At 70.8% G+C, this 44,772-nt stretch carries 57 protein-coding genes and 1 pseudogene; 27 read left to right on the forward strand and 31 right to left on the reverse strand.

Annotated elements, in window-relative coordinates; translation table 11 throughout:
* Both KBX08_RS23635 and KBX08_RS23640 read right to left on the reverse strand, forming a co-directional pair.
* Window positions 1-272 (reverse strand): annotated as a pseudogene (locus tag KBX08_RS23635) (hypothetical protein); the annotation flags it as partial.
* A 26-nt stretch (window positions 273-298) separates the two neighbouring features.
* Window positions 299-1,657, reverse strand: a complete 1,359-nt coding sequence (locus KBX08_RS23640; protein WP_210785582.1) for an MFS transporter — start codon at window positions 1,655-1,657, stop codon at window positions 299-301.
* Window positions 1,658-1,714: 57 nt separating this feature from the next.
* On the opposite strand from KBX08_RS23640, the gene KBX08_RS23645 reads away from it, so the two are divergent.
* The 3 genes from KBX08_RS23645 to KBX08_RS23655 are packed head-to-tail and all read left to right on the forward strand — an operon-like array spanning window position 1,715 to window position 4,579.
* Window positions 1,715-2,362 carry a TetR/AcrR family transcriptional regulator gene (locus tag KBX08_RS23645; protein WP_238688981.1) on the forward strand — a complete coding sequence of 216 codons (648 nt, stop codon included), beginning with the start codon at window positions 1,715-1,717 and terminating at the stop codon, window positions 2,360-2,362.
* Between the two features lie 55 nt (window positions 2,363-2,417).
* A complete protein-coding gene (locus tag KBX08_RS23650) occupies window positions 2,418-3,758 on the forward strand; it encodes an NAD(P)/FAD-dependent oxidoreductase (RefSeq protein ID WP_247669940.1) in 1,341 nt (446 codons plus the stop codon).
* Entirely contained in the window at window positions 3,755-4,579 is an 825-nt protein-coding gene (locus KBX08_RS23655) for an SDR family oxidoreductase (RefSeq protein WP_210785584.1), read from the forward strand. The genes KBX08_RS23650 and KBX08_RS23655 overlap by 4 nt, the downstream gene beginning before the upstream one ends.
* A 9-nt stretch (window positions 4,580-4,588) precedes the next feature.
* Here KBX08_RS23655 and KBX08_RS23660 read toward each other — a convergent pair whose 3' ends face one another.
* Window positions 4,589-5,239: a LysE family translocator gene (locus KBX08_RS23660; RefSeq protein WP_091398236.1), complete on the reverse strand. Its 651-nt coding sequence runs from the start codon at window positions 5,237-5,239 to the stop codon at window positions 4,589-4,591.
* A gap of 229 nt (window positions 5,240-5,468) precedes the next feature.
* Between KBX08_RS23660 and KBX08_RS23665 the strand changes: the two genes are divergently transcribed.
* Together KBX08_RS23665 and KBX08_RS23670 are read left to right on the forward strand one after the other, a co-directional pair.
* Window positions 5,469-5,957 (forward strand): DUF1992 domain-containing protein, encoded by a 489-nt coding sequence (locus KBX08_RS23665; protein ID WP_210785585.1) that lies wholly within the window; start codon window positions 5,469-5,471, stop codon window positions 5,955-5,957.
* A 32-nt stretch (window positions 5,958-5,989) separates the two neighbouring features.
* Complete coding sequence (locus KBX08_RS23670; protein ID WP_210785586.1) at window positions 5,990-6,532, forward strand: GNAT family N-acetyltransferase; 543 nt, start codon at window positions 5,990-5,992, stop codon at window positions 6,530-6,532.
* A 96-nt stretch (window positions 6,533-6,628) separates the two neighbouring features.
* Here KBX08_RS23670 and KBX08_RS23675 read toward each other — a convergent pair whose 3' ends face one another.
* Window positions 6,629-7,195, reverse strand: a complete 567-nt coding sequence (locus tag KBX08_RS23675; RefSeq protein WP_210785631.1) for a maleylpyruvate isomerase N-terminal domain-containing protein — start codon at window positions 7,193-7,195, stop codon at window positions 6,629-6,631.
* Between the two features lie 112 nt (window positions 7,196-7,307).
* On the opposite strand from KBX08_RS23675, the gene KBX08_RS23680 reads away from it, so the two are divergent.
* Window positions 7,308-8,291, forward strand: a complete 984-nt coding sequence (locus tag KBX08_RS23680) for a helix-turn-helix domain-containing protein (protein WP_210785587.1) — start codon at window positions 7,308-7,310, stop codon at window positions 8,289-8,291.
* Between the two features lie 19 nt (window positions 8,292-8,310).
* Here the strand turns inward: KBX08_RS23680 and KBX08_RS23685 are convergent, their stop codons facing one another.
* Window positions 8,311-8,787 (reverse strand): hypothetical protein, encoded by a 477-nt coding sequence (locus KBX08_RS23685; RefSeq protein ID WP_210785588.1) that lies wholly within the window; start codon window positions 8,785-8,787, stop codon window positions 8,311-8,313.
* Window positions 8,788-8,950: 163 nt separating this feature from the next.
* On the opposite strand from KBX08_RS23685, the gene KBX08_RS23690 reads away from it, so the two are divergent.
* Window positions 8,951-9,271 carry an ABC transporter permease gene (locus KBX08_RS23690; protein ID WP_210785589.1) on the forward strand — a complete coding sequence of 107 codons (321 nt, stop codon included), beginning with the start codon at window positions 8,951-8,953 and terminating at the stop codon, window positions 9,269-9,271.
* A 16-nt stretch (window positions 9,272-9,287) separates the two neighbouring features.
* On the opposite strand, the gene KBX08_RS23695 is transcribed toward KBX08_RS23690, so the two are convergent.
* The gene (locus KBX08_RS23695) at window positions 9,288-10,151 is read right to left on the reverse strand and encodes an NAD(P)H-binding protein (protein WP_210785590.1); all 864 of its coding nucleotides are present in this window, start codon (window positions 10,149-10,151) and stop codon (window positions 9,288-9,290) included.
* An 86-nt stretch (window positions 10,152-10,237) separates the two neighbouring features.
* Between KBX08_RS23695 and KBX08_RS23700 the strand changes: the two genes are divergently transcribed.
* Both KBX08_RS23700 and rox read left to right on the forward strand, forming a co-directional pair.
* A complete protein-coding gene (locus KBX08_RS23700; RefSeq protein WP_210785591.1) occupies window positions 10,238-10,951 on the forward strand; it encodes a TetR/AcrR family transcriptional regulator in 714 nt (237 codons plus the stop codon).
* 198 nt (window positions 10,952-11,149) lie between these two features.
* Window positions 11,150-12,628, forward strand: a complete 1,479-nt coding sequence (rox, locus tag KBX08_RS23705) for a rifampin monooxygenase (protein WP_210785592.1) — start codon at window positions 11,150-11,152, stop codon at window positions 12,626-12,628.
* 94 nt (window positions 12,629-12,722) lie between these two features.
* Here the strand turns inward: rox and KBX08_RS23710 are convergent, their stop codons facing one another.
* Window positions 12,723-13,250: a pyridoxamine 5'-phosphate oxidase family protein gene (locus KBX08_RS23710; RefSeq protein WP_210785593.1), complete on the reverse strand. Its 528-nt coding sequence runs from the start codon at window positions 13,248-13,250 to the stop codon at window positions 12,723-12,725.
* Entirely contained in the window at window positions 13,247-13,915 is a 669-nt protein-coding gene (locus KBX08_RS23715) for a DUF899 domain-containing protein (protein ID WP_210785594.1), read from the reverse strand. Before KBX08_RS23715 ends, KBX08_RS23710 begins: the two co-directional genes overlap by 4 nt.
* Before the next feature lie 128 nt (window positions 13,916-14,043).
* On the opposite strand from KBX08_RS23715, the gene KBX08_RS23720 reads away from it, so the two are divergent.
* The 3 genes from KBX08_RS23720 to KBX08_RS23730 all read left to right on the forward strand — a co-directional run bounded on the left by KBX08_RS23720 (window position 14,044) and on the right by KBX08_RS23730 (window position 15,875).
* Window positions 14,044-14,505 carry a helix-turn-helix domain-containing protein gene (locus tag KBX08_RS23720; protein WP_210785595.1) on the forward strand — a complete coding sequence of 154 codons (462 nt, stop codon included), beginning with the start codon at window positions 14,044-14,046 and terminating at the stop codon, window positions 14,503-14,505.
* 186 nt (window positions 14,506-14,691) lie between these two features.
* On the forward strand, window positions 14,692-15,477 hold the full coding sequence (locus KBX08_RS23725) for an ArsR family transcriptional regulator (protein WP_210785596.1): 786 nt from the start codon (window positions 14,692-14,694) through the stop codon (window positions 15,475-15,477).
* On the forward strand, window positions 15,474-15,875 hold the full coding sequence (locus tag KBX08_RS23730; protein ID WP_210785597.1) for a VOC family protein: 402 nt from the start codon (window positions 15,474-15,476) through the stop codon (window positions 15,873-15,875). Before KBX08_RS23725 ends, KBX08_RS23730 begins: the two co-directional genes overlap by 4 nt.
* Before the next feature lie 100 nt (window positions 15,876-15,975).
* Here the strand turns inward: KBX08_RS23730 and KBX08_RS23735 are convergent, their stop codons facing one another.
* The 3 genes from KBX08_RS23735 to KBX08_RS23745 all read right to left on the reverse strand — a co-directional run bounded on the left by KBX08_RS23735 (window position 15,976) and on the right by KBX08_RS23745 (window position 18,039).
* A complete protein-coding gene (locus KBX08_RS23735) occupies window positions 15,976-16,761 on the reverse strand; it encodes a phosphotransferase enzyme family protein (RefSeq protein ID WP_210785598.1) in 786 nt (261 codons plus the stop codon).
* Window positions 16,762-17,039: 278 nt separating this feature from the next.
* Window positions 17,040-17,534, reverse strand: coding sequence for a hypothetical protein (locus tag KBX08_RS23740; RefSeq protein ID WP_210785599.1), 495 nt, complete (start codon window positions 17,532-17,534; stop codon window positions 17,040-17,042).
* 43 nt (window positions 17,535-17,577) lie between these two features.
* Window positions 17,578-18,039, reverse strand: a complete 462-nt coding sequence (locus KBX08_RS23745) for an HNH endonuclease (protein WP_210785600.1) — start codon at window positions 18,037-18,039, stop codon at window positions 17,578-17,580.
* Window positions 18,040-18,176: 137 nt separating this feature from the next.
* Here KBX08_RS23745 and KBX08_RS23750 point away from each other — a divergent pair, with 137 nt between their 5' ends.
* Window positions 18,177-18,569, forward strand: a complete 393-nt coding sequence (locus tag KBX08_RS23750) for a hypothetical protein (protein WP_210785601.1) — start codon at window positions 18,177-18,179, stop codon at window positions 18,567-18,569.
* A 90-nt stretch (window positions 18,570-18,659) separates the two neighbouring features.
* On the opposite strand, the gene KBX08_RS23755 is transcribed toward KBX08_RS23750, so the two are convergent.
* From KBX08_RS23755 to KBX08_RS23785, 7 genes are all read right to left on the reverse strand, one after another.
* Window positions 18,660-19,220 carry a dihydrofolate reductase family protein gene (locus KBX08_RS23755; RefSeq protein WP_210785602.1) on the reverse strand — a complete coding sequence of 187 codons (561 nt, stop codon included), beginning with the start codon at window positions 19,218-19,220 and terminating at the stop codon, window positions 18,660-18,662.
* A gap of 4 nt (window positions 19,221-19,224) precedes the next feature.
* Complete coding sequence (locus tag KBX08_RS23760; RefSeq protein WP_210785603.1) at window positions 19,225-19,713, reverse strand: SRPBCC domain-containing protein; 489 nt, start codon at window positions 19,711-19,713, stop codon at window positions 19,225-19,227.
* Window positions 19,713-20,111, reverse strand: coding sequence for a metalloregulator ArsR/SmtB family transcription factor (locus KBX08_RS23765; RefSeq protein ID WP_307850624.1), 399 nt, complete (start codon window positions 20,109-20,111; stop codon window positions 19,713-19,715). Before KBX08_RS23765 ends, KBX08_RS23760 begins: the two co-directional genes overlap by 1 nt.
* Before the next feature lie 258 nt (window positions 20,112-20,369).
* Window positions 20,370-21,944 (reverse strand): serine hydrolase, encoded by a 1,575-nt coding sequence (locus tag KBX08_RS23770; RefSeq protein WP_210785605.1) that lies wholly within the window; start codon window positions 21,942-21,944, stop codon window positions 20,370-20,372.
* A 28-nt stretch (window positions 21,945-21,972) separates the two neighbouring features.
* Window positions 21,973-22,248, reverse strand: a complete 276-nt coding sequence (locus KBX08_RS23775) for a hypothetical protein (protein ID WP_210785606.1) — start codon at window positions 22,246-22,248, stop codon at window positions 21,973-21,975.
* 3 nt (window positions 22,249-22,251) lie between these two features.
* On the reverse strand, window positions 22,252-22,590 hold the full coding sequence (locus KBX08_RS23780) for a winged helix-turn-helix domain-containing protein (RefSeq protein WP_210785607.1): 339 nt from the start codon (window positions 22,588-22,590) through the stop codon (window positions 22,252-22,254).
* Window positions 22,591-22,707: 117 nt separating this feature from the next.
* Window positions 22,708-23,640, reverse strand: a complete 933-nt coding sequence (locus KBX08_RS23785; RefSeq protein ID WP_210785608.1) for a LysR family transcriptional regulator — start codon at window positions 23,638-23,640, stop codon at window positions 22,708-22,710.
* A gap of 127 nt (window positions 23,641-23,767) precedes the next feature.
* Here KBX08_RS23785 and KBX08_RS23790 point away from each other — a divergent pair, with 127 nt between their 5' ends.
* Window positions 23,768-25,021, forward strand: a complete 1,254-nt coding sequence (locus KBX08_RS23790) for an MFS transporter (protein WP_247669941.1) — start codon at window positions 23,768-23,770, stop codon at window positions 25,019-25,021.
* Window positions 25,021-25,593 (forward strand): GNAT family N-acetyltransferase, encoded by a 573-nt coding sequence (locus KBX08_RS23795; protein ID WP_210785610.1) that lies wholly within the window; start codon window positions 25,021-25,023, stop codon window positions 25,591-25,593. Before KBX08_RS23790 ends, KBX08_RS23795 begins: the two co-directional genes overlap by 1 nt.
* A gap of 37 nt (window positions 25,594-25,630) precedes the next feature.
* Here KBX08_RS23795 and KBX08_RS23800 read toward each other — a convergent pair whose 3' ends face one another.
* The gene (locus KBX08_RS23800; RefSeq protein ID WP_210785611.1) at window positions 25,631-26,371 is read right to left on the reverse strand and encodes an SDR family oxidoreductase; all 741 of its coding nucleotides are present in this window, start codon (window positions 26,369-26,371) and stop codon (window positions 25,631-25,633) included.
* 127 nt (window positions 26,372-26,498) lie between these two features.
* Between KBX08_RS23800 and KBX08_RS23805 the strand changes: the two genes are divergently transcribed.
* Window positions 26,499-26,978: an Rrf2 family transcriptional regulator gene (locus KBX08_RS23805; protein ID WP_210785612.1), complete on the forward strand. Its 480-nt coding sequence runs from the start codon at window positions 26,499-26,501 to the stop codon at window positions 26,976-26,978.
* Between the two features lie 29 nt (window positions 26,979-27,007).
* On the opposite strand, the gene KBX08_RS23810 is transcribed toward KBX08_RS23805, so the two are convergent.
* Window positions 27,008-28,561 (reverse strand): glycosyltransferase family 39 protein, encoded by a 1,554-nt coding sequence (locus KBX08_RS23810; protein WP_210785613.1) that lies wholly within the window; start codon window positions 28,559-28,561, stop codon window positions 27,008-27,010.
* A gap of 123 nt (window positions 28,562-28,684) precedes the next feature.
* Here KBX08_RS23810 and KBX08_RS23815 point away from each other — a divergent pair, with 123 nt between their 5' ends.
* The 3 genes from KBX08_RS23815 to KBX08_RS23825 all read left to right on the forward strand — a co-directional run bounded on the left by KBX08_RS23815 (window position 28,685) and on the right by KBX08_RS23825 (window position 30,829).
* Window positions 28,685-29,716 (forward strand): aldo/keto reductase, encoded by a 1,032-nt coding sequence (locus tag KBX08_RS23815; protein ID WP_210785614.1) that lies wholly within the window; start codon window positions 28,685-28,687, stop codon window positions 29,714-29,716.
* Between the two features lie 90 nt (window positions 29,717-29,806).
* Window positions 29,807-30,217 carry a DUF664 domain-containing protein gene (locus tag KBX08_RS23820; RefSeq protein ID WP_307850626.1) on the forward strand — a complete coding sequence of 137 codons (411 nt, stop codon included), beginning with the start codon at window positions 29,807-29,809 and terminating at the stop codon, window positions 30,215-30,217.
* Window positions 30,218-30,241: 24 nt separating this feature from the next.
* On the forward strand, window positions 30,242-30,829 hold the full coding sequence (locus KBX08_RS23825; protein WP_210785615.1) for a GNAT family N-acetyltransferase: 588 nt from the start codon (window positions 30,242-30,244) through the stop codon (window positions 30,827-30,829).
* On the opposite strand, the gene KBX08_RS23830 is transcribed toward KBX08_RS23825, so the two are convergent.
* The 6 genes from KBX08_RS23830 to KBX08_RS23855 form a co-directional block, all read right to left on the reverse strand.
* Window positions 30,830-32,110 (reverse strand): MFS transporter, encoded by a 1,281-nt coding sequence (locus KBX08_RS23830; protein ID WP_210785616.1) that lies wholly within the window; start codon window positions 32,108-32,110, stop codon window positions 30,830-30,832.
* A gap of 136 nt (window positions 32,111-32,246) precedes the next feature.
* Window positions 32,247-32,474 (reverse strand): hypothetical protein, encoded by a 228-nt coding sequence (locus tag KBX08_RS23835; RefSeq protein ID WP_210785634.1) that lies wholly within the window; start codon window positions 32,472-32,474, stop codon window positions 32,247-32,249.
* Complete coding sequence (locus tag KBX08_RS34935) at window positions 32,375-32,716, reverse strand: sigma factor (RefSeq protein ID WP_210785617.1); 342 nt, start codon at window positions 32,714-32,716, stop codon at window positions 32,375-32,377. The genes KBX08_RS23835 and KBX08_RS34935 overlap by 100 nt, the downstream gene beginning before the upstream one ends.
* 132 nt (window positions 32,717-32,848) lie before the next feature.
* Window positions 32,849-33,751 carry a hypothetical protein gene (locus KBX08_RS23845; protein ID WP_210785618.1) on the reverse strand — a complete coding sequence of 301 codons (903 nt, stop codon included), beginning with the start codon at window positions 33,749-33,751 and terminating at the stop codon, window positions 32,849-32,851.
* Window positions 33,738-34,979, reverse strand: a complete 1,242-nt coding sequence (locus KBX08_RS23850; RefSeq protein WP_210785619.1) for a hypothetical protein — start codon at window positions 34,977-34,979, stop codon at window positions 33,738-33,740. Before KBX08_RS23850 ends, KBX08_RS23845 begins: the two co-directional genes overlap by 14 nt.
* A gap of 95 nt (window positions 34,980-35,074) precedes the next feature.
* Complete coding sequence (locus tag KBX08_RS23855) at window positions 35,075-35,320, reverse strand: flavin reductase (RefSeq protein ID WP_210785620.1); 246 nt, start codon at window positions 35,318-35,320, stop codon at window positions 35,075-35,077.
* Window positions 35,321-35,560: 240 nt separating this feature from the next.
* Here KBX08_RS23855 and KBX08_RS23860 point away from each other — a divergent pair, with 240 nt between their 5' ends.
* Window positions 35,561-36,328, forward strand: a complete 768-nt coding sequence (locus KBX08_RS23860) for a DUF5753 domain-containing protein (protein ID WP_210785621.1) — start codon at window positions 35,561-35,563, stop codon at window positions 36,326-36,328.
* Window positions 36,319-36,510 carry a DUF397 domain-containing protein gene (locus KBX08_RS23865; RefSeq protein WP_112679871.1) on the forward strand — a complete coding sequence of 64 codons (192 nt, stop codon included), beginning with the start codon at window positions 36,319-36,321 and terminating at the stop codon, window positions 36,508-36,510. Before KBX08_RS23860 ends, KBX08_RS23865 begins: the two co-directional genes overlap by 10 nt.
* Before the next feature lie 97 nt (window positions 36,511-36,607).
* On the opposite strand, the gene KBX08_RS23870 is transcribed toward KBX08_RS23865, so the two are convergent.
* Window positions 36,608-37,840 (reverse strand): MFS transporter, encoded by a 1,233-nt coding sequence (locus KBX08_RS23870; RefSeq protein WP_210785622.1) that lies wholly within the window; start codon window positions 37,838-37,840, stop codon window positions 36,608-36,610.
* Between the two features lie 69 nt (window positions 37,841-37,909).
* Here KBX08_RS23870 and KBX08_RS23875 point away from each other — a divergent pair, with 69 nt between their 5' ends.
* Both KBX08_RS23875 and KBX08_RS23880 read left to right on the forward strand, forming a co-directional pair.
* On the forward strand, window positions 37,910-38,425 hold the full coding sequence (locus KBX08_RS23875; RefSeq protein WP_210785623.1) for a MarR family transcriptional regulator: 516 nt from the start codon (window positions 37,910-37,912) through the stop codon (window positions 38,423-38,425).
* 56 nt (window positions 38,426-38,481) lie between these two features.
* Complete coding sequence (locus KBX08_RS23880; protein WP_210785624.1) at window positions 38,482-38,997, forward strand: DUF2087 domain-containing protein; 516 nt, start codon at window positions 38,482-38,484, stop codon at window positions 38,995-38,997.
* A 44-nt stretch (window positions 38,998-39,041) separates the two neighbouring features.
* On the opposite strand, the gene KBX08_RS23885 is transcribed toward KBX08_RS23880, so the two are convergent.
* Complete coding sequence (locus KBX08_RS23885; RefSeq protein ID WP_210785625.1) at window positions 39,042-40,097, reverse strand: hypothetical protein; 1,056 nt, start codon at window positions 40,095-40,097, stop codon at window positions 39,042-39,044.
* Window positions 40,098-40,190: 93 nt separating this feature from the next.
* Between KBX08_RS23885 and KBX08_RS23890 the strand changes: the two genes are divergently transcribed.
* The 4 genes from KBX08_RS23890 to KBX08_RS23905 all read left to right on the forward strand — a co-directional run bounded on the left by KBX08_RS23890 (window position 40,191) and on the right by KBX08_RS23905 (window position 43,033).
* Window positions 40,191-40,829, forward strand: a complete 639-nt coding sequence (locus KBX08_RS23890) for a TetR/AcrR family transcriptional regulator (RefSeq protein WP_210785626.1) — start codon at window positions 40,191-40,193, stop codon at window positions 40,827-40,829.
* A gap of 117 nt (window positions 40,830-40,946) precedes the next feature.
* Entirely contained in the window at window positions 40,947-41,465 is a 519-nt protein-coding gene (locus tag KBX08_RS23895) for a GNAT family N-acetyltransferase (protein ID WP_210785632.1), read from the forward strand.
* A gap of 72 nt (window positions 41,466-41,537) precedes the next feature.
* Window positions 41,538-41,963: an Hsp20/alpha crystallin family protein gene (locus tag KBX08_RS23900; RefSeq protein WP_210785633.1), complete on the forward strand. Its 426-nt coding sequence runs from the start codon at window positions 41,538-41,540 to the stop codon at window positions 41,961-41,963.
* A gap of 71 nt (window positions 41,964-42,034) precedes the next feature.
* Window positions 42,035-43,033 (forward strand): tyrosine-type recombinase/integrase, encoded by a 999-nt coding sequence (locus KBX08_RS23905; RefSeq protein ID WP_210785627.1) that lies wholly within the window; start codon window positions 42,035-42,037, stop codon window positions 43,031-43,033.
* Window positions 43,034-43,062: 29 nt separating this feature from the next.
* Here KBX08_RS23905 and KBX08_RS23910 read toward each other — a convergent pair whose 3' ends face one another.
* The 3 genes from KBX08_RS23910 to KBX08_RS23920 form a co-directional block, all read right to left on the reverse strand.
* Window positions 43,063-43,470, reverse strand: coding sequence for a RidA family protein (locus KBX08_RS23910; RefSeq protein WP_203120462.1), 408 nt, complete (start codon window positions 43,468-43,470; stop codon window positions 43,063-43,065).
* Between the two features lie 32 nt (window positions 43,471-43,502).
* Window positions 43,503-43,874: a VOC family protein gene (locus KBX08_RS23915; protein ID WP_210785628.1), complete on the reverse strand. Its 372-nt coding sequence runs from the start codon at window positions 43,872-43,874 to the stop codon at window positions 43,503-43,505.
* Window positions 43,875-43,934: 60 nt separating this feature from the next.
* On the reverse strand, window positions 43,935-44,772 hold an 838-nt coding region (locus KBX08_RS23920), incomplete at its 5' end, for a PQQ-binding-like beta-propeller repeat protein (RefSeq protein WP_210785629.1).

Genomic DNA, 44,772 nt, shown 5'->3' on the forward strand with positions numbered 1-44,772 from the left:
ACACCCACCGGCGACAACTCCGCGTGCAGGGACTCGGTCAACGTCTCGACGATCTGGTCGAGTCGGTCCACCGCCTCCCAGGTGCGGGCCACCTGCCCGGGCAGACCGGGGGCGTTGCGGTGCCGCATCCGGCTGTTGCGGGAGGCGCGCTGGCAGGCGCCGTCGTTGTCGCGGCAGTAGCGAAACGGTCGACCCGCACCGACGCGCTGCGGCACGGGCGCTCCACAGTGGGCGCACGGGCGGGTCTCGGTGGTGCTGGGCTGGGCGTCCATCGAGGGCGAAGTCTAGTGCCGGCCGATCAGCTCGCCGCCCGGGCCGTCGCGTCCAGGGTGTAGCGGCGTTGCAGCAGCAGCGCCGCGAGCATCGCCACCGCCGGCAGCAACCCGAAGCCGTAGCGGACCGCCGCGAGCGCGGCGTCCGGCTGCACCGGCGACTCACCCGCCGTCGAGGCCACGAAACCACCCACTGTCAGGCACAGCGCGTACGCGTACGGGCCCAGGGCCGCGCCGGTCGCCTCGGTGGCAGTCCACACCCCGGTGTAGGTGCCGGCCCCGGTGCCGCCGGCGGTGCCGGCGGCGCGGATCACGTCGGGCAGCATCGAGAACGGCAGCAACTGCATGCCGGCGAACGCCACCCCGAGCACCGCCACCGCGGCGACCAGCACCGGCAGGCCGGCCGGTCGGCCCACCGCCAACACCACCGCGCCGATCGCGAACGCGCCCTGCGCGCCGAGCAGCGCCCGCTGCTTGCCGACGCGTCGGGCCACCACCAGCCAGGCCGGGGTGACCAGCAGCGCCGGCGCCACGAACGCGGCCACCAGCACCGTGGTCAGGCCCGGGGCGCGCAGCTCGTACTCGGCGTAGTAGGGCACCCCGGCGAGCACCAGGTGGGTGGTGGTGGACATCGCCAGGTACGCGGCGACCAGCCACCGGAACTGCCTGTCACGCAGCGCCGTGCGCAACGCCCGCCACCCGCCGTGCCCCGACGCGGCGCTGGCCGGCGCGGACCCGCGCAGCCGGGCGATGCCGGCGACACCGACCAGCATGGCCACCAGCATCCCCACAGCCAGCACCACGCCCATCCGCTGGTAGCCGTCCCGCGTCGCGGCGTCGCCGCCGGTGAGCAGCGGGGCCAGCAGCCCGGAGACCAGGATGCCCAGGGTCAGCACCACCATCCGGAACGCCATCAGCCGGGTGCGTTCGTGGTAGCCGATGCGCAGATCGGCCGGGGTGGACAGGTAGGGGACCTGGTAGGCGGCGAAGAGCAGGTTGCCGGCGATGAAGAACACCGCCACCCACGCCGCCGCCGGCGCGCCGGTCAGGCCGCCGGGCACCGCGAAGAGCGCGGCGAACGCGACCGGCAGGGCGCAGCCGAGCAGCAGCAGGCGACGACGGTCGCCGCGTCGGGTCTGCTCGACGTCGGCGCGGTGCCCCACCCAGGGGTGCAGCAGCACGTCGGCGATCTTCGGCAGCAGCAGCGCCAGGCCGGCCAGCCACGGCCCGACGGCCAGCACGTCGGTGAGGAAGTAGAGCAGCAGCAGGCCGGGCACCGTCACCCAGACACCCATGCCGAGCGACCCGGCCGCGAAGCCCGCCAGGGGCCCGCGCGGCAGCGTCGCGTCGGTGGCGGCCGCAGGCCGCCGGTCCAGCCCGGTCATCGCCGCATCCTCTCCGCAATCCAACGGTTGCTGGATTCTAGGGGCAGAATGGCGGCCATGACCATGCCCCGCCGCCGCCCGGGTCGGCCCCGCCGCGACGAGACCCGGCCGACCCGCGAGGTGGTGCTCACCGCGGCGACAGCGCTCTTCGCCGAGCGCGGCTTCGACGCCGTCGGGCTGCGGGAGGTCGCCGCCGCCGCCGGGGTCGACGTCGCCACTGTCGCGCACCACACGGGTACGAAGGCGGCGCTCTACGACGCGTGCTTCGCCAGGGTGTTCGCCGCCGAACGGGACGTGCTGACCGAGGCCGCCGAGCAGGCCCGCGCCGCCCTCGACGCCGGCCCCGACGCGGCGCTACGGGCCCTGCACGAGCTGGTCGACGTCTTCGTCGACTTCCTGGAGGACCGCCCCGAGACCACCGCGCTGTGGCTGCGCCGCTGGTTGGAACCGCAGCGGCACGCCGAGCTCGACCAGCGCTACGCCGACCCGTTGTACCGGCTGGTCGCGGAGCTGCTCACCGCCGCCGCGGCGACCGGCGCCCTCGCCGAGCCGACCCCGCACATCACCGTGCGCAGTCTGGTGTGGGCGACGCACGGGCACGTGGTGGCGCTGGCCGCGGGTGCGCCCGGCGCTCGGGAGCGGCGCGAGTTCCGGGCGTTCGTGCATCGCCTGCTCGACGGGCTGTACGGATCACCGACCCCTTGACGGGCCGCCGCCGCGCGACGATTATCCATCGGACGTTGGATTAATGGGGGCGGCAATGGGCGTACCACCTCGGGTGGCGGTGATCGGGGCCGGCGCCGCCGGGCTCGCCGCGGTCAAGGCACTGGGCGACGCCGACGTGCCAACTGTGGGCTTCGAAGCCGCCGAGCAGGTCGGTGGCCTCTGGGTGTACGGGGCACCCGACTCGCCCGCGTACCGCACGCTGCACCTCAACACCAGCCGTGGTCGCACCCAGTTCGCCGACCACCCGATGCCCACCGACTGGCCCGACTACCCCGACCACCGTCGGGTCGCCGGTTACCTCGCCGACTACGCCGAGCGTTTCGGGCTGACCGACACCATCCGGCTGCGCCACACCGTCGAGCGGGTCACCCAGCACCCCGACGGCACCTGGACGGTGGCCGCCAGTGGCCCGAGCGGGCCGGTCGAGGTCACCGTCGACGCCGTGGTCGTCGCCAACGGGCACAACCGGGTGCCCCGGCTGCCCGACCCCGGCTACCCCGGCGAGTGCACCGCCGAGCAGATCCACAGCCACGACTACCGGGGCCCGGAGCAGTTGGCCGGCAGGCGGGTCCTGGTCGTCGGCGGCGGCAACTCCGCGATGGACATCGCCGTCGACGCGTCGTACGCCGCCACCCGCACCCTGCTGTCGCTGCGCCGGGGCGTCTGGGTGGTGCCGAAGTACCTGCTGGGTCGCCCCTCGGACACCCTCAACGGGGCGTTGGCCCGCCGGCTGCCGTGGCGTCTGCGCCAACGCATCAGCCAGACGATGCTGAGCGCCACCGTCGGCAACCCCACCCGCTACGGGCTGCCCGCACCGACGCACGGCTTCCTGCAGGACCACCCGACGCTCTCCGACGGGTTGCTGTCGCGGCTGACCCACGGTGACGTCGAGGCCCGACCCGGCGTCGCCGCCCTGGACGGCGACCGGGTGGAGTTCACCGACGGCCGCAGCGACAGCGTCGATCTGATCATCTGGTGCACCGGTTACCGGGTGGACGTCGCGTTCCTCGACCCGGCGCTGCTCGCCGGAGGCGCCGACACCCTGCCGTTGTACCGGCATGTGTTCCACCCCGAGGCCCCCGGGCTGAGCTTCGTCGGGCTGATGCAGTCCACCGGCTCCGCGTTCCCGCTGGTCGAGGCGCAGGCCAAGCTGATCGCGGCGCATCTCGCCGGCCGGTACGCGCTGCCGGACCCGGAGCGACAGCGCGCCGCCTGCCGGGCCGAACTGCGGGCCGCGACCGCCCGCTGGGGTCAGCGCCGCCCGGCGATGCGGGTGGACTTCGACGTCTACCTGGCCGAGCTGGCCCGGGAGTTGACCGCCGGGACCCGCCGCGCCCGCTCCGGCACGACGCCCTCAACGGGGGTACCCCGGTGAGCGGCCGCTCCCTGGCCGGTCGGCGGGTGCTGGTCACCGGGGCGAGCGGGACCTTCGGCCGCCATCTCGGCGCCGCGCTGAGCGCTGCCGGCGCCCGGGTGGTGGGGCTCGACCTGCACGCCCGTCCCGACGACGACGTGCCGGTGCTGGGCTGCGACCTGACCGATGCGGACGCCGTACCGGCGGCGGTGCGGGCCGCCGTCGACCGGCTCGGGGGGCTCGACCTGCTGATCAACAACGCCGGGGTGGGTGGTCCCGCGCCGGCCGAGTTGCCGCCCGACGAGGTGGTCCGTCGGCAACTGGAGGTCAACCTGCTCGCCGCCTGGCGCACCACCGCCGCCGCTCTGCCCCCGCTGCTCACCGCACGCGGACGGGTGATCTTCGTGGCCAGCCGGATGGCGGTGCTGCCCCTCCCGCTCGCCGCCGCGTACGGGGTGAGCAAACGGGCCCTGGTCGCCTACGCCGACGCGCTGCGCCACGAGGTGGGTACCCACGTCGGGGTCAGCGTCGTCTACCCGAGCATGGTCGCCTCACCGATCCACGACAGCACCGCCGAGGCCGGGCTGTCCCTGCAAGGGGTGTCGCGCCCCGAGCCCGTCGAAGGGGTGGTCGCGGCGATCCTGCGCACCGCCACCGCCCGACGCGCGCCCCGGGACGTGGCGACCACCGCACGCGGCCGGCTGGAGATGGCCGTCGGCCGGCACGCGCCCGCGCTGGCCGACCGGCTGGTACGCCGTACCCTCAACGCCCGGCTCGCCGCCGGTGACCTGGACGCCGCGCCGCTGGCCGCCGGGATGCTCGGCCGCCACCGGGGGCGCTGACCGCCCGGGTCAGGGTGTGGCGACGGCCGCGCGCGAGCGGTCGGCGGCGATGCGCACGGCCAGTGCCGCGAGCGCGGTGCCGGTCACCCACCGCTGCACCCGCAACCACACCGGCCGGCGGGCGAAGAACCCGGCCAGCGAGCCGGCGCTGAGCACGATCAGCGCGTTCACGCTCAGTGCCACGACGATCTGGGTCAGACCGAGCAGCAGGCTCTGCGTGGCCAGGTGCCCCCGCGTCGGGTCGATGAACTGCGGTAGCAGCGACACGTAGAGGATCGCGATCTTCGGGTTCAGCAGGTTGGTGACCAGGCCCATGGTGAACAGCCGCCGGGGCGGGTCCGGCGGCAGCGGCGCGGGCCTGAACGGCGAGTGCCCACCCGGACGCAGCGTCCGCCAGGCCAGCCAGAGCAGGTAGCCGGCGCCGGCCAGCTTCACCACCGCGTACAGCGTCGGCACCAGGACGAAGACGGTGGCCAGGCCGGCGACCGCCGCCGCCAGGTAGACGCCGAAGCCGGCGGCCACCCCGAGCAGCGAGACCAGCCCGGCCCGGCGGCCCTGCGCCACCGAGCGGGACACCAGGTAGACCATGTTCGGGCCGGGCGTGAGCACCAGCCCCAACGCCACCAGCGCGATGCCCAGCAGTGCACCAGTACTCACCACGACACTTCCCCCGTTCGGTAGTCCCCACACCGACCGTAATCGGGAGGAACATCGCAACCCAGGGCCACCTGGCAGGCCGTGGCCTGCGATCTGAGGTGATCCACTCGCGTTCGGCGCGACGGCGGCGCCGTCGGCGGGAATGCTCACCGTCGCGGGCGTGCTGACCCCTGGCAAGTGCGTGTCGCCGGCCGGAGGCGGCGCGTTACGGTGGCCAGGGAGGTGCCGCACGGTGACCGAGGCGTGGGAAGCGTCAGTGGAGGCGAAGATCCAGGATGCCGTACAGCGCGGCGAGTTCGACGACCTGCCCGGCATGGGCAAGCCGATCCCCGGTCGGGGGGCGCCGTACGACGAGGCGTGGTGGATCAAGAGCTTCCTGGAACGCGAGGCGCTCCCCAGTGACCTGCTCCTGCCCACGTCGCTGCAACTGCGCCGACGCATCGAGCAGGTCCCCGACGAGGTCCGTGACCTGCCCACCGAACAGTCCGTCCGCGACTTCGTGGGGCAGTTGAACACGCAGATCGTGGCGTGGCTGCGCTTCCCCGACGACGGCCCCCGGGTAGCGGTGCGCCCGGTGAACACCGAGGACGTGATCCGCCGCTGGCGCGCCGAGCGGGCCCGGCCCGAGATCACCTCGACCGTCACCGAAGCGGCGGCCGTCCCGCCGCCGGCGCGCCGGCCCCGCCGTAGCTGGTGGCGGCGGTGGCGCCGTCGGGGCTGACCCCCGGGCCACGGCCACGGCAGACTGTGCCGATGCTTATCGAAACGCGGTCACCCGACACGCCCTCGACGCCGGGTGTCGCCCTGCGTCAGTGGTGCGCCGACGACCTGGATGAGTTGGTGCGGGCGTACCGGGATCCGGTCCTGCGCCGCTGGACCAGCGCTGCGGTGACCACCGCCGCCGAGGCCCGACGGTGGCTGGACGGCGCGCTGCGCGACTGGGCCGACGGCCGGCGGTACACCTTCGCCGTCCTCGAAGAGCAGGCCGACGGCGCGCGGCTGGTGGGCAACGTGGTGCTCAAGGGGGTCACGTCGAAGCGCCCGGCCCCGGAGGTCGGCTACTGGACGGCGTCATGGGCACGCGGCCGCGGCGTCGCCCCTCGCGCGGTCACCGCGCTGAGCCGCTGGGCGTTCGACCGGTTTCCCGAGGTGGCCCGTCTCGACCTGCTGCACCAGGTGGACAACGTCGCGTCCTGCCGGGTGGCGCAGAAGTGCGGCTTCGTGTTCCAGGAGGTGCTGCCCGCCCGACCGCCGTTCCCGCTCGACGGCCACCGGCACTCGCTGCACGCCGGGTAGCCGGGGCAGCACTGTCGACACCTCCCGGCGCCGACCGTGCGAACCCGACCCCTGACGCTCCACCGGGCGGCCACCACCCCTCGACGCTGGTGCGAGTCAGTCGACTGCGGCCCGCCAGCTCCAGGAGGTGCGCCGGGCCCGGCCGGGCAGCTCACCGCGGCCGGTCATCCAGAGCAGCACCTCGGGTGCCGCCCCGGCCGGGGCGTCCGGGAACAGCCGGCGCAGCACCAGCGCGCTCAGCCGCTGCGGCGGCTGCCACGGCACACCGAGACCGAGAGTGACGTCGTGGGTGTGCAGCACGCTCTCGGCCACGCCCATGGCGGCGAAACCGGCCGGATCGCACGGACCGAAGTGCCAGGCCCGCGCGTCCGGCGGGGCGGCGTCGACGGCGGCGGCGAGCAGACCGGCGCAGGCCCGCACCACGGTGAGCACCTGCGTCGGGCTCGCGTCGGGGGAGACCCGCAGGTCGTACGGCAGATAGCCGTCATCCGGGCGGCCGGTGACCTGGCCCGCGTACGCGAGGAGGTCGTGCGCGACGTGTGCCGCGGTGGTCCAGCAGCTCCAGCTCAGCGAGCCGGCCGGCACCGACCAGTCGCGTTCCCTGTGTGGCAGCAGCACCCGGGTCATCACGTCGGCTGCCTCCCGCAGGTCGGCGCCGGTCACCGCCGACACTCGCCAACCCGCCGGGCAGCACCGGGCGTGGGAATCCCGTCATGGGTGAAGAAAGTCGAGGCATGCAAGAATCCATCCTCGCATATGGGGGGAGGCGAGCAGAGTGTTGCCCAACCTCGTGGTGGACACGACGGTGTTGCCCCCGGCGGACCGGTTCGCGTTCTGGTATGCCCTGGTCGCCCAGGAGACGGCGCCGGCGCACATCAGCAGCGGCCACCTGGACAACTTCGTCGCCTACGTCCAGGCCATCGATCTCGGTCGCATTCGGATGACCTCGCTGCGCTACCCGTCCCTGGAGGCGATCCGGCCCGCGAAACTGGTTCGCAGCGCCGAAGGGGACGTGTATCAACTCACGCTGCCACTGACCGGTCACAGCACCCTGATCCAGGACCGCACCGAGTCCACGCTGGAACCCGGCAAGCACTTCACGCTCCTGGACCCCGCGCGGCGGCACGTCGCCCGGCACCGCGCGGACGGCCCCGGTCTCGCCACCACGATCACCGTGCAGATACCGCACGCGGCGCTGCCCCTGGCGCCGGACCGGCTCCGCCGCCTGCTGGCCACGCCTTTGCCGTCGCACCTCGGCGTCGGCGGGCTGTTGGTCCACCACCTGCGCACCATCGCGGCGCACCCGGAGCAGTTCGAGCCGGCCCAGGCCGAGATCCTGGGCGGGGTGGCGGTGGACCTGCTCACTGCCGCACTCGCTCAGTACCTCGACATCGAGGACACAGTGTCACCGGAGGCGCGGCAGACCGCGTTGCGGGCCCGGGTCGTCGATTTCATCGACCGCCACCTCGACAGTGACGAGCTGAGCCCTCGCAGCGTCGCCGCCGCCCACCACATCTCGCCGCGGTCGCTGCACCGCCTGTTCGAGACGGAGTCGACGACGGTTGCCGAACTCATCCGGGCCAAGCGCCTGGAGCAGTGCCGGCGTGATCTCGGCAACCCGCTGCTGCGGCAGCCGATCCAGGTCATCGCCGCCCGTTGGGGTTTCCCGGACAAGGCCCACTTCAGCCGCCTCTTCCGTGCCCACTACGGACGTTCGCCACAAGAATTCCGCACGGGCGTCGCTCGCCAGGGTCGGTGACCCGCCCGACCAACAACCACTACCGCCGGCGGTCGGTCGGATCGTCCTCGACGAAGTCCCGGACCGCGGCGCGGATGCTCTCGCCGTACGGGTCGTCCGGTAGCCGTACCAGGTGTTCGCGGGCGCGGGCGAGGTGTTCCCGGGCCGGGCCGACGTTGCCCAGGCGCCGGTGACAGTCGGCCAGGTTGAGGTACAGCGACGGCAGGAACGCCTGGACCTGGAGCGAGGACAGATACCGCCGGGCGCGTTCGTCGGTCAGATCGGACACGGCAGCCAGGGCACGTTCGTCCCAGGCCAGCTCCGCCTCGGTGGTGTCCTGCAGGTCGGCGAGGTAGTGCGCCAGGGTGCAGCGGTGCAGGGCGTCACCGGTGGGCCCGAGTTCGTCCCACAACGCGGTGAGCAGCTCACGGGCTCGGGCAGGTGCGCCGCTCTGGCCGAGCTGCACGGCCTCGATGATGCGGGTCATGGTCGGGTCGGCGGTCGCGTGGTCGGTCATGTCGCCGATGGTCGGGCCTCAACCCGGTCGAGGGTCAAATCCGGATGGGGTCTGAAAAACTAGATAGCTCTGTTCAGATCTTGCACTCCACTGTCGAATTTGCCTAGGCCGCCATGGTCCGGATTCGGGTCGAGAAAATCTACGAGGCGATCCTGCCTCGCTGTTGATCTCGTACGCGTTCGCGGCCGGCGGCCTGCTCGTCACGACGTACCTGCGCGATTTCCCCGACTTCCAGTGGATCCAGCTCTTCATGCTGCCGATGTACCTGTTCGCGACGACGTTCTATCCCCTGTCGGTCTACCCGGAGGCGGTGCGGCCCCTGATCCAGGTGCTGCCGCTCTACCACAGCATCGAGCTGGTCAGGGAACCCGCGTTGGGCCGCCTCGGCTGGGACCTGCTGATCCCGGTGGTCTACCTCCTCGCGTTCGGCTCGATCGCGATGCACGTCGCGACCCGTCGGATGACCCGGACGATGCTGCGTTGATCGGCTCGCGAGCGCGTCAGCGCTGGGCGACGATGGCCTCGAGCACCGAGCGGACGGATGTCGGGCGGTGGCCGATGACTGTCTCCAGCGTCGGATCGGTCACGGCGAACTCCTTTCCTCGCGCCGCGCGGTACATGCCGAGAGTGAAGTCGGCCGCCGCCGCGGGCATGCCTCGCTCGATGGCGGTCGCCCGCCACTGGTCGTCCTCCGCGACGACCCGTTCGACGGCGCGGCCCGTGATGTCGCTGAGGATGGCGGCCACCGCTTCGAGGTCGAGCATTTCCGAGGCGGTCAGCGGTGCCGTGACCCCGTCGAGTACGCCGTCCTCGGTGAGGGCGACGGCTGCGGCCTCGGCCAGGTCGGCGTGCGCGGTCCAGGACACCGGGCCGTCCGCCGGCGCCACGAGCAGCCCGGTCTCCAGCGCCGTGCCGATGGAGAAGCTGAGCGTGCTCGCGTAGAACCCGTTGCGCAGGGCGGTGAAGGGAACCCCCAGTCCAGCCAGGTGCTCCTCGGTGGCGGCATGCGCGGGCTGGGCGGCGAAGAGTGAATCCCGGGAGGCGGCCTGGTGGCTGGTGTAGAGGATCCGGTTGGCTCCCGCGGCGCGAGCGGCGTCGATGGCGGCGCGGTTCGCGACGATCGCGCCGGGGCCGCGGATGGCGGCGGAGACGATGAGGACCTTGTCGGCACCCTCGAAGGCGTGCCCCAGCGTGGCCGGATCGGTGAAGTCCGCGGCCCGCACCCGCACACCCCGCTCGGCGTGGCCGGCGGCCCTGTCGACGTCGCGCACGCTCACGCCCACGGCGTCGGACGGTAGCCGGTCGAGCAGCCGGTCGACGATCTGGGACCCGAGGTTTCCAGTGGCACCGGTGACGACGATCATGCTGAACACTCCCTTGTTATCGGCGTTACGCCGCTGACGTTAGCACTGATATTTCGTCGTTAACAAGGCGCTGTTAGCATCGGTTCATGGTGACGACGCAGGACACCCGCGACGACGTCCGCGCGGGCATCGTCGCGGCAGCGACCCAACTGCTGCGCGAGAAGGGGGCGAACGCGGTGACGACGCGCGCCGTCGCCCAGGCCGCTGGCGTGCAGGCACCGACCATCTATCGCCTGTTCGGCGACAAGGACGGCCTCATCGACGCCGTCGCCGAGCACGTCATGACCACCTACGTCAGCGGCAAATCGGTCACAGCGGACGGCGCGACGGGCGACCCCGTCGCGGACCTGCGCGCCGGATGGCGCGCGCACGTGGAGTTCGGCCTGACAAACCCCGAGCTGTACGCGCTGATCGCCACCCGGGGGAGCGGTGCGCCCTCGCCGGCCACGATCGCCGGCCTCGACGTGCTACGTCGCCGCGTCCGACGACTCGCCGCAGCCGGCCTCCTCCGGGTCGACGAGGAGCGCGCACTAATGATGATCCACTCTGCGGGCAACGGAACCATCCTCACGCTGCTGGGAATGCCCGCCGACCAGCGCGACCTCGACCTGAGTGAGGCCATGCTCGATGCCGTGCTCACCAGCATCCTGGCGACAACTCCGGTAACACCCGACACCACCACGAACGCGGTCGCCGTGACCTTCGCGACGGTGCTGCCCGACCTCCCGGGGCTCACCGACGCCGAACGCGCGCTGATGGCCGAGTGGCTCCACCGGTCGCTGACCCACCCGACGCCGTAATCAATTGGCGAGGAAACAACTCGACGGGATAACACTGGGGAGATAGCTTGCAGTTGACCGCGACACCGCCCGAGGAGGTGAGACCCATGAACGTTGTAGCGATGTGGGTGCTCCCCCTTGCCGTCACGGTCGGGCGATTGACGTAGGTGTCGCCGGGAGCGCCCTGCCAACACGGCACTCCCGGAAGGCAACACCTCTATGCACCCTCAGCAATTCACCGCCGACCCGCCGTCGACCGATCGCGTGCCCCGCACGTACGACGTGATCATTGCCGGATGCGGGCCGACCGGCGCGATGCTCGCCGCCGAACTGCGGCTGCACGACGTACGGGTCCTCATCGTGGAGCAGGAAACCGAGCCGGCATCGGCCGTCCGCATCGTCGGCCTGCACATCCGCAGCCTGGAGCTGATGGCGATGCGCGGGCTGCTGGACCGCATCCTCCCGCACGGGCGGAAGCGTCCGGCCAGCGCCTACTTCGCCGCCATCCCCAAGCCCGCGCCCACGGGCCTGGATTCCCGGTACGCCTATCTGTTGGGTATCCCGCAGCCGGTCATCGAACGTCTGCTCGAAGAGCACGCCATCGAACTGGGCGCGCAGGTCCGGCGCGGTCGGGCGGTCGCCCGTTTCGAGCAGGACGACAAGGGTGTGACAGTCGAGCTGGCCGACGGGGAACAGCTGCGCTCGCGCTACCTCGTCGGCTGCGACGGCGGACGCAGCACGGTGCGCAAACTGCTCGGCGTCGGCTTCCCCGGCGAGCCGGCACGGACCGAGAGCCTGATGGGCGAGATGGAAGTGGGCGTCCCGCAGGAGGAGATCGCCGCCAAGGTGGCCGCGATCCGCGAAACCCATCAGCGGTTCTGGCTGCGGCCCGCGGGCGGGGGGGTCTACAGCGTCCTGGTCCCCGCCGCCGGGGTCAGCGACCGCGCCGAACCGCCCACCCTCGACGACTTCACACACCAGTTGCGCGCCATCGCCGGGACCGACTTCGGCGTGCACTCCCCGCGCTGGTTGTCCCGCTTCGGCGATGCCACCCGGCTGGCCGACAGGTATCGGGTCGGGCGGGTGCTGCTGGCCGGCGACGCGGCGCACATCCATCCGCCCATCGGCGGGCAGGGCCTCAACCTGGGCGTCCAGGACGCATTCAACCTCGGCTGGAAACTGGCCGCGCGGATCCGCGGCTGGGCGCCGGAGGCACTGCTGGACACCTACCAGGCCGAACGCCGTCCGGTCGCCGAGGCGGTGCTGGACAACACCCGAGCCCAGACGGAGCTGCTGTCCACCGAACCGGGCGCACAGGCGGTGCGCAGGTTGTTCACCGAGTTGATGGACTTCGACGAGGTGAACCTCCACCTGCTGGAGAAGATCACCGCGATCGGTATCCGCTACGACTTCGGCGCCGGCCCCGACCTGCTCGGTCGCCGTCTGCCCGACATGGACATCAAACAGGGCCACCTCTACGGTCTGCTGCACCGCGGCCGCGGTGTGCTGCTGGACCGCACCGAACGCCTCACCGTTGGCGGCTGGTCAGACCGGGTCGATCACCTCGCGGAGTCGACTGCGGCACTGGAGGTTCCATGCCTCCTGCTCCGCCCCGACGGCCACGTGGCGTGGATCGGCGACGACCAGCAGGACCTGGACTACCACCTCGCCCGCTGGTTCGGCAAGCCCGCCCACTGATCTCAGGCCAGCGGCCTCGACATCGAGGTTGAGGAGTGCGGCCCAGACCAACCAGCGGCGGACGGGCTCGGGGCGTCGCCCCGAGCCCGGTCACTCAGGTGCGGTTGAACCGCCAACGGGTCGCGGTCAACCCGTCCGGGCCGTAGCCGAAAGCCCGGACGGGGGAGACCTCGTAGAAGGCATACTCGGGCGATCCCGGCAGACTCTCGTCATGGACTCGTCCGTCCCTGATGGCGAACGTCCAGCCGTACTTCGTTGCGAAGGCGGCGGCCACCCGGCGCAGCGCGGTGCCGCCCGACACCTGGTGAGCGTCACCGCTCACCACCAGGTCGAGGTCCTCGCTGCTCACTGTGATGACAGCACGGGGGTTGCGGGCCAGGTTTCGGCTCTTGCGGGAGCTCGGGCGGCTCGCAAAGCGCGGCACCCCATCCACGAGCACCACCATCACCGGCGCGGCATGTGGACGGCCGTCCTGCCCCACAGTGGACAGCCAACACTTGTGCGCCGACTCCAGACAGGCCAACGCCTGGCGCCAGGGCTTGAGTGTCGCCACATCGGTGTTGAAGGGTGTTGCGTCTTCCTGGCGGAAGAGGAGCTCAGCGACCGGCGCGTCGACTGTCACGACGGATCCTTTGTCGTGTCGTACTCGTCGTGCAGCCGCCACCACTGGTAGGGCTGGGTCTGCGGCCAGCCTTCCGGCGAGTCCTCCCAGGTCTCCTGTCGGCCGTATGGCGTCAGGTCGAGGAAGGTCCAGTTACTGCCGAGCCGTTCCACGCCCCGGGCGGTGGTGGTGTAGGTGCGGAAGATCCGGTCGTCCGCGCGGAGGAAGACGTTCAGCGCGAATCCGTCGCCGGTTCCCATGTCGGCGTTGAAGCTGTTGTTCAGCGACGAGTACCAGGGCAGGGTCCAACCCATTCGCCTCCGCAGCGCCAGCAGGTCGTCCAGTGGGCCATGGGACGTCAACGCCAGGGTGACGTCGCGGGCGTTGAGGTGGGCCAGGTGTCCGACGTTGTCGGTGAACATCGAGCAGCCGGAGCACACAGCGTCGACGCCGTGCCACATGAAGGTGTACACGATGAGCTGGCGGCGGCCTTGGAACAAGTCGCTCAGACTGGCAGGCCCGGACGGGCCGTCGAACACGTAGTCCTGCTCGACCGGCGTCATCGGCAGCCGGCGACGCGCCGCGGCCACTGCGTCGAGCTGGCGGGTGAGTGCCTTTTCGTGGACGCGCACGGTGTTCACTGCGTCTTGCCAGTCCCCGGTCGGGACGATCGGCGGATGGTTCATGCGGGCCTCTTTCGGCTTCCAGACGCGTGTGGAGGGGGCATAGACAACTCCGTTCCTTAAAGAGACGGGCTGGTGTGACGCTAACAGAGTCAGTTCCTTGAAGGAACCATCTTGCGTATCGTGGCGTCATGCAGCGAACGCAGTTCGGCGCCATGGCATGCTCGATCGCCCGCACCCTCGACGTCATCGGTGAGCCGTGGTCTCCGCTGATCTTGCGGGACGTCTACGGCGGCACGCACCGCTTCGAACAACTCCAGCGCGGACTCGGCATGTCCCGCAAGGTGCTCGCCGAGCGGCTGAACTGGCTGGTCGAACAGGGCGTCCTGGCCCGGCGTGAGTATTCCGCCCGACCGGTCCGGCACGAATACCTGCTCACCGACAAGGGGCAGGAGCTATGTGATCTGCTGCTTGTCATGGTGCGGTGGGGTGACCGGTGGACGGCGGGCGAGACCGGCCCGCCGGTGCTCTACCGCCACCACGCCTGCGGCAAGATCAGTCACGTGGAACTACGGTGCTCGGAGTGCGAACAGCCCATGCGGGCTACGGACATCGATCTGTTGCCCGGGCCCGGAGCCGACCCAAGATCTTGACCACCGGATCGGTCAACACCACCGTGATCCGCATGCGGAGCGCGTCCCATCGACGGCGGCCACCAGCCAGCCCACTCCGAGCAGCCGCGCCGGGCGGAGGTCGACTCGGGCGTCGATGAACTCGACCGTGGCCACAATCCCGCTCGCCCCAAACCGATCAAGCCGGTTTGATGTATCTTCGTGGTCATGGTGCCACCGAGTCACACTGCGCCGCCGAGCCACACTGCGCCGCCGTTCGTCCGGCTGGCCGCACACCCGCTGCGCTGGCAACTGCTGACCGCACTCGCCCGCAGTGACCTGCGGGTCCGCGAACTGGTCAGCCTCGTGGCCCAGCCGCAGAATCTTGTCTCCTACCACCTACGGCTGCTGCGCGACGGCGGCCTGGTCACCGCTACCCGCAGCAGTTTCGACGGTCGCGACAGCTACTACCACCTCGACCTCGACAGCTGCACCCACGCGCTGGCAGGCACCGGCGCCGCTCTGCACCCCGCCCTGCAGTTGGGCAGCACTCCACCGGCCCCGCCGGTCCACCCGCCGCGGACCGTGCTGTTCGTGTGCACGGGCAACAGCGCACGTTCCCCCATCGCCGAAGCCCAGCTCCGACGTCGCACCGCCAGCGACGTACAGGTGACCAGCGCAGGAACCCGCCCCCGACCGCAGCTACACCCCCATGCCGTGCGGGCTCTGCGCGACCACTTCGGCGTCGACGTCGCGCGCAGGCACCCTCGGCACCTCGACACACTCGCCGGCCGCCGCTTCGACTACGTGATCACCCTGTGCGACAAGGCCCGAGAAGTCTGCCCCGACTTCGGTAACCCGGCCGGCCAGCTGCACTGGAGCATCCCCGACCCCGCCGCAGCCGGCGCCCGGGACGACTACCCCGCCTTCCTGCAGGTTGCTGCCGACATCGACACCCGCGTGCGGCATCTGCTGCCCGTCCTTGCCACCGATCCTCAGGAGACCAAACCGTGAGCACACCCGAGCAATACGTCAGCGTCCGCTACCTCGTCGACGATGTTCACGCCGCCGTCGACTTCTACACGGCCCACCTCGGTTTTCACCTCAAGACCAGCGCGGCCCCCGCCTTCGCCGACGTGGTCCGCGGCCCGCTACGACTGCTGCTGTCCGGACCCGCCAGCTCCGGTGCCCGCGCCACACCGAACGACGCCACCAGCCCCGGCCGCAACCGCATCCACCTCATCGTCGACGACCTGGACACCGAGATCGACCGGCTCCGCGACGCCGGCCTGGCGTTCCGCAGCGAGCTGGTCTCCGGGCCCGGCGGCCGTCAGATCCTGCTCGCCGACCCCGCCGGCAACCTCATCGAACTTTTCCAACCCGTCCGCGAGGCCAGCCCCGCCAACACCTGAACCCAGTTGCACTTCGCCGCCAGCCCGGCAAGGCATAGTCGATGTTCCTCAGCGCCGACTCCGCCGCAGTGCAGCCACTCATGCGCAGGATCTCGCGAATCTAGGTGACATCCCGGCCCAACTGATCGGCGTGCGCGGTGATCCACCTCGCGTCGCGTCGGTAGAGCCCGACGTGACCGCGAATGTTCTCCTGTCCCTGATCAGCCCGGGCCTCGGTGAAGACGGCGAGGTCGTGTAGTCGATGGACTGCGACCTGGAGGACGTGAGCAGGGTCTTGCTCCGAGCCGTAGGCATCGCAGAGCACGCGCAGCCGACGTGCCCGTTCGCCCAGGTCACTGCCGATTGCGTCGCCGTTGTCGGGATGGGCCAGCGGCACCAGCCGGTAGGCAAGGTAGGCCAGGTCCCACGACCGGGGACCGGGCGAGGCCGTGTCCCAGTCGATGACTCCGGTGAGCCGCCGGTCGGTGAAGACCATGTTGTACGGCGCGAAGTCGTTGTGACAGATGACCTCAGCTGGCTGCCGCACCGGGAACTGCCACACTCCACCGACGGCGTCGAAGCTGGCGCTGGCCTGGTGAAGTTGTCCGAGGTAGACACCGGCATCGGTGAGGACGGCGTCGCTCCAGATCCAGTCCGGCAACGGGTACTGCGGCACGATGCCCGGCAGGTACGAGACGCTGTCGCGTCCGTGCTCATCGGTTCCGAGTGGCTGCGGAGCCCAGGTGACGCCGTGCTCACGCAGATGTCGTAGCAGGCGTTGAATCGTCGGGCTCCAAGCCCCGGCACCGCGCCGAACGGTGGCACCGACACGTGTTGCGCCCCCCATGTTGCCCCCGGGTAGCGCTTCCTCCTGCTCGCCGACCGCGTTCGCGCTGTGGTCATCCATGGCCACATCCTCAGCGCGTGCGGGACGCAAAGCCACCGTGTTCGTGAGCCCGGCTGCCGCCGGGAGGAGCGAGGCCCAGCTGAACCGATTAATAGATTGGTATTAACGATAATCCGCTAATTACTTGGACAAAAGGTACGTAGCGCTCATGCATCATAATGACAGTTATGCTGCGTAACGAATGAGAATGGTGTGGTGGTCAGGTAAGCGAGCCGAAGCACTTGCTGGTCACCGGGTTGTGGGCGCCCACCGCGGCAACCGCCCCTGCTCCTGATGCTTCAGACCGGGTTGCCACGCCCGCCAGGTAGGACGCCGCAGTTGCGGCAGGCCCGCAGTGGGCGGCGGTCCTCGTCGCCGCAGGCCAGGCAACGTCCGGCCGGGTCGACCCCCGCGTCGTACGCATCGAGGACCCGTTTCACCACGATGGAGAGCTGCTCGGTGGGATGCTTCTGCGGATCGGGGCAGTAGGCGATGTCGTGGCACCCCCACGAGTCCCACGGATGCGGCGTTGCGGGAATTCGTCTGCCCTCCTGCTTCTGCAGACGCCGCTGGGCCGCGAACGCGACAGCCCTTGCCAGCACCAGAGCGCGGGCAACCTCGAGTTCACCGAGGGCCCGGACCAGCGACGGGGGATCGACCTCAATGTCACCGGGGATGCGCTGACGGGTCGCCAGGTGATGCCAGGTGGCGTGGAAGCCGTACGGCGCGAAGTGGTAGAGGCAGTCCCGTAGATGCGTCCGGCGCCGTCGAGGGCTGAGGCTCTCGTCACGCACCCGGCGGGCGGTCGCGGGGAAACTGGTCAACCCAGAGCAATCACTACGAGCGGCCGTACGCGGCGCGGGCCTGGGCTACCTCGGCGGCCTCGCGTTCACGCCAGCGGCGCTGAGCCTCCCGGTTGCACGTCCGACAGACCCGACGGTACCGGCCGGTGGTCGGGTCGAGTTCACGGTCGTGGCCGTTGCGGCACTGTGCCGCCTGGGTTCGGTTGCGGCAGGCCTCGGTCCGGCTGACCTGGCGCAGATGGGTCGGCTCGATACAGTCGGCGGCGCCGCAGGTCTGGTCGACGTCGAGGGCCGGGTCGTACCCGCCGACGAGGACAACGTACGCGGCGATGTGCGCCCACGCGCGACCGGCGACCTTCTGGTGCACTCCGCGTAGCCGCCCATAGCCTTCGATGATCAGGCAGCCGTCCTCGGTGCGGTGTGAGCGCTCCAGCAGGTGGGCGCGCAGCGACTCCTCGGTGTGGTAGCGAGACAGACCCTTCACGGTCGAGAGCACGGTGTCACCGTACCCACGTCACGCAGCGTCGCCGACTGATGCCTGACACGCGGGCGCGCCCGCTCGGCGAGTGGCCGCGCGCTCTGGCCGGTAGCCGGCCGTGCTGTCCACACCAGAGCTGCCGTAGCGTCGCCCGGGTGGGTCTGCTGTTGGTGCTGCGTGTTCCGCTGCCGCGTTCGAAGAGCCCGCGTCGGGCTACCCGGGCGCAGCGGCGGGAGCGCTATCGCGCCGATGCCGAAGAGTGGGCCACGGCGCGGGAGCGCGGTTTGCTGCTCGACGTGTCGGTGGAGGTGCTGCTGTCGTTGCTGAATGCGGCCGGCGGCAACCGACTTCCAATCATGGGTCAGCTCGACCCGTGGTCCGATGGCGTACTCGCTCGTGAGGATCTGTCGCAGCTCGATGCCGACGTCGACCGTCTGAGGGCGGTGGCGGGTAACGACGCGGAGCGTGGGCTGGTGGCAGCGCTGATGGCGTTGCTGGCGCGGTGGCGTAACGAGCCTGGTCTGACGCTGCACTGGCATGGAGACTGACGGAGCTGCAAAGGATCGCACAGAGCGAGCTGGGCGGCGCCCCGTCGGCGTCACCGACACACGTCCGGGTCGGTGACGCCGACGACCGTCTCAGGTACGAATGCGGTAGTGCAGGGACGCCACACCGCTACTGAATCGGCGACTGCTCAGTAGCTCCAGGCCGATGCGGGTGCCGCTGGGCAGCCCGGGCTTACCCCCGCCGGTGAGGATGGGATGGATCAGCAGGTGACACTCGTCGATCAGTCCAGCCTGGAATGCCTGCGCCGCGAGGTGTGCGCCCCCGATGGTGAGGTCACTGGTGGCCGAGGCTTTCATGGCGCGTACCGAGGCGGGGTCGAAGCTCCTTTCGAGCCGGGTCCTGGCGGTCGAGGTCGCGTCCAACGTGGTGGAGTAGGCGACCTTGTCCGCTGTCTGCCAGACGTCGGCGAAGTCGGCAGTGAGCTTCGACTGCTCGGCCAGGGTGGGTTCGGTTTCCCAGAGCGACATCGACTCGTACAGGCGCCGGCCGTAGAGGTAGGTACCGATGGGCCGAACCAGGTCGGTGATGAACGCGAGGTACTCGTCGTCGGGTGGGGTCCAGTCGAACCTGCCGTGTTCGTCCTCGATGTAACCGTCGAGGGACACGTTGGTCACGTAGATCAGCTTGGCCATGGCGTTACACCTCGACGTCGACTGCGACGGGGAGGCGGTTCCGCAGTGTGGCGTCCAGTTTGGAGAAGGCCTCGTTCCAACCCTGGTCGGCGGGGCCAACCACCCGCCCCGGGAGCCACTGACGGATCTCGAGGCGCGTCCGTCCATCGACCTCGTCGTAGAACTCGACCCGCATCCTTGTCTCGTGCGGCTCAATGCCCTCCGGCAGCTGCCCGGTGACGTGCGCGACGCCGTCGAGCAGTTCACCGTCCACGACGTCGGTGAGGTCGACGTGGACGGCGACTCGAAGGCCGGGTTGGGTCGGGAAGACCTCGGTCCACCGCTGGTGGCCGCCAGGCCGAACGTCGAAGTCCATCTCCTCGCGGGGCAGCGAGTTGCCGATCGGCCCCCACCATGCGGCCAGGTGGTCCGGTTCGGTGAAAGCCCGGTAGACCAGCTCGCGTGGCGCGTCCACTACGCGTGAGATGACGATTTGCGGTTTGTCGCTGTCCATCAATTCTCCTTGTCGTGAGCCTTGCCCGGGGATTCGCTGTCGGGAATCGCCGAGCCGTCCGTTGGGCGACCGGCGGCCTGGACGGCCGCGAGGTGAGCGTCGAGGCGGGTGAGGGACGTGTCCCAGAACCGCCGGTAGCGCTCGATCCACTCGGCCGCTTCGCGCAGCGGGGCGGCCTCGATGCGACTCATCCGCAACTTCCCCGACCGGGTCCGTGAGATGAGCCCGGCGCGTTCGAGCGCCTTCAGGTGCCGTGACACCGCCGGCATCGAGATGGTGAAGGGGGCGGTGAGCTCGGTGACCGTGGCGTCGCGGTCGGCCAGCTCGGCGAGGATCGCCCGTCGAGTCGGGTCGGCGAGCGCCGAGAACACCGCACTGAGTTGGTCGCTGCCAGACACCAGAGCCTCCCACATCACTTAACCAAAACGTTAAATGTAGTGCCGGATGAACGCGTGTCAACACGCCGAGACATCGGTGAGCATCTCGGGTAAGCGCAGCGCATCGACCGAAACCCCGACCCGGCTGAGGAGCGCAGGAGTGACGTCGTTCGACTCCACCATGAGAGCTGCGGCGTTACGGCGTCCCGGAGTACGAGACCTTCCCGCCCAACCACGACGTCTCAACCCTGCGCAGCGGTGTAGGCGATCAGGGGAGCCCTAAGCCCCAGAGTGAGGGCTTTGTGTCGCTACGGGCCGAGACCTATCAGCACCTGATGGGCCGGCGGTGACGATGGCGTGCACGCCCAGGCCCAGCCGGGTCAGCGCGAGTGCGGCCGCCAGGACGACCACGACGCGAATGGCGTGACCGACGTCTGGTGCCCACAACTGGAGTTTGGCCAGCCCGGTGCCGTTCCAGAGGGCCGGCACCTGCCAGGCGACGCCGGCCGCGACCGCGGCGCAGGCACCGACCCAGGCGATGGTCGCGACGATCGTTCGGCCGCGGGAAGGGACCGACTGGGTGGAACCGTGCCGCCGCCTGCGGAGGACGCGGACCCAGGAGCAGGCCAGGAGGGTGAGCAGCACCGCGGCGACCCCGAAGAGGCCGAACAGCGCCCAGGCATGCGTCGGGTCTTCGGTGGCGGTCGCGGGTGTGCCGCCGTGCAGGATGCGAGCGAGGTTGAACGCCCCGGCGCTGAGCAGCGGGTCCATGTGCGGGGCGTAGACGTTGGTCATGATGATCACGGCGAGGTTCGAGTCGGGTGCCAGCACGATGTGGGTGAAGAAGTCCGGGGTGGCGCCGGCGTGCCAGACGATGCGGGTGCCGACGCCGTCCAGGGTGCTGTTCCTCCAACCGAACCCGTAGGTGCCGTGACCGGTGGTCACGGTGCCGGTCTGCAGCTGTCGCACACTCTGCGCTTCGAGGATCCGCGCGCCGCCGTAGCGGCCGCCGCTGAGCTGCGCGATGGCGTAGTGGGACAGGTCGTCGAGACTGGCGGCGAGGAAACCGTAGGGCACTCCGGCGGTGTCGAACGGTGCCGAGAAGCGCTGCGGCCGGCCGAAGTAGTACCGGTGCCCGACCGGGATGCCGACGGCGCGGGCTTCGTCGGCAGTGGCCGCGGAGTGCGTCATCTGTAGTGGGTCCAGCACGTGACGACGTAGGTAGCCGCCGAAGGTGTCGCCGGTGACGTTCTCGACGAGCGCGCCGAGGATCATGAAGTTGGCGTCGCTGTACTGATAGGTCTGTCCGACGGGGGCGGTGGGCTGAATGCTGGCCAGGTCCCGTACGGATCGGGCCAGGGCGCCGGGGCGGTTGTCGTAGCGGTCGGTCAGGTCGGTGCTCCACACCTGCGGCAGGCCGCTGGTGTGGGTGAGCAGTTGGCGGACGGTGACCGTCCGGGCGGTGTCCGCGCCGCCCAGCCGCAGCCACGGGAGGTACGTGGACGCGGTGGTGTCGAGGTCGACCCGGCCGGCCTCGACCAGTTGCGACACCGCCAGTGCGGTGAACGACTTGCTTGTTGACCCGAGCAGGAACGGGGTCTGCGTGGTGATCGGTCGGCCGTCACCGTCGACGCCCCAGGCGCCGCGCTGGAGGACCTCGTCGCCACGGATGACCGCGTACGCCAGGCCGGGTGCCCTGGTTTGCTCCAGGTACGTGCGCAGGTAGCGTTCGCCGGCGGCGAGGCCGTCGACAGCCGCGGGAACGGCCGCGACCGGGACGGCCAGCGTGGCCGTCAGCATCAGGCAGCCGGCCACGGCGATGAGCCGTCGGATGTGCGTCAGCCAGGTGCTCATGTGGCGCGTCCTCCCCGTCGGTGGGCCGTCAGCCGATCTGACTCAACAGCTTCTCGAGCGCGGCCAGACGCTGCCGAACCTCACCGAGCTCGTCTCGCACGCCCTTGATCTCGTCCGCCGTGGCCTGGGCGCTGCTGGCACTGCGCTCGGCCAGCACTCGGTAGCCCTCCTCCCGGGCCGCCGAGTAGCGGGCGCGATAGATGCCGATCCCGACGAGACCGGCGACCACGATCATCGCTGTCACGACCACCGCCGAGGCGATGGTCGTGGTCTGCGCAATGTCCAACGCCACCTGATGGGTCATTGCTCACTTCTCCTGTTCTGCGCCCGGCCCCGAGCCGGTCAGGTTCTGGGCCGCCAGCGCGATCGCGTCCAAGTCCAGGGCCACCGTGAACGGCACCGCCTGGACGTACTTCACCGAGCTGCCGTCAGGTGCCGTCACCAGCTCGCCGGTCACCAGGCCGGCCGCTTCCAATTTCTGTAGGTGCATGTAGAGCAGCGGCCGGTTCATCTGCAGCTGCCGCGCCAACTCGCTGACGTAGGTCCGCTGCCGGGCCACGGCGGCCAGGATTCGCAGCCGGTGTGGGCTGGCCAGTGCGGCCAGCAGCGACACGAGTTCATCACCGGTTGGCGAGGTGCCGCTCATCCTGGTTTTCCCTTCTCAGCGGGAGTGTCGGATTTCTCTGACGCCCCCTGTCAGGCAAGTCTGACAGGGGAGGGTGGCGGAAGTCAACGGCCGCGACGCACTATCGAGCTGCGCCGATCACTGACCCCAGGGCGGCAGCCAGATCTCGATGTCGGGCGCCTGTGCTCGTCGGGATTCGAGGTAGTCGCGCAGGGCGCGAAGCGCCGGATGCGGGTTGTCGTCGCGCCAGATGAGTGACATGGGGTAGATGGGCGCCGGGTCGCGCACCGGTACGCGGCGCAGGTCGTAGCTGTCCGGCCACAGGTACCGGGTGCGAACGCCGGCGAGGGTCGCCAGCTCCGCGGAGTCGGCGATCTCGGCCAGCAGCGCCTCGTTGCCGAAGACCGGCCCGACCAGGTCGATGGTGAGGCCGAACGCGGCGGCGAGTTCGTCGTAGTAGTCGGCCCATTCGGTCCCGGGGGCCATGCCGGGCATCCAGATGCGGTGCTCGGCGAGTTGTGCGGGCGTGACGGTGCGGGCGTTGGCGAGCGCGTGGCGGGGGCCGACGAGCAGTTCGTGGTGCTCGTCGATCACGCGCGTGGTCCTGATCGCGGCGGGCAGGTGACGCGCGGCGACGGTGACGGCGTGGAAGGTGGCGTCGACAGTCCCCGCCTCGACGGCGGCCATCGCGGCGTGGACGTCGGCGTCGAGGGTGACGACGTCCAGCTCGATGCGGGGATGCGCGCGGTGGAAGTCCTGCAACAGCACCGCCGGTGCGATCCGTCGGCTGTGCACGTCGACGCGCAGCGCACGTCGGCCGGGGCGTACGGAGGCGTCGGCGCGCGCCTCGGCCCGCAGCAGTTCACGGGCGTGCGGCAGGAAGGTCTGACCGTCGACGGTGAGGTGGGTGCCGCGCGCGGTGCGGGTGAACAGCCGTACCCCGAGGTCCTTCTCCAGTGCGGCGATGCGCTTGGAGACGGCCTGCTGGGTGATCGACAGCGTGGCGGCGGCGTCCTGGAACTGGCCGGCGTCGACGGCGGCGACGAAGGTGCGGACGGCGTCGAGGTTCACCCGGCAAACCCTACTGACACAACCTCTGGTTGTGGCGCGCCGTCCACGCAGTTGTTTGATCCGTGGTCACTGGACTTGCTTTGATCGCGCCGATCAACGACGAGTTGTGAAGGTGGGAGGTGCGGGTTTGTCCACGAGGCAACCCCTGGGGCGGCGGTTCGGCTGGTTGTGGGCGTCGTACGCAGTCAGCGCCTACGGCTCCGGGCTGGGTTTCGGGGCGTTGCCCTTGATCGCCGTGCTGGTGTTGCAGGCCAGCCCCGCCCAGGTGTCCGTGCTGGCCGCGCTGGGGCCGGCCGTGGGCGCGCTGATCGCGTTGCCGCTCGGGCCGTGGGTGGAGTTCCACCGCAAGCGGCGGGTGATGATCGCGGCGGACCTGGCCCGGTTCGCGGTCCTGCTGACGATCCCCGTCGCGTACGCGCTGGGCCGGCTCAGCTTCGGGCAGTTGCTTGTCGTCTCGGCCGTGCTCGCCACCGCCAAGATCGCTTTCAACGCGGCCAGCGGCGCCTTCCTCAAGGCCCTCGTGCGGCCGGACGACCTGCTGGTGGCGAACGCGCGGTTCGAGTCGACGACCTGGAGTTCGATCGCGCTCGGGCCGCCGCTGGGCGGCGCCGCGGTGGGACTCTTCGGGCCGGTCGTCACCGTCGTGGCCGATGCGCTCAGCTACCTGCTCTCCGCGCTGGGCCTCACCGCCATTCGCGGCCCCGAAGACCACCCTCGGCGCACCGGCGCAGGCCGGATCCGGGCCGGTGAGCTGCTCGACGGCTGGCGGCACCTGCTGACCCACCCCGGCCTGCGGGTGCTCTACCTCAACCAGTTGCTCGTCGCCGGGCTGATCATGGCCACCGAGCCGCTGTTGGCCGTGCTCCTGCTCGGCGAACTGGGCTTTGCGCCGTGGCAGTACGGCCTCGCCTTCGCCGTGCCCTGCGTCGGCGGGCTCATCGGGTCACGCCTGGCCCGTCGGTTGGTGGCACGTCACGGCCAACACCGGATCATCCGCACCGTGGGCACGCTGCGCGCGATCTGGCTGATCGGCCTCGCCTTCGTCCAGCCCGGCGTGGTCGGTTTCGCCACGGTGATCGCCGTCGAGTTCGCGATCATCATCAGCATGAGCCTGTACAACCCGGTGCTCGCCACCTACCGCCTGGAACAGACTCCGAAGGATCGCATCGTCCGTACCCTCTCTGCCTGGTCGATCGGCAGCAGCGCGACCATCGCCATCCTCAGCGCGCTCGGTGGGCTGCTCGCGCAGGCCACCAGCCCACGCACGGCGATCACGGTCGCCGGGCTGGTGATCTTCGCGAGCCCGCTGCTGCTGCCCCGGAGCACGGACGCCGATCGACCGGCACCGGAGCGCTCCGCACGGGTCTCTACGATCGCGTGATGTTCCAGCCGACCTACCCGATCCGCACCCCGCGGCTCGCCCTGCGTCCGGTCACTATGGACGACCTCGACGACGTGTACGCGTTTCAGCGCCGACCCGACGTCGTGCGCTGGATGCTCGGCGCGCAGCCGCGTACCCGTGAGCAGTCCCGGCTGTCGGTGCTCGCCATGGCGGGCGAGGACGCGTGGCGCGCGGAGGGTGACTGCCTCACGGTGGCCGCGGTCACCGACGCCGGGGTGATCGGGATCGTGGAGCTGGTGTGGCGCAGCCGGCTGGAGCGTACCGCCGAACTCGGGTTCGTCTTCCACCCCGACCACGGCGGTCGCGGGTTGGCGACGGAGGCCGCCACGGCGGTGCTGGACTGCGGGTTTGCCAAGTTCGGGTTGCACCGGGTCTACGGCCGGTGCCACTGTCGCAACGCCGCGTCGGCCCGGCTGATGGGGAGACTCGGCATGCGGCAGGAGGCCCGCCATGTCGAGAGTTACCTGTTCCGGGGGGAGTGGGCCGACCAGCTCGTCTTCGCGATCCTGGCGCACGAGTGGCGGGCCGGGACCCGCACGCCGCCGTCGTGATCGTCCACCACGGCGACGTGCGGATCGGGTCGACCCCTTAGGCCCGGCGCGCGAGCCACTCCCGGTAGGCGGTGGGCGCGATGACGGCGTCGTCGCCGGCGATGAGGACATCGCCGGACATGGCGGCGAACATGCCGGCGCCGTTGTCGGTGGTGACGGTGCGCTGGTCACCGCGGGAGGCAAGCGTGATCCGCCCCAGCTCGTCGAGGGTGAAGACGTCGGGCCCGGCGACGTTGCGGATGCCCTGCAGCGGCGCGCCCATGCTGACCTCGGCGACGGCCTGCGCCACGTCGGCGGCGGCCATCGGCTGCACCGGCGTGCTGGGCAGGCGGACGGTGGTGTCGTCGGCCGTCCAGGACAGGATCGACTCGACGAACTCGAAGAACTGGGTGGCGCGGACGATCGAGTACGGAATGGGACCGGCCGTGAGGATCTCCTCCTGGAGCGTCTTGGCGCGGTAGTAGTCCAGGTCGGGCACCTGGTCGACGCCGACGATGGAGAGGATCACCGCGTGGCCGACGCCCGCGTGAGCGGCTGCGGCCAGCAGGTTGTCCATGGTCGTCTGGAAGAAGGCGGGCGAGGCCTCGTCGAAGGTCGGCGAGTTCGTGAGGTTGACGACGACCTCGGCGCCGGCGAGCCCGTCGGACAGGCCCTGCCCGGTGAGCAGGTCCACCCCGGTGGACGGCGACAGCGGCACCGCCTCGTGCCCCGCGGCCTGCAGGATCTTGACGACCTGCGACCCGATGAGGCCGGTCCCGCCCAGTACGGCGATCTTCATGCTCATGCACCTTCCCGTGACTGTGTGGTCCGACCTATTGGCGTTCAGCCGATACTCGGACCTTCCTTGTCCGAGAACTATACTCGGACACAACGGGTCCGAGTAGCGGGGTGACTAGGGTGACGTCATGAAGATGTCCGGCGGGGTCGAGTGGGCGCTGCACTGCTGCGTGGTGCTCACCACCAGCCACACGCCCGTTCCGGCGGCCAAGCTGGCGGAACTGCACGACGTCTCGAGCAGCTACCTCGCCAAACAGCTCCAGGCGCTCGCCCGTGCCAACCTGATCCACTCCGTGCAGGGCAAGTCGGGCGGCTACGTGCTGACCCGCGCACCGGAGAGCATCACCCTGCTCGACGTGGTCCGGGCCGTCGACGGGCCCGGCCCGACCTTCGTCTGCACGGAGATCCGCCAGCGCGGCCCCTTCGCGACCCCGGCCGACGCCTGCACCACGCCGTGTCCGGTGTCCCGCGCCATGTGGGCGGCCGAGGACGCGTGGCACCAGGCGCTCGCCGCGGTCACCATCGCCGATCTCGCCCGCGACGTCGACGCCACCTCCGGCCCCGAGGCCCTGGTCGGCATCCAGGCCTGGCTGACCGGCGGGGCCTGACCCGACCCGGCAGAGCCGGGTGAACGCGGTCAGCCGGTGTGGCGTACCTCGGTGTCCCAGATCTGCGCCCACGGACGCCGCAGCCCTCGGCACAGGTGGATCGGGCCGCCGTTCTCGTCGTTGTCCACCTCGACGCGCTGGTCCACCCGCCCGGCGAGCGTGCACTGCTCGAACCAGGTGGTGAGCTGCTCGGGGCGCTCCCAGCCGACGGCGATGACCACGTCAGCGTCGGCAGGCGGCCGACCGAAGTCGACCATGCTGTTGTGCCCGGAGTACGCCCGGGGCAGACCACGGGCCGGCCCGTAGCGGGCCACCGCGCCGGCCTCGCCGTAGTTGCCGGTGAGGACGACCGCCCGCGCACGCTCCTGCGGCGGCAAACCACGATGGACGGCCGCGAGAGAGTCGGCGAACTCCGGCCAGCCGATCGTCTCGCCGGCGTCGTAGTTGACGTCGACCACGAAACCGGGCAACCGGTCGGCCGGCAGCACCGGCAGCAGCAGCACGACGTTGGGCAGCAGGAACGGCACCACGCCCAACGCGAGCAACCCGCGACGCCACCCGAGTGACCCGCGTGACGCCCACCCCACGGTGACCAGCGCCCCGGCGGCGCTGAGGGCCAGCAACAGCGGCGCGTCGTAGTAACCCTTGCCGCCGGCGATCAGCACGATGCCGACTACCACCAACCATGCCCAGCCCACCGCCCGATAGGCCCGCCACGCCGGCCGGCGCAGCAGCGCGACGAGGCCGGCGACCCAGATCGGTACGGCGTACGGGCTGATGATGACGAAGTGGAGGGTGAACGCCTCCAGGCGGCCACTGTAGGAGCTGTCGCCGTCGGAGATGGACCCGGCAACGCCGAGCTGCGGAAAGCCGTTGGTCGCCTGCCAGATCAGATTCGGCACGGCCAGCAGCACGGTGATCCCGGCGGCGGCGAGCACCCACCGGTCGCGCAGCAGCCGACGCGGCCCGGCGATGAGCACTCCGGCGACCAGGCCCACGGCCAGCAGCGCCGGAAGCAGCTTGCTGAGCATTCCCACCCCGAGCGCCAGCCCGATACCCAGCGCCCAGCGGCTGTCACCGGTGCGCAGCAACCGCACCGCACACCACGCCGCGACCAACCAGACCAGCAGGTCGACGGTGGTGGTGCTGAGCAGGTGACCACTGGCGAGCACGATGCCGGAGAGCGCGGCGAGCACCGCCGCGAACAGTTGCCCGCCCCGGCCGGCGCCCAACTCCCGGGCGATGGCGGCGACCAGCAGCACCGCGCCGCCGGCCAGCACCGCCGACGGGGTACGCAGCACCACCAGGTTGCCCGGGGCGATCGTGTCGAGCAGCCGGGCCAGCACCGGGACCAGGGGCCCCTGATCGACGTAGCCCCAGTCGAGGTGCCGACCGGCGAGCAGGAAGTACAGCTCGTCGCGGTGATAGCCGTAACGGCCGGCGAGAAGCAGGAGCGTCACGGTGGTCGCGGCGGCCACCAGCCACGGGGCACGGGTACGAACGCCAGGCTCCGCCGGCCGCCCCGACGGCGGCGACTGGGTCGGCCGCTGAGGTCGGTCGATCTCGATCGCGGGCTCGCTCACCCGCTCATGATGACCGGCGGCGTCGCCTCGTGGGTGCCCCTACCGGCGTTCGGCACCGTCCCGAATGCGGGTGGCCGAGGCGGGTGCGAAGATCAGCTTTGTCACTCGGACCGAAAGGACGATATGCGCTATCGCACTCTGGGCAACACCGGCACCGTGGTGTCCACCCTGTGTCTGGGCACGATGACCTTCGGCGCGGAGACCGACGAGGCCGGCAGCTTCGCCCAACTGGACCGGTTCGTCGAGGCCGGCGGCACCTTCGTCGACACCGCTGACGTCTACTCCACCGGTGTCTCCGAGGACATCATCGGGCGCTGGCTGCGCAGCCGACCCGACCTGCGCGACCGCCTGGTGATCGCCACCAAGGGGCGGTTCCCGATGGGCCCGGGGACCAACGACGCCGGGCTGTCCCGGGTGCACCTCACCCGCGCCCTGGACGCCAGCCTGCGCCGACTCGGCGTCGAGGCCGTCGACCTGTACCAGGCGCACGCCTGGGATCCGCTGACCCCGCTGCCGGAGACGCTGCGGTTCTTCGACGACGCGGTCGGCGCCGGCAAGATCCGCTACGCGGGCGTCAGCAACTTCACCGGCTGGCAGTTGCAGAAAGCCGCCCTGCTCACCCAGCACCTCAACCTCACCCCGATCGTGACCCTGCAACCGCAGTACAACCTGCTGGCCCGGGAGATCGAGTTCGAGTTGGTGCCGGTCTGCGAGAACGAGGGCATCGGCATCCTGCCCTGGTCACCGCTGGGCGGCGGATGGCTGACCGGCAAGTACCAGCGCGACAGCACGCCCACCGGCGCGACCCGGCTCGGCGAGAACCCGCAGCGCGGCGTCGAGGCGTACGCCGGTCGCAACGCCGAGGAGCGCACCTGGCGGGTGCTCGACGCGGTCCGCCAGATCGCCGAGGACAGGGACGTGTCCATGTCGGCGGTGTCGCTGGCCTGGCTGGCGGCCCGACCGGCAGTCACCTCGGTGATCCTCGGCGCGCGGACCACCGAGCAGCTCGACGACAACCTGACCGCCGCCGACCTGGTCCTCGACGCCGAGCAGATGCGGCTGCTGGACGAGGCGAGCGCCCCGCTGGTGGGCGACTACCCGTACGGCGCGGCCGGGGTGCGCCAGCGCGCCCGTGACCTGCCGGCCGGGTCATGACCTCGTTCCCCGAGCCCACCGACCCGGCCGGCAGCCGCACCGAGGTCTTCCTGCGCTACCTGGACTACTTCCGCGAGTCTGGTCGCCAAGGTGTCGGCGCTGGCCGAGCCCGAGCTGCGGCGCAGCCGGCTGCCGTCCGGGTGGACGCCACTGGAGCTGCTCACACACCTGCGCCACGTCGAGCTGCGCTGGATCGAGTGGGGTTTCCAGGGCCGGAACGTCGCCGAGCCGTGGGGCGATCGCCGCGACGACCGCTGGTACGTCGCCCCCGACGAGACCCGCGCGGATCTGGTCGCGGCGCTGCGAGCGCAGGGCGCGCACACCACGGCCGTGGTGACGGCGCACGACCTGGCCGAGATCGGCACGCCGGGCCCGCGCTGGAGAGGCGCGGACCCGGCGTCGCTGGAGCGGGTGCTGTTCCACCTGGTGCAGGAGTACGCCCGCCACCTGGGTCACCTCGACGTGGTCGCCGAACTCGCGGGCGGCCCGACCGGGAAGTGAGGCCGTCGGCCCGATAATGGGTTTATGCCGCTGCTCGTCGCACCAGCCCTGCCCGCCGGGAGCATCGCCGCCCAGGAGCAACCCCACCTTCCGGTACGTCCCGGGTTGACCCTGCGGCCGTGGCGCGACGACGACGCCCCGGCCGTCCGGGCCGCCTTCGACTGTCCGCAGATCCAGCGGTGGCACGTCCGCCGCATCGACGGGGACGACGAGGCGCGGTCGTGGACGGCGCAGTGGGTCGGCCGTTGGCGTGACGAGACGTCGGCCAGTTGGGCGATCGTCGACGCCGACGACCGACCGCTGGGTCAGGTGGGGTTGCGGGGCGTGCTGCTGGTCGAGGCGTCGGCGCAGCTGTCGTACTGGTTGTTGCCCGCGGCGCGGGGTCGGGGCATCGCCACCGAGGCGCTGCTCGCCCTGACCCGGTGGAGTTTCACGCGGGCCGGTCTGCACCGGCTGGCCCTGGAGCACTCGACCGCCAATACGGCGTCGTGCCGGGTGGCCACACGGGCCGGCTTCACCGAGGAGGGCGTGCTCCGGGGGTCGGTTCGCCACGCCGACGGCTGGCACGACATGCACCTGCACGCACGGCTGCGCACCGACGGCCCGGTCTGATCAGATTGTCGGCGCGGGTGGTGTCGGCGTCGCACCGTCCTCGTCGGCCCGGCGCATCGCTCGCGGCAGTCGCAGCGCGACGACTCCGGTGGCCACCAGTCCGCCGACGCCCGCGAGCACCAGAGTCACCGGGGCGGACGTGGCGTCCAGCAGGACACCACCGGCGAGGTAGGACGCCGCGGCGGCGACCCCGATCGCACCGTACAGATTGCCGAAGACCCTGCCGAGCATGCCCGCTGGCACCGTGCGTTGCAGCAGCGTGCTGGAGGCGACGTCCATGGCAGCCAATCCGAACCCACGGACGGCCTGCAGGGCGATCGCGGCGGCGACGGCCCAGGCGAGCCCGGTCAGCAGGTTGCCGACACTGCTGACGGCGAAGCCGACGATCAGCAGCAGCGGCATCGCCGCCCTGGTGCCCCACCTGGACAACAGTGCGTAGCCGGCCACCAGTCCGACACCGACCGCGCCCAGCAGCAACCCGACAGCGGATTCGCCGACGTGGAAGGTCTTCTGGGCCAGCAGTACCAGGGCCACGTCGTCGACCCCGTTGAAGGCGACCACCGCGGTGAAGCCAAGGAAGATCACCCGCACCGTCGGAACACTCAACAGATAGCCGATGCCCGCTCTGGCCTGTCGCAGCAGGGACGGCTGGTGCCCGTCGCCGGTTGCCGGTGGAAGTGAGGGGAGCGTCGCGAGCAGCACGGCCGAGACCAGGAACGACACGGCGTCGACGAGCAGCACACCACGCAGTCCGACCAGCGGGAACAGGGCCGCGGCGAGCAGGGGGCCGACCGCCTCCGCCGCGTTGGAGCCGAACCCGAGGGTGGAGTTGGCGGTTTCCAGGTCACTGTCACCGACCAGTGCGGGCACCGCCGCCCGAGACGCCGGTTGGAAGAGCTGCGAGGCGGTGGCGCGAATCGCGACGAGAGCCAGCAGCATCGGCAGTGAGGGCATGGTGAGCACGATGACCAGCAGGACCACAGCTTGGACGAGTTCGCAGACGACCATCAATCGTCGGAGATTGAGCCGGTCAGCTAGGGCGCCGGTGAAGGGACCCAGCAGGGATGGAGCGAAGTCTCCGACAAGGAGCAGAAGCGCGACTGCCAGCCCCTTACCCGTCGTCTCGGCGACGTGGAAGATCAGCGCGACAAGGCTGAGTGAATCGCCCGCGTACGAGACGAGCCGTGCCGAGAAGAGCGTCCGGAATGGCCTGTTGTGGCGAAGTAGGTGGGTGGGACGCGACGGCGCAGCGTCTGCCGTGGCGGACGCTGCGCCGGACATCTCGAACTTCCCCTGTCGCTGAGGGCTGCGGTGCGGCGTCGTGCTGCCGATACAAGGACGGGTGAACCAGCCTGTGGGTGAAGGTAGCCATCAGAGCGTCGGGGAGCGCGGTATTTACCGTTGTCGGGGAGCTGATTCAGGAAGCGACCGGGACGTCGGTGGTGGTCCCGTTGGCGTCGGTGACCCGTACCTCGGTCACGGTCGCGGGCAGGAGTGCCGCATCGCGGCCGACGTCCTGCCACTGGCCGTCGCCGACTCGGAAGCTCAGCGCTGACCCCTCGGCGGCCACGAGAACGCCCTGGTCGTCGGGCAGTCGTAGCCGCACAGGTAGGGGTGCCGACCAGTCCGCGGTCGTGCTGGCCACCGCTTCGAACGGAAGATATTTGCGGGCGAGCAGGGCGATGACCGATTGACCAGCGCACGTCGCGCGTACGCCTGCGGGCTGCTCTGCACCCGACGCCAGCGCACGTACATCTGCTCCAGCACCTCCTGAAGCAGGTCCTCCGCCGCGTGCCGATCCCCGGTCAGCAGGAAGGCAACCCGCAACAGCACCCCCGACCGTGAGCGAACGAAGTCGTCGAACTCCGCCCCGCTCGAATCCGTCATCTGACCTCCCGGCCTCGTCAACCAGCAAGACACCAGGTGGGCTCGCGAGGTTTACCGGTCCGGCAACTTCGCGCAGGTCGGACCCGGTGGAGGCCGGTGATCCGGGTTGCGCAGGTGGTAGACGGGCAGCGGTCAGTACGGGCACCTGCGCCCGTCGCGCACCATCTGCGCGTACGCGGTGCCGGTGATGCGCAGCCGATCGGTCTCGGTGCCGTCCTTGGCCCGGCAACCGTCGAACGGACTGACGTAGATCCAGGTGTAGGCCGAGTCGTCCGCGCGCCCGGTCACCTCGAACGGCTTGTCGCCGGGTGCCGAGATCACCATTGTCTGGCGTCGTCCGTCGGCCAGGTAATCCAACTCCAGTCGCCAACGGCAGTGCTGCTTGGCGGAGAGCGCTCGTACCTGGATGACGTTCTTCTCACCCTTGGGCAAGGTGATCTTGTGGGTGGCGAAGAACGGGGCACCGGCATCCTCGCCACCCGGGTCGTCGACGAGCATGCGGGGATTCGGTCGATCCACGTGTGTCACCAGGACGACCTTCCTGGAGTCGCCCTGGGATTCGTTGGGCTCCTGGATCCCGGTGAGCGGGGGGCGGCAGGGCTCGACGAGGACGGGCCGCAGGTCGACGGCCTCGGCGGCCTCGTCCCGGGTGCCGACGAGGGTGATCTCCCAGGTGCTCCGTTCGATGTCGACAGCGCCGGCCTCGACGGTCGGGTCGTCCGGCCGCTTGGCGTCCAGGCGAGCCAGGTCCGAGCCGGCGGGGTAGACGTAGTCGAGCGCGCCCTCCTGAGGGTAGGGAACGTGCTTCAGGTCCAGGACGACGACCGGCCCCCGCCCGGCCAACTGCTCGGCCAGTTCGTTCGCGGGCTTCCACTGGTTGATCGTGCCGACAATGACGGTGCCGAGCCAGGTGGCGACGGCGCCGACCACGATCGTCAGCAGCCAGGTGACGGGACGCTTCCACCAGGCGACGGTTGCCGGCGCGGCGACGGTGGGGACCTTACGGCGACGCGGGCGTTTGTTACGTGGACTCATGGACCGGAGTCTCCTGCGCATCGATGGACGTGTCGGTGTCGAGGAGCCGACGGGCCAGCAGCACGGGCAACGCGACGAGCCAACCCCAGGCCGCGCCGAACCGCAGCGAGGAGGTCAATTGCAGGCCCAGGGACTCCCAGGGCGCGCAGCCGGTGGGGGAGTTCGAGATGGCGCAGTCGACGAGGACATCGGACGTCGCGGTCAGCGCGGCCGCCGCGATCGTGGCACCCCAACAGACGACGACGAGCCCGAGGCGGTGCCCGGAGTTCGGCAGGCCGGCGAGCAGCGCCCGGAGCAGGAGCCACAGCACCACCAGCAGAGCGAGGGCGAGCACCGACCTGTGCACCCAGACGTCCATCGACAGGGGATTCGGATCGATCTCCTGCGTCAGCCGATATTCGACGTCGTCGCGTACGCGTGGCGGCGGGGACAGGGCAGGGCGGGACAGGAACACACTGAGCAGCGCCAGGAATCCTCTCCCCGAGTAGCTGTCCCGCACCGCCTGGGTGCCGTTGATCAGGATGAGCACCAGCACCGGAAGGACGCCGGCCAGGGCAAGGTTCGCGCCGCGTCCTCGCACGTCGCCGATCAGCGGAACGCCGCGCTCGGTATCGACAGCCGCGTCCTGGGGCTCGTCGTCGCCCTCGTCGGTGTCCTTCCTGAGCCGGTTCAGCAGCAGTATCGCCAGGCTGGTGCAGCCCACCAGGGAGGCGTTCGTGCCCGCCAACAGGCAGCCGAGAAAGAGGGCGTCGGACGTCCAGCCGGTCAGCGTCAGGTGCGCGCTGGCAAGGAGCGTGGAATGGTCCAGCGCCTCGTTGGCGTACCAACCGGTGGGGGCGGTGTGGACGCGGACCACGAGGGTGGCCCACCAGAGCAGGTCCCCGATCGCCGTGGCGGTGAGGGCGGCGGCCGCGCCGACCATCGCCGCGACGAACGGGTAAGTCCGCCGGGTGACCAGGCCGCAGGCCAGGTACGTCGACACCCCGACCAGCAGGATCACGAGCCAGCGGATCAGCGGCGTCACCGCGTCCATCATGGGGGCGGTGACGGGGTCGAGGGGGGCGAAGAAGACAACGCCCTTCGTGACGAGGGTCCGGAAGTCGACGGCGGTCCGGGTGACGGTGATCGGCCCCGACATCGAGTTGACCTCGGCGGTGACCCCCAGGTACATCAGGATGGCGCCCGCTGCGGCGAGCACGGCGACGACGATCCTGAATGGTCGGCTCATCGGGCCGGCCTCATCCCGGGGCGGGTCGTCACGCCGTCAGTCTCCCGCATCGTGCTGACTCGTACCGACCCCCGGAGGTGGTGGTTGACGACAGCTCAGCGGGCCTCTGCCCAGCCGACGAAACGCGGGGTCAGATCGGGCAGCGCGACGTCCGGGTTGAGCTTGGTGAGATCGTCGGTGGCTTCCTCCTGGACCTTCGCCAGGTGGATCAACAGGCCCGGTCGATCCTCGCGGTACTCGCCGAGCAGGCGCAGCTTCGCGGCCGAGCACGGCCACAGGATGCCGCAGACCGGGCAGCGCCACGACGGGCGCAACGGGGAGTGCTTCGGACGTTCGGGCATCAGCCGACCCCAACGCTCGCGCAACGCCGGCCCGGTGTGGTTCTGCTGAACTGGACGCTCGCGGCGGTGGTCACCAGGACCACGTCCCCGGCTCCGAGAGCGCCTCGTACCTCGTTCCGCACAGCTTCTCCTTGTCGTCGCAGCACCGTCTACACCGCACTTTGCCGGGGGTCGCTGGACAAACACACAGCGTTAACTAATCTTCTCGGAGCAGCGGATTTGTTCCAGGGGAGGGACGGTATGAACCACGCCTTTGTCGCGGCGTTGGCCGCGGCGGGTCACACCGCCGAGAGCCTCGCAGGTCAGCTCGGTGTGCACCCGAAGACCGTCGCCAGGTGGGCAAACCCGGGGCACATTCCCCAGAGCCGACACCGTGCGACAGTGGCGGGGCTGCTGGCAAAGGACGCCGACGCGCTGTGGCCGGACGTGATCCGTCGCCGTGAGCCGGTGTGGTTCCGGCCGTGGGTCGACCTCGAACGTGAGGCCGTGACACTGCGGTCGTTCCAGCTCGCGTGGGTGCCCGGGCTGCTGCAGACCGAGGCGTACGCCCGGGCGACCCTGGCCGGTGGGGTGCTGACACCGGAGGCGGTCGCCGAGTTCGCCGAGGCGCGGATCAACCGGCAGGCGATCCTCGGCCGGGGTGGCGGCCCGCTGCTGATCGCCGTGCTGGACGAGGGGGTGCTGAGGCGGCGTGTCGGCGACGACCGCGCCTTGATGGCGGTGCAACTCGCGCGTCTGCTCGGGCACGCCGAGGCGGGCAGCGTGCAGCTCCACATCGTCCCGGCGGATGCGCCCAGCTACCCCGGGCTCGACGGACCGTTCACCATCGCCGACATGCCGGACGGGTCACGGGTCGCGCACGTCGACAGCGCGGCACGGGCGCAGATCCTCGATCAAACGTCGGATCTTGTTAGCCTGGAACGACGGTGGGAACGTATTCGCGGCGAGGCCCTGCCCCGAGGGCGTTCGTTGGAACTTCTCAGAGAAGCGGCAGCATCATGGACATGACCGGTGCGCGGTGGCGGAAGAGCACGAAGAGCGGCGGCAACGGTGGTGACTGCGTCGAGGTTGCCGACAACCTTCCGGGCGTGGTCCTGGTTCGTGACACGAAGGACCGCGACGGCGGCACGCTGACGTTCAGTCCACAGTCGTGGCGTGGCTTCGTCGCGATGGCCCGCGACGCCGGCTGACCGACCACATCGCACAACGGCTCCCGGCGTCGGCCGGGAGCCGTTGTCGTCGGTAAGCCCGGCCGTCGGCCACGCCGAGCATCGACGGTCGATCTGATCAACGGACGGCGGCGGGTTCGGCCGGTTGCGGTTGGGGGGTAGGCGGCCAGGTGAGTCGGCGTACGCCGGGCACGAGGGCGGTGCCCGCGCAGGAGGCGAGGACCAGCAGACCCGCGACGGCCAGCGGAACGGGTGCGCCGAACGCGTCGGCGGCCAACGGCGCCAGCGCGTAGCCCAGCGGCATGGCGCCCAGCGACACCAGCCAGTCGTACGAGGTGACCCGGGCCAGGACCTCCGGCGGGAAGTGGTGCTGCACGACGGTCTCCCACACCGGGTTGAGGTAGCCGAGGGCGGTCAGCGCCACCGCGTAGGCGACGATCACCGCGGGGGCGGGCGCGGCGACGGCGAGCAGGAACAGTGGCGCGGCGTAACAGGCCAGCCCGAGGTTGGCCAGCAGCACCGGCCGGTGCAGCCGGACCCGCCCGGCCAGCAGCGATCCGGTGAGCATCCCGATCGCGCCGGCCTGCAACAGCAGCACCCAGGTCGTCTCGCCACCCAGGCGGTCGATGGCGACGGCCGGCCCGAGGGTCATCAGCACGGCGGCGGCGCCGTTCCACACGCCGTGCCCGAGCAGGCTGGACCAGAACCAGTCGCGGGCGCGTACCTCGCTGAAGCCGTGCCGCAGGTCGGCGAGGACGGAACGGCGGGGCACCGGCACGTGACGGACCCGCACCAGCGCGAGCAGCGTGGCGCTGAGCGCGAACGACGCGCCGTCCAGGATGAACGCCCAGCCGGGTCCGGCGGCCCAGATGAGCGCGCCGGCCAGGGCCGGCCCGGCGAGGCGGCTGGTGTTGGCGGTGATCCCCATCAGGGCGTTGGCCTTCTGCCGGTCGGCCGGCTCGACGGTGCCGGCGACCAGCGGAGACGCGGTCGGGATGGCGAACGCCGAGGCGGTGCCGCCGAGCGCGGACGCCACCACCACTGTGGTCAGTGACGGGTCGCCGCCGAGCAGTTCCACGCCGACCGCGACCTGCGTGGCGCAGCGGACCAGGTCGGCCAGGAGGGCGACCCGGCGCGCGTCGAACCGGTCGGCCACCACCCCGCCGAACGGCAACAGGACCAGCCGGGTCACGACCGCCGCGGCGAGGACGACGGCCAGCGCGCCGGTGGAGCCGGTGGCCCGCAGCACGGCCAGCGCCAGCGCGGCGGGCACCACCGCGTCGCCGAGGGCGGAGATGGTGCGACCCAGGAACAGCAGTCGGAAGGAGTGGTTGCGCAGCGGGTGAGCCATGGCCACAAACGTACTTCGACATCGAATATTTCGGCAACGAATATTTCGGTCCCGAGATAGGCTGGCGCGGTGACCACCACTCCGGACGCCGTCGACCGGCACATCGAGCGCTGGTTGCCGGTGCTGCCCGACCTCGACGCGGACGTCGAGGGGGCGGTGACCAGGATGATCCGACTGACCCGGCATCTGCGGGCCGTCAAGGAGCGGGTCCTGGTCGACCTCGACCTGCTGGCCCACGAGTACGACACCCTGCACGCCCTGGCCGGTCGCGGTGGCCGGGCCGCACCCTCGGACCTCGCCGCGGACCTCACGATGGCCCCCGCCTCGATCACCGCGCGGGTGGACGCGCTGCTGCGGCGGGGCTTCGTGCACCGGATTCCGTCGACAGTCGACCGTCGACGCGTCGACGTGGAACTCACCGAGGCGGGTCAGGCCGCCTGGCGCGGGGCGATGGAGGTCCAGGGCGCCGAGGAGCTCCGCCTGCTCGGCGCGCTCACCGCTACCGAGCGGCGACACCTCTCCGACCTGCTGCGCCGGGTGCTGCTCGTCGCCGAGCAGCCACAGAGCGCGCCGCAGACCGACTGAGCGGGGCCGAAAAATCGCCTGGCGGTCCGCGTACCGTTGATGCAAGGGTGACCGGCGTGACTGCGCATGTGCTGGCCGGGGCCCTGGCCGACGACGGACGGCGACGGATCTTCGCGGCGATCGTGCTGGGTGCGACCAGCGCGACCGAGGTCGCCGAGCGGACCGGCCTGCCGGCGCGGGTGGTGCTCACCGCGGTCCGCCGGCTCACCGACGCGGGCCTCGTCACCGGCGCGGACGGCGCGTTCGCGGCCGACGAGGTGTCGCTGCGGGCCACCGCGCGTGACAGTCGCCCGGCCGACGACGCCGAACCCGGCGTCGACCCGGTGCTGCGGACCTTCCTACGTGCGGGCGTCCTGGTGAGTCTGCCGGCGCAGCGGGGTCGACGGCGGGTAGTGCTCGCGCACATCGCCGAGCAGTCGTTCGAGCCGGGCACCCGCTATCCGGAGCGGGCCGTCGACGACGCGCTCAAGCCGTGGTGCGCCGCAGGAGGGTCGGATCACGTGACGCTGCGCCGGTATCTGATCGACGAGCAGTTGCTCACCCGCGAGCACGGCGTCTACCAGCGGCTCTGATCGTCCGCCGCGCGAACCGTCCCGCCGTCGCGCATCGGATGTGGTCAGGCTGTGGTGGTCGTCCGCGGAAGGTCCGCCATGCCGGAATCGCCCGCCGTGATGATGGCGGCCTGGCGGGCGCGCAGGCCGCCGACCACGCACAGCCCCACACCGAAAACGAGCCAGGAGGTGAGGACGATGACGGTATTGGTGGCACCGGCGCCGTCGAAAAAGGCGGTGGAGCGCAGCAGTTGAACACCCGCGCCCGACGGCAACAGTTGGCCCAGAGTTCCGGACCAGCCGGGCAGCATCTCGGGGGCGGAACCGCTGCCGGAGAGCGGGTTGCCGATCAGCATCATGGTCACCGAGCCGAGCCCGAATCCGGCGTAGCCGAGCAGCGACTCCAGGCCGAGCAGGGTCAGCGAGGTGGCGGCGATGCTTAGCGCGACAGCGCTGGAGTTGGCCAGGTAGGAGCCGCTGAGCGAGCCGAGGCAGAACTGCAGGATCGCCGTCAGCACCAGGCCACCGACGACCGCGAAGGCGAGCGCGCCGGTGACCCGCCGGCCGGTGCCCTTGAGTCTGTTGCTGAGCAGGAACGCGGCGAGCAGGCCACCCATGACCAGCGGCAGAGCACCGGCGGCCAGGCCAGCGCCGCGCGGGTCGTCGGCGGGCAGTGCGACGAGGTCGCGCACGGTGACCGCTGTGCCGGCGCCCTGGGCCTGCGCCTGGTTGAGCGCGGTCCCCACACTCTGCAGGGTCTGGGCGACCGAGGCGCTGGCCGCGGAGGCGGTGATGACCTGCGGGGTGCCGGCGCTGACGTCGATCGCCCCGTACACCTCACGGTCGCGGATCAGCTGCTCGGCCGCCGCAGTGTTGGCGACCGTGGTGATGTCGAAGGCATCCGGCAGCCGCTGCTCGATGGCGGCGGAAATCTGGCTCGTCGCGACGGCAGGGCCGACGACAGCGATCGGCACGTCGTGCACAGACGAGCGCACCGACGGCCAGGCGAAGGCGGTCAGCAGCACGCTGATGATCACCGTGAGCAGCGCGACCGCGGCGGCCACCTTCGACCAGGGTGACGGGGCCGTGGCATCGGCGTCAGCCGGAACCTCCGTGGACATGACAACTCCTTAAGAAGAACGGTCGCTCGTTTTCAATTCTGGAAGCGGCGCGGCTGGTTGTCAAGAACGAGCGTTCGCTTTTAGCATTGGCCCATGCCACGCGTATCCGAGGAGTACCGAGCCGGTCGTCGCGCCGAGATCCTGGCGGCGGCTGCCCAGCTCTTCGCCGCCAACGGATTCCACGCCACCTCGATGGCCGACATCATCACCGAGTCCGGGCTTTCCGCCGGCGCGGTGTACCGGTACTTCCGCAGCAAGGAGGACCTCATCGCAGCCGTGGCGGAGACCGCCCTGTCCGCTGCGTCAGAAACCTTCGCAACTCTGCTCGCCGACCGCGCCGCACCGTCACCCGAACAGGTCATCACCGCGATCATCGAAACGACTACCGACAGGTTCATCCACGACCCGGTCACCGGAGTGGACCTGACGCGGATCGGAGTACAGGTGTGGGCCGAGGCACTGCGCAGCCCGGAGCTCGCCGCTCGCGCCAGCGACGTCTACCGGCGACTGCGGGGGCAGTTCGCCGAAGTCGCCCGCCGCTGGCAGGCCGCCGGCCACCTACCGGCCGCTGCGGTGCCGGAACAGGCGGGCGCCGCCATGCTCAGCCTCGTCCAGGGCTTCATCCTGCAACGCTTACTGGTCAGCGACACCGACGCCGACGGTTACCTCGCCGGCGTGAAGGCGCTGTTGTCCGCCACGTCTCCCACCGGACCCCACGCCACCAGGTTGTGACAACCCGAACCGACCCGCGATCCCCTGGCGATACCGCCGCGCCGCCGGGGCGCTATCGGACGAACCCGGGCGACCGGATAAAGCCGTTGACCGGACGGTGATGATCAACAGGTGACCATGACCGCCCGGTCCACCTGGGCAACCACCGCTGTCCGGCCCGAGCACCCCGACGCGGTGCTGCTGCTGCGCGAGTACATGACCGAGATGGTGGTTCGCTACCACCGTCGCCCGGCCCTGCCCGGCGAGGTCGACGCGGCGCTGGCCGAGTTGCCCAGCGACGACCTGAGCGCGCCGAGCGGGCTGCTCCTGCTGGCCCACCACGGCCCCGACCTGGCCGGCTGCGCCGGGCTGCGCTGGCATCCCGGCTGGGCCGAGCTGACCCGGGTGTTCATCCGCTCCGAGCACCGCGGCGCCGGTGGGGGCGCGGCGCTGCTGGCCGCCGTCGAGGAGCAGGCCCGCGCGGCCGGGGCGGACCGGATCCGGCTCGACACCCGGCACGACCTGGTCGAGGCCCGCGCCCTGTACGCCCGGCACGGCTACGCCGAGATCCCGGCGTACTCGCGGGGCCCCTACGCCGAACACTGGTTCGAAAAACGGCTGTCCGGAGCAGTTGACGTCGGCGCGCGGACGCGCTAAATAAGAAGAGGAAGTTGAGTCACCCCGGCTCAACTCATTACCTTCGGCCAGGAGAACCGAGGAGGCATGACCATGTTGATGCGTACCGACCCGTTCCGCGAGATCGACCGGCTCGCCGAGCAGTTTTTCGGTACGGCGGCCCGCCCCGCGACGATGCACCTGGACGCCTACCGCGACGGCGACCACTTCTACGCGGCGTTCGACCTGCCCGGCGTCGATCCGGACAGCATCGACTGCACCGTCGAGCGCAACGTGCTCACCGTCCGCGCCGAGCGCCGCCGGCCCACCGGCGACCGCGTCGAACTGGTCGCCGCCGAACGCCCGATGGGCACCTTCACCCGACAACTGTTCCTCGGCGACACGCTCGACACCGACAAGCTGGAGGCCGGCTACGAGAACGGGGTGCTGACGCTGCGCATCCCGGTCGCCGAGCGCGCCAAGCCCCGCCGGGTGACCATCCAGGCCAACGGCGCCGCCCGCCGAGAGATCAACGCCTGATCCGACACGGTGACGGGTGGGACCGGCGCGCCTGCACGCCGATCCCACCCGAGGCTGAAAGTCTTTTTCACATGGTGTTCTCCGACGCTCCGGTGCTCGCCCGCCCGTCCGCGCCACCGGCGCTGCCGAGTGGGCCGGTCGAGGTCACCGAGGCGTGGCTGCGCAACAGGAGGCTGTCCGAGCACACCCGCGACGCCTACCGACGTGACGTCACCGGCTGGCTCCGCTGGTGCGCCGATCACGACCTGGACCCGCTGCGGGCCACGTTCCTGCACGTCAACGAGTACGCCCGCGCGCTGGAGAGCAGCGTCGGCTCCCGCAGCGGCCGCCCACTGACCCCGTCGACCGTCGCACGCCGGCTCTCGGCGCTGTCCAGTTGGTACGACTTCCTGGTCAAACTGGGCGCAGTGCCGGCCAACCCGGTCTCCGGCGCCGACCGCCCCCGCGTCGACCGGGACCACTCCGCCACCGTCGGGCTCACCCCGGAGGAGGTGGACGCCCTGCTCAGCGCCGCCGACGCGGACACCGGCGCGACCGCCGTCCGCAACCGGGCGGCGCTCGCGCTCCTCGCCGACCTGGGTCTGCGGGTCGGGGAGCTGATCTCGCTGGACCTGACCGACCTCGGCACCGAACGCGGCCACCGCAGCGTGCGTTTCATCGGCAAGGGCGGCAAACAACGTCGCCGAGCCCTCACCCCCGGCACCGGGCACGCCCTGGACGCCTACCTGGCCCAGCGGGCCGCCACCACCGGCGTGCCGGTGCCGCAGCTCACCGGCCCGCTGCTGGTCACCGCCAGCGGTGCCCGACTGGACCGGCACTCGGTGTTCCGGATGGTCCGTCGGCTCGCCCGCGCCGCCGGCATCCCGGCCTGGGCGAAGCTGTCCCCACACTCGCTACGACACGCCTTCGCCACCACGGCCCGCTCGGAGGGCGTGCCGTTGGAGGACGTGCAGGACGCCATGGGGCACGCCGACCCGCGCACCACCCGCCGCTACGACCGGGACCGACACAACCTCGACCGCGACCCGGCCTACGCGGTGTGGGCGGCCCGGTCGCGTCGTCGCGGCTGACTGCTACCCGCCCGACGTCGGGCTGTCGATCAGTCGAGAACCGCAGTGGCTTCGACCTCAACGAGGAGATCAGGCTCGCCCAGAGCACTGACACCCAGCAGCGTGATGGGCTTGACCAGGTCAACTCCCAGCTTCGCACCCGCCCGAGCGACGCCTTCGCCCAACAGGGGCATCTTGTCGGGCGACCAGTCGACGACGTAGATGGTCAGCTTCGCCACGTCGCCGAAGGACCCACCGATCTCGGCCAGGGCGGTGCCGATGTTGAGATAGCACTGCTCGACCTGGGCGGCGAGGTCTCCCTCGCCCACTTTGCGCCCTTCGGCGTCGCGGGCCACCTGACCGGCGAGGAAGACCAACTTGGACCCGGTTGCGATCGACAACTGACGGTAGACGTCCGGCTTCGGCAACCCGTCCGGATTGACGAGAGTGATGGCCATGCTGACTCCTTCTGTCGTTGCGCCGGGCCGTCTCAGCTCTGTGGGCGAGGGCAGATGCAGAACGGCTGCCCGATCGGGTCGAGAAGCACCACCCACCGCTCGCCGCCGGGCTGGAATGCCGGCTTCGACGCGCCCGCGGCCACGAACTTCTCCTCCGCCGCCGCCAGGTCGTCGACGTAAAGATCGAGGTGGTAGCGCTTGTCGCCGGTCTGGTCCGGCCAGGACGGCGGCTGGTAGCCCTCGACCAGCCCGAAGCCGATGGAGACGCCACCGGAGCTGATCATCGCGTACTCGGGTTGGCTGTGGGTGACCTCCCAGCCCAACGCCTCGTGGTAGAACGCGGCGTGGCCGGCGGGATCGGAACTGTCGAGGTTGACCATCGCGAGGTCGGCAGAAGCTGTCACGCCGGCAGTATGCCGCCGGGGCCCGACAACTTCGGCCCGCGACACCGGCGCGAGTAAAGGTCAGGGGGCGTCGAGGGGCCAGAACGTCACGCGGGCCGTGCCGTCGCGGCAGATCAACCCGGAGCCGACCCGGCGGCAGTCGGTCACACCCGCCGGGAGCACCGCGGACACCCGATGACCGTCGCGCCCCACCGTCGCGACCAGGGAGCGCCTGCCGTCCTCGGCCAAACCCAGAACCACCAGGGGTTCCGTGGTGCCCCGTGGGCCCCCCACCGTGCGCCAGCGCGCCCCGGCCGGCCACGTCCACACCCGCGCCCCGCTGCCCGCGTCGATCGCCCAGCGTCCCTGCTCGTCCTGCCCGCAGAGCAGACCCTGGCAGGGCCGCAGGAGCAGCTCACCCGGCTGCACCGGCACCTGCCAGCGTCGTACCAGCCCAGGTAGGTCGTAGCCGGTCAGCGCCACCGCGCCGCCTCCGCTCGGGTGGCGCAGCACCAGGTACGCGCCGACGACCTGGGGATTGTCCGGGCCGTAGTCGGCCGGCGGAAGCTGTCCCCGTCCGTGTTCGGTGCCGTCACGGGCGTCGAGCAGCCGGACCAACCCGTCGTCCTGCACCAGCAGCACCCACCCGGGCAGGCCGGGCAGCGCCCGCAGCGCCGCCGTGGAGGGCAGCGGGACCGACCACCGGGTCGCGCCGGTGGCCGGGTCGATGCCGTGCACCGTGCCCTCGACCCGCCGACCCGGTTCGGCGGCGCTGCGCACCTCGCTCACCGCGACCGCCTCTCTCCCGGCCGCGTACACCCTCTCGGGTCGCCGCCACAACGGCTGTCCGGTACGCAACGACCGCGCGGTGGTCACCCGCGCTCCGAGCGCCTGGTCGCGCTCGACCAGCAGCAACAGG

Origin of the sequence: Micromonospora sp. H61 (genome assembly GCF_018070325.1) — a bacterium.
GTDB lineage: Bacteria > Actinomycetota > Actinomycetes > Mycobacteriales > Micromonosporaceae > Micromonospora > Micromonospora salmantinae.

Excerpts from the sequence above, each read along its gene's own strand:
- rox (WP_210785592.1), top strand. The coding sequence starts at position 11,150 with ATGCACCCTCAGCAATTCACCGCCGACCCGCCGTCGACCGATCGCGTG.
- KBX08_RS23885 (WP_210785625.1), bottom strand. The coding sequence starts at position 40,097 with ATGTCCACGGAGGTTCCGGCTGACGCCGATGCCACGGCCCCGTCACCC.
- KBX08_RS23650 (WP_247669940.1), top strand. The coding sequence starts at position 2,418 with ATGGGCGTACCACCTCGGGTGGCGGTGATCGGGGCCGGCGCCGCCGGG.
- KBX08_RS23670 (WP_210785586.1), top strand. The coding sequence starts at position 5,990 with ATGCTTATCGAAACGCGGTCACCCGACACGCCCTCGACGCCGGGTGTC.
- KBX08_RS23725 (WP_210785596.1), top strand. The coding sequence starts at position 14,692 with ATGGTGCCACCGAGTCACACTGCGCCGCCGAGCCACACTGCGCCGCCG.
- KBX08_RS23830 (WP_210785616.1), bottom strand. The coding sequence starts at position 32,110 with ATGTCCGGCGCAGCGTCCGCCACGGCAGACGCTGCGCCGTCGCGTCCC.
- KBX08_RS23645 (WP_238688981.1), top strand. The coding sequence starts at position 1,715 with ATGACCATGCCCCGCCGCCGCCCGGGTCGGCCCCGCCGCGACGAGACC.
- KBX08_RS23855 (WP_210785620.1), bottom strand. The coding sequence starts at position 35,320 with ATGCCCGAACGTCCGAAGCACTCCCCGTTGCGCCCGTCGTGGCGCTGC.
- KBX08_RS23770 (WP_210785605.1), bottom strand. The coding sequence starts at position 21,944 with ATGAGCACCTGGCTGACGCACATCCGACGGCTCATCGCCGTGGCCGGC.
- KBX08_RS23910 (WP_203120462.1), bottom strand. The coding sequence starts at position 43,470 with ATGGCCATCACTCTCGTCAATCCGGACGGGTTGCCGAAGCCGGACGTC.
- KBX08_RS23700 (WP_210785591.1), top strand. The coding sequence starts at position 10,238 with ATGGTGACGACGCAGGACACCCGCGACGACGTCCGCGCGGGCATCGTC.
- KBX08_RS23800 (WP_210785611.1), bottom strand. The coding sequence starts at position 26,371 with ATGAAGATCGCCGTACTGGGCGGGACCGGCCTCATCGGGTCGCAGGTC.
- KBX08_RS23715 (WP_210785594.1), bottom strand. The coding sequence starts at position 13,915 with ATGAACCATCCGCCGATCGTCCCGACCGGGGACTGGCAAGACGCAGTG.
- KBX08_RS23780 (WP_210785607.1), bottom strand. The coding sequence starts at position 22,590 with ATGAGCGGCACCTCGCCAACCGGTGATGAACTCGTGTCGCTGCTGGCC.
- KBX08_RS23870 (WP_210785622.1), bottom strand. The coding sequence starts at position 37,840 with ATGGCTCACCCGCTGCGCAACCACTCCTTCCGACTGCTGTTCCTGGGT.
- KBX08_RS34935 (WP_210785617.1), bottom strand. The coding sequence starts at position 32,716 with ATGACGGATTCGAGCGGGGCGGAGTTCGACGACTTCGTTCGCTCACGG.
- KBX08_RS23890 (WP_210785626.1), top strand. The coding sequence starts at position 40,191 with ATGCCACGCGTATCCGAGGAGTACCGAGCCGGTCGTCGCGCCGAGATC.
- KBX08_RS23795 (WP_210785610.1), top strand. The coding sequence starts at position 25,021 with ATGTTCCAGCCGACCTACCCGATCCGCACCCCGCGGCTCGCCCTGCGT.
- KBX08_RS23825 (WP_210785615.1), top strand. The coding sequence starts at position 30,242 with ATGCCGCTGCTCGTCGCACCAGCCCTGCCCGCCGGGAGCATCGCCGCC.
- KBX08_RS23775 (WP_210785606.1), bottom strand. The coding sequence starts at position 22,248 with ATGACCCATCAGGTGGCGTTGGACATTGCGCAGACCACGACCATCGCC.
- KBX08_RS23860 (WP_210785621.1), top strand. The coding sequence starts at position 35,561 with ATGAACCACGCCTTTGTCGCGGCGTTGGCCGCGGCGGGTCACACCGCC.
- KBX08_RS23850 (WP_210785619.1), bottom strand. The coding sequence starts at position 34,979 with ATGAGCCGACCATTCAGGATCGTCGTCGCCGTGCTCGCCGCAGCGGGC.
- KBX08_RS23720 (WP_210785595.1), top strand. The coding sequence starts at position 14,044 with ATGCAGCGAACGCAGTTCGGCGCCATGGCATGCTCGATCGCCCGCACC.
- KBX08_RS23905 (WP_210785627.1), top strand. The coding sequence starts at position 42,035 with ATGGTGTTCTCCGACGCTCCGGTGCTCGCCCGCCCGTCCGCGCCACCG.
- KBX08_RS23895 (WP_210785632.1), top strand. The coding sequence starts at position 40,947 with ATGACCGCCCGGTCCACCTGGGCAACCACCGCTGTCCGGCCCGAGCAC.
- KBX08_RS23805 (WP_210785612.1), top strand. The coding sequence starts at position 26,499 with ATGAAGATGTCCGGCGGGGTCGAGTGGGCGCTGCACTGCTGCGTGGTG.
- KBX08_RS23815 (WP_210785614.1), top strand. The coding sequence starts at position 28,685 with ATGCGCTATCGCACTCTGGGCAACACCGGCACCGTGGTGTCCACCCTG.
- KBX08_RS23760 (WP_210785603.1), bottom strand. The coding sequence starts at position 19,713 with ATGGACAGCGACAAACCGCAAATCGTCATCTCACGCGTAGTGGACGCG.
- KBX08_RS23900 (WP_210785633.1), top strand. The coding sequence starts at position 41,538 with ATGTTGATGCGTACCGACCCGTTCCGCGAGATCGACCGGCTCGCCGAG.
- KBX08_RS23845 (WP_210785618.1), bottom strand. The coding sequence starts at position 33,751 with ATGAGTCCACGTAACAAACGCCCGCGTCGCCGTAAGGTCCCCACCGTC.
- KBX08_RS23640 (WP_210785582.1), bottom strand. The coding sequence starts at position 1,657 with ATGACCGGGCTGGACCGGCGGCCTGCGGCCGCCACCGACGCGACGCTG.
- KBX08_RS23735 (WP_210785598.1), bottom strand. The coding sequence starts at position 16,761 with ATGGATGACCACAGCGCGAACGCGGTCGGCGAGCAGGAGGAAGCGCTA.
- KBX08_RS23755 (WP_210785602.1), bottom strand. The coding sequence starts at position 19,220 with ATGGCCAAGCTGATCTACGTGACCAACGTGTCCCTCGACGGTTACATC.
- KBX08_RS23695 (WP_210785590.1), bottom strand. The coding sequence starts at position 10,151 with ATGATCGTCGTCACCGGTGCCACTGGAAACCTCGGGTCCCAGATCGTC.
- KBX08_RS23865 (WP_112679871.1), top strand. The coding sequence starts at position 36,319 with ATGGACATGACCGGTGCGCGGTGGCGGAAGAGCACGAAGAGCGGCGGC.
- KBX08_RS23685 (WP_210785588.1), bottom strand. The coding sequence starts at position 8,787 with ATGACCGACCACGCGACCGCCGACCCGACCATGACCCGCATCATCGAG.